This window comes from Halorussus amylolyticus, assembly GCF_004143485.2.
Classification (GTDB): domain Archaea; phylum Halobacteriota; class Halobacteria; order Halobacteriales; family Haladaptataceae; genus Halorussus; species Halorussus amylolyticus.
The window spans coordinates 171148-226356 of the sequence record NZ_ML974133.1; the positions used below are offsets into that span (position 1 = coordinate 171148).

The window sequence follows — 55209 nt, forward strand, 5'->3', positions numbered from 1 at the left end:
GAAACGACCCCGGTTTCGACGGCGAGGTGGTCTACGCGATGGACGGACCCGATACGGCCGAAGTCGCCGCCGAGTACCCTGACCGCACCTACTACCGCTACGTCTACCGCGGCGAGTGGACGCCCTTCCTCGGCCAGTCGGTGGACTCGGCCCTCCGCGAGGTCCGGGTCGTCCGTGGCGACTCGGTCGGAGTGGGCGCTTCGTTCGGCGTCCCCGACCACGCAGACCGCGTTTCGGCGCGGCTCTCGACCGCCGAGGGCGCGAGCTACTACGCGATGAACGGCACCGGGAACGTCTCGCTCGACCTTCGAGTCGCGAACGGTTCGGCTCGCGTCGTCGGGTCGGAAATCAGCCCGGTCGGCGAAAACGGGTCGGTTCCGGTCGATTCCGACGACGAGGTACTCCTGCAGGTGTTCGTCAGCGACGCCGCAGGCGGGGGCTTTTCCTACCGGCTCGAACTCCCGGTCCGCGACGACGACGGCGAGTTAGTCGCGCTCTCGCCCTACCGCGAGGCGTGCTTCGTCGCCGACGAGTGCGGTGGCGAGGCCGCGTACGTACCCGGCGCGGTTCCCTCCGGCGTCCACGTGGAGACGGATATTTATTCGTCGGCGAGCGAGTCGGATTCGTGACTCGAATCGATTTGCTCCGCGACCGCGAATCGGTGTCGACGAGCGAGGAGACGATTCGGCTCGACTCCGAATCGTTCGAAACTGTCCGAGAGAACGTCACCTCGGGACTCGACCGATGGGTCGGGGCACTCGTCCGCGACGACGACAACCGAATCGCGCTCGTCCGAAACCGCTGGAGCGACGGCTGGGTGCTTCCCGGCGGGAACGTCGAGTCCGGCGAAACCCTCCGCGAAGCAGTCGCGCGCGAGGTACGCGAGGAGACCGGTCTCGCCGCGAGCGTCGAGCGACCGGTGGAGGTGGTCGAACAGACGTTCGTCTCCGGAGACGACGCTGTTCGGGGCCACTTCGTCGTCTTCGATGCCCGCACCGAAGACGCCGAACTCGGCGACGACCTCGGCGTAGACGACTCGGAAATCGAGGCTGCGGGGTGGTTCGCAGATGTGCCCGACGACGCCCGCGACCCCGCTCTCCTGCGTCGCCACTTCGGGTGATGGCTCGGCCCTTTCGGACTACGCGGACTGTCGGTTCGGGAGCGACGACCGACCCGTGAGGAGCGCCCGCGCCGAGTTAGCTCCGTCTTCGTATATAAAATCCCGGGCGGCTCACTGCCGTCGCTCTTCGAGACACACCTTCACGATGGACTTCGCGATGGCCAGTCCGCCCTTTATCGGGTCGAGTTTGGTCTCGCCCGCGCGCTCGTCGTACTCGATGGGGACTTCGCGCACGTCGTAGCCTCTCATTAGGGGCCGAATCAGTAGTTCGGCCGACAGCCCGGTGTTCTCGGTCCACGCCACGTCCTCGATGACCCTCCGGCGGTACGCGCGCATTCCTGTCGTGGTGTCGTGGACGCGTTCGCCCATCAGCGCGCTCGCCAGCAGGGCGAACGCCTGATTCCCGAACCGATTGAAGTCCGGCATCGCGTCGGCTCCCCAGTAGAGGCGGTCGCCGCTCACCACGTCGTAGCCGCGGTTCACGTAGTCGAGGAACTCCGGAAGCTGTTCCATCGGATACGTGTCGTCGCAGTCGGTCGTCACGACCACCGGGCGGTCGGCCGCGAGCAGGGCCTCCCGAACCGCGACGCCGTAGCCCTGCGGCTCCTGTTTGATGACCCGTGCGCCGTGTTCGCGAGCGATTTCGGGAGTTCGGTCGCTCGACCCATCGACGCAGACGACCTCCGCGCGACCGTCGGTGATTCGGTCGATGTCGGACAGGACCGCCTCGATAGCGGCCTCCTCGTTGTAGGTGCCCATGACGACACTCAGGTCGTCGAAGGTGTACTGTTCAGTCGCCTCGGCATCCGTACCGACCGCGTCCGTACTCATCTTGCTGAACGCTTGTATCGGCCCGTATTTGTACTTTTAGGTTCGCCAAAAAACACACTCGGTATCTGTCACTATCACGCTCCGAGACCGGATGAGATGTCACTGAATCGGGTATCTCCGACCAGTCGATTCCGAATCCGTCGTTTTCACCGATTTCACCCGTCTGCGAGTTCCCCCGAACGAGAGAAATTCCGTATAGCAGTATACCATGTATACGTTCGATCGGGAACGTCGAACTCTCGAAAAGGATACAAAAGCAAGATACCTCGAACTCAGAGAAGCGAGTAGATGTTCTCCTCGTACACTTCCCGGACGCGGTCGCCCCAGTTGTGGGTGTACGTGTCGATGATGTCGGTCGCCACGTCCCCGCGAAGGTACTTCACGATTCCCCGGTCGCCGGTGCGGTCCCGGAGGTGGGTCGTGAAGAAGTGTCGAAAGTAGTGCGGCGTGACGTTCTCCTCCGCGCCGCCGCCCCGTCGGTACCACCCCGCTTCGCGGGCGTGAGTCTCGACGACGTTCCGAACCATCTGAGGAGTGAGTCGGCGTCCCCACTTCTTGCTGGTGCTGACGAACAGCGGTTCGGCGTCCGAGACGGCGTCGGGACGGACGGCCAGCCACCGAGTCAGTACCGACGCGAGTTCTCCGTCCACCGGGACGACGGTCGGGCGCTTGCGCTTGTTCGCCGCCGTCCGCTCTTCGCCGTTGACCACGTCGCCGCGCCCCGCGTCCGAACCGACGAACAGCGCGTCTCCGCGGCCGTCGAGCTGTGGTCGCGTACCGAGTTCGTACGCCTCGCTCGCCTCGCCCGAAAGTCGAACGTCCCGGAGGTCGAGGTTGCAGAGTTCGCCGACCCGAACCCCGGTTTTGAGCAGGGTGACGACCACCGCCCGCTCCAGCGGGTGTGAAATCTCGCCGACGAACGCCCGCATCTGCGGGACCGAAATCTCCCGGCGAGTCGGGTCCTTGTCGATGGACTCGTTCATCTCCTCGACCACGAGCGCCATCGGATTCGAGTCGAACGCGCCGACTTGCGTCATGTACGCATAGAATCGGTGGAGGTACGACGCGTACGTGGCGACGGTGCTGTCCGCGAGATCGCCCCGGTGGCCGTGGACCCACGCCATGCACTCGCGCTGGGCCGCGTCGCCCGGAGGGAGCGACTCCCCGCGAGGATTGCGCTCGGGTGCGTCGAGAAACGACTCGAACTCCCGAAGGACGCGCTCGTAGGCTTCGCGAGTCCGGTCGCTCTTGCCGTGGTACCGGAGGTCTTCGAGGAAGTATCTCACCGGGTCGTCGGGGTCGACTTCCTCGGTGGCCCGACTACTCGCCATCGTCCACCGTCGTGTAGCCTCCCCGGCGGCCGCTGTACTGGACTCGGTTCTCGTTCTGGAGTCGCTGGAGGGTCTCCTCCAGTCGGTCCTCGAAGTCGCCCGCGAGTTCGTCTACCAGTTGGTCCCACGACAGATGGCCTTCCGAATCGAGGCGGTCGAGAAGGCGCGTTTCGAGGCCGCCACCCCCGGGGTTCGACCCTTCAAGACCACCTTCCGCGGGGTTCTCCGTCTCACCCGCCCCGGATTCGAGGTCGAACCCGCGTCTCCCGGCCTGTACCATCGTTCTGACGAACTCGCTCTGGCTCATGTCGAGTTCGTCGGCGTGACGCTTCCACTTTTCTTTCTGGTACGCTGGCACGAACGTCTTCACGGCCGTCCGGTCGGTGTCAACCTCGTCGTTCATCGCTCGCTTGGTGCGTCTCACCCTCAGTATATGAATGTGTCCCAATTACGGGGATAAAGTATCTTATTTGCGTGTATAGTACCACCAGCCAGTGATTTTGAGTACTAAATGGAGAGGTTTACTAATTAGAAGTCCTGCAAAGAGAGATTATAATTTTGGTAGGGGTGGGCCTGCTTAGAGAGATTACTAACTAGGCCGTGCATCCTTCGAGAAATTGACCGCTGAAGGCGATGCCGTTCGGCGATGATTTGCTCCGGTAACAGAGTCTCGTTCGGGTCGTCGGTACCCGGACCTACTCGAACCGAGTCGGCCAATCGACGATATTTCGAAATGTGATTTGTCGGTGTCGCGACAAATCCGTCGCGGCCTCGACCGCCGACCTATTTCGTAGGGAGAATTGAAACAACAAAAGAGGAAACAGTCGCGTGCTCTCGACCAGGGGATTTTTGGCCCGTCGCGAGGGCTATCTCGAACCACCTCGAAAACGCTCCGAACCGGCGTGGAACCGCGAGGCCGAAACGGGCGAGCAAGCCGCCGAACTGATACACGCTATTTTGCGATATCTCTCGGTCGGGTCGAACCACAGGCGAGACGCGAACCCCTGTCAGTGAATCGCCATCTCGGTCTCGGTGTCGGCTCGTAAGAAGACTTCCTTCGCGCGCTCGACACCCGTACTGGCCTCCGAGCAGTTTTCCATCAGCACCGTCTCGCTCGGGAACAGTTCCTCGCCCACGACGAGACCGTGTTCGCGGGCGGTAGAGCCGGTGACGGTCAGGTACACCCCGACCTCGGTCTCCGCGATGGCGGCTTCTTCCTCTTGGTCCTCTCCGGGGTACTCGAAGTCGAGCGCCCCGGTGTTTCGCGTGCCGAGGACCGCTTCCACGAGTCGCTCGTAGCGCGGCGAGATACAGAGACCGCCTTCGTACTCGCTCAAAAACGCTCGCGTCGGGCGCTCGCCCTGCGGGAGCGCCTCGGGGGCCGCCATCAGCGTGTGGTACACCGTATCGCCCATCCCGGCGACCACCCGAACGTCGGTGTCGTGGGGGTCGATGCGGGCGTTCACGTCGGCGATTCGGGTCAGCGGGTCGGGACGGAGTTCCACGACCTCTTCGAGCACGAGGTCGGCGCTGTCGAAGCCGAGCGCGAACTCGTGCTTGCGGAGCGCGCGAAACGGCTCCTCGCGTCCCACGAGTCGGAGTTCCACGTCGCCGACGGGCACGGTGAGGCTATCGAAGACGATTCGGCGCGGCTTTCCGGCCCGGTCGTCCCGAAGAAGGGTGTAATCGGGTTCGGCGCTGTCGTCGGGATGGCTGTAGTCGGCGAGTCGAGCGTAGGGCCCTCGCTCGGGAGTCTGGCTTCCCTTGGTGACGGCCTTCTCGTATCGGAGCGTCGAGATAACGTCGTCGGCGACTCGCTCGGCGTCGGCCTCCTCGGCGACCCGCTGGAGGACCGCCTCCAGCGGTCGCCCTTTGCGCGGTACCGCGACCGGAATCGTCTCAGTCATTAGGCCAAACGTGGCACGGCGGGAGTAAACGCGTTGCGTTTCCGGTCAGTTCTCGCGGGCGTCGAGAAACTCGAATCGCGCCCCGCCCACTTCGCTGTCGGTGATGCGGATTCGCCAGTCGTGGGCTTCGGCGATACGACGCACGATGGCGAGACCGAAGCCCGTTCCGTCGGGGCGCGTCGAGTAGCCGCCTTCGAACACTCGCTCGCGGTCGGCGGCCGGGATTCCCGGCCCGTCGTCGGCGACGTAGAACCCGGAGTCGAAGCTCCCGACCGTGACCTCCTCGCCGCCGTGTTCGACCGCGTTTCGAAAGAGGTTCTCGAACAGCGCGCGCAGTCGCCGCTCGTCCGAACGTACGGTCTCATCGGCAGCGGCGTGGAGCGTCATCTCGGGCGTCTCGACCGTACCCCACGCGTCGCGTGCGACCGTATCGAGGTCCACGCGCGCGAGGTCGCCCACTGTCTCACCCTGCCGCGACAGCGCGAGCACCTCGTCGACGAGTCGCTCCATGCGCCCGTGAGCGCGCTCGACCGCCTCGAAGTGGTGTTCGTCTCCCGTCTCCCGCGCGAGTTCGAGGTGGCCCTGCGCGACGTTCATCGGATTGCGGAGGTCGTGGGAGACGATGCTCGCGAACTCGTCTAACCGATTTCGCTGTTCGGCCAACTCCGCGGTGCGCTGCTGAACGCGACTGTAGTAGACACCGAGCAGACCGCCACCGAGCGCCCCGAGAGTGACTTTCGTGAGAGCGATGGTCTCCGGTTGGAGCATCGGTCGGCCCTGCATCGACTGGAGGACCGACACCCATCCCGAGAGCAGGCCCATCACGGTCGCGCCACCCACGCTCCAGAGGAGAACCGCGGTCACGAGGTCGGCCGGAGTGTCGTCCAGTCGAAGCCAGACGCCGAGCGCGACCAGAAACAACGAGAGACCGATTGGGAGACTGAGTTGGACGACTTCCGGGGACAACACCTCGTCGGAGACGAACACGTGACTCACCGAGACGGCGAGCAAGCTACCGCCGAACCCGGCGACCGACCACTCCCGAAGCGACACTGCGGTTGGCGTCGCATCGGATACGTCAAACCCGGAGCACATGCGAGCAGTCGTCGATTAGTTGCCGAACACGTCGCTAATCCGGTCGCGCCACTCCTGAATCCCTTCGATTTCGTCGCGGATGTCGGTGATGTCGCCCTCGACGCTCTCGACGCGCGCGGTGAGGTTCTCCTCCATCGCGTCGAGGTCTGACGACAACGAATCGACGTCTTCGGAGACGTTCCCGACCTCCTCGGAGACATTTCGGACCTCCTCGGAGACGCTCTCGACTTCCTCGGACACGTCGGCCACGTTTTCGAGTTCGGAACGAACCGCGTCGAGTTCGTCCGTGAGCGTTTCGAGTTCGTCGCCGACGGCCGTCACGTCTTCGGTGTTCGCGCCCACCAGTCCTTCGAGGTCGTCGAGACCCGTTTCGAGCGCTTCGACCTCGTCGCCGAGGTCTTCGAGGTCGCCGACCGCTTCCAGTTGGCTTTCGAGCGCCTGCACGTCGTCGCCGAGGTCTTCGAGCGCCTGTACGTCCTCACGGAGGTCTTCGAGCGCCTGTACGTCCTCACGGAGGTCCGCAACCGCGTCGAGGTCGTCCTCGAGGTCGCCGACCTCCGTGCGGAGGTCGGCGACCGCGCCGAGTTCGTCCTCGACCGCCGAAACGTCCGCACGCAGGTCCTCGACCGTTCCGAGGTCCGATTTCACGGTGTCGAGGTCGGACTCGACCGCCGTGAGACTCGTCTCGAACGTCGAGATATCGGCTTCGACCGCCGAGAGGTCGGCGTCGAGTTCCTCGACTCTGTCGTCGGTGTCGGCGGTGTCGGTGCGAACCGCCTGTAACTCGTTCTCGAACGCCTCGATGTCGGCGCGGACCTGCGCGAGGTCGGTCTCGAAACCGCCGAGGATGTCGTCGGCGACCCCGTTCTCGTCGATGAACTCTTCGAGCGCCTCGGTGTACGCCGAGAGGTCCTCGACCCGCGACTGGAGGTGGCGGATGCGGACGTTCGTGCTCTCTGGCGTCTCGACGTCGAGTTCGCGCTGAATCGCCCGCAGGTCGTCGTCGGCCACCTCCCCCGACCGAATCTCCTCGGCGAGCGTCGCGGCCACGCTTCCGGGACTCGGCGGCGAGACTTCGGGTTCGACGGCCGAGGGTTCCTCCGTGGTCTCCGAGGGACCGTCTTCCTCGAAGTCGTCGAACGTCTCTTCGTCCTGGAACGTCTCCTCGCCGTCGAGCACTCCTTCGTTTTCTAACGCGTCGTCCTCGGCTTCGGGGGCGAGGTCGGCTTCGCCGTGGTCGAACTCGTCGTCTCCGAAGTCGTCGTCCCTGGCCAGCGGGTCGTCGTCACGCGACTCCTCCGAGTCGCCGGAGTCGGCGTCCGCGGCGAGCGGGTCCGAATCTGTCGCGAGCGGGTCGTCTCCCTCCTCGGCGAGCGGGTCGGAGTCGGCCGCGAGCGGGTCGTCCGCGGCGGCTTCGTCGTCGAGATCGAGGTCGTCCTCGCCCGCGACCACGTCGCGGACGAGCTGGCTGTCCTCCTCCGAAACGATGTCGGTGATGGTGTTTCCGTCGGGGCCGCCGACTTCGCCGCCGAGGGCGTCGGCGCTCGGACTCGATTCCGCCTCGGGTCCGGAGTCCGAGACGGGTGAGTCGGCCGATTCGGATGCGCCCGAATCGACCGTGACCGGTGCGACCTCCTCGATGGTCGGTGCAGCGAGGAAGTTCCCTGGGTCGTCGTCGTCGCCGAGTCGGACGCCGTAGACCGTGACGAACTCCTCGTCGGCGTCGATTTCGCGCTCGAACTGGACCCGGTGGTCCTTGTAGGCGGTCCAGTTGTCGTTCTCGTAGTCGGGGTGAAAGCCCACGTTATCCATCGGGAACGTTTCTGGAATGTCGTCAATGAGACGGAAGCTCGCGCGCTCGTCGCGCTGGCTCCGTACCACGAACTTGATTGCGGGGACCGCGAACTCGTCGCCCTCGAAGGACTTCTCGACAACGACGCCGCTGTCCTCCGCGGTCACGACTTCGGTCATACTATCGCTCATACGATTCACATCCCAGAACGGCCATATAAATCACACGCAGACAGAACAGATTTGTGAGAGGAATCGTTCCCGAAGGCGTCGCACTCGACACCGGAATTTAGGGCGTTTCGGCCCGTGTGTCTTCGTATGCTGCTCGTGGGAACGTACGACGGCGTGTATCGCGCAGATAGGCCGCGGTTCGAGTCCGCGGAGCGAACCCTCGATTCGGGACGAGTCCTCCGGGTTCGGCGGTTCGACGACTGGCGCGGCGTCTTCGCCGCGACCAAGACGGGACTGTATCGCTCGACGGACGAGGGGGCTTCGTGGACGGACCTCGGCGTGCCGCGCGAGGAAGTCTACTCGGTCGTCGGGGACCCGGACGGAGAGCGCCTCTACGCGGGTACTCACCCCGCACATCTCTACGTTTCGGAGGACGACGGAGAGTCGTGGACGGAGTTGGAGGGGTTCCAGGACCTCCCTTCGCGAGAGGAGTGGTACACCCCCCGCCACCGAGACGAGGCCCACATTCGAAGTCTCGGCGCGCACGCGGACGCCCGCGACCGCGTGGTCGCGGGCGTCGAAGTCGGCGGCGTCCACGTCAGCGACGACAGGGGCGAGACGTGGACCGAGCGAAAGCAGGGCGTTCACGACGACGTGCACCACGTTCTGATTCTCGGTCCGGGCGAGTACGTCGCCTCCTGTGGCGGCGGTCTCTACCGAACTCGGGACGCGGGCGAGACGTGGATGCGACTGGACGAGGCTCTCGACCACACCTACTTCCGCGAGGCGTTCTTCCACGGGGGCGACACCGACGACGGCGTGCTGTACGCCGCGGCGGCGCGCTCCTCGCCCGGAACGTGGAGCGGCGAGACCGGAGCGGACGCGGCGCTGTTCGAGTCCCGCGATGGGGGCGACACCTTCGAGGCGCTCGACTATCCGGGCCGCCCCGAGGAGGTCGTGCTCGCGTGGACGGCCCACGACGGCGGTGTCGTCGCCGGAACGAACGACGGTCGGGTCCTCGTGCGCGAGACCGACGGGTGGGTCACCGGTGGCGAGGTTCCCGCTGGCGTATCGTCGCTCTGTGGCGTGTAGACCGCTGGCTCGTGCAACGCTCTGTGTTGGCTCAGCCCTTTCGGGGTAGTCGGACTGGCGGTTACGAGGTAGGGCGGTTTCGCCGCCGGACGGCGGCGAAACCGCTTGATGACACTGCTGGCTGACTCGCCAGCTATCTGCTCGCAACCGCAAGAGGACAGTTCACGTCCTCCGCGTCGCGCTCGCGCCGTCGGACTCCGACGGTGCGAGCGGGACCGCGCGAAACGTCCGGGCAGGGTTGGTCCCGGCTTCGTACTTCAACGTTCGGACCGTACCGTGAGACTCCGCACACCGCGGGGCCGCCGCCCAGCGGGCGGCGGCCCCGCGATATCAGCAAGTCGGTGCGTATCCGGCAGGTCTAAAACGCCACAGACCCAATTCGGAACACATGAGCATCGAAACCGACGTGGACGCGACGACCAGCGAGCGGTCCCACCTCGAAACGCTCGGTACGGAACTCGGCGAGGCCATCGCCGAGTCGGCCGAGTACGAGGCGTTCCAGAGCGCGAAGGAGGCCGTCGAGGAGGACGACGAGGCCCAGGAACACGTCCGGGAGTTCGAACAGCTTCGCCAGGAGTTCATGCTCGCGCGCCAGACCGGCGAGGCGACCCAAGAGGACGTACAGAAGGTCCAGCGCGCCCAGCAGGAGCTTCACGAACTCCCCGTGATGGCCGAGTATCTCGAAGCCCAGGCCGAACTGGAGGCGAAGCTCGAAACCATCAACGAGGCCATCTCCGAGCCGCTCGCGGTCGATTTCGGCCAGCAGGCTGGCGGCTGCTGCGAGGACTGAACGGTTCCGAGCCGATTTTCGTCTGATTCTTTCGAGTCGGTTTCACCCGCGAGTGGCAACCACGCCTAAGTCGATGCCCGACGACATCTCCGATGGTGGGGGAAATGGAAGACAACACATCGACAGAGACCGAGATAACGACAGACCGAGAAACCATACGGACGTGGGTGGAAGACAGCGGCACGCAACCGGGTTACATGACGGACGAGGCGGGCGAGCGACGGCTTCACATCTACCACCCCGAACGGGACTCGACCGAGTCAGTCGAGGAGACGACGTGGGACGAATTTTTCGACCGACTCGAAGACGACGAGATGGTGCTGGTCCGGCACGCCGACCGGCCGAGCGAGGGGGCCGACCAGTTCGAACTCCTCTCGCGGACCGAGGCGATGGAGCGCGCGACCCTCGACGACGAGGAAGTCGAGCAGGCGCTGTTGGAGGGCGAGGTCGTCACGAGCGAAATCGTGGAGACGAAAGTAGTCGAGCGCACGGTCCGGGAGACCGAGACCATCGAGAGCGAAGTCGTAGACAGCGAAGTCGTTCGCGACGAGGTCATCGATAGCGAACTCGTTCGGCGCGAAATCGCGGGCATCCACCTCGGCGAGGAGGAGACCGGCGTCGCGGTGGTCGAAGACAGCGAGACCGTCGGGTGGGACGAGGAGATGATGGAAATCGAGCAGGAGGTCATCACCGTGGACGTGGACGAGACGAGGCAGGTCACGCGCGAAATCATCGAGCAAAAGACGGTCGAGAGCCGGGTCGTGGACCGCGACGTGGAGGGAACCGAAACCCTCGAATCCGACACGCTGGAGGGTCACGTGGACCTCGAAGGCGTCCATCGGACCATCGTGGAGAGCGACATGCTCGGCGGCGAGATGGTGACTGAGGACGTCATCGAGGGCGGCCACCTCGAAAGCGAGTTCACGGACGAGGAGACCATCCTGACCGAACTCTACGAGCGCCGACTGGTCGAGGACGAGGTCCTCGACCGCAAGCGCCTGACCTTCGAACTCGTGACCGAGGAGGTCGTCAGCACCGAGACGATGGGGACGCGGACGGTCGAGAGCGAACTCATCGGCTCGGACATGGTCACCGAGATAGTCGAGATGGGAGGTGCGACCGCGGCCGGAACCGAAACGACGACTACGACCGAGACGACTGCGACCGAAACGGAAACGACGACTGCGACGACGAGCGAAGAAACCGCCTCGATGGGGGACGCCCCGGCGACCGACGAGACAGCCGCGATGAGCGACGAGACGGCCGGAATGGGCGACGAGACCGGAGCCGAGACATCGACCGCCGCGGTCACGTTGGACGACGACGACGTGGGCAAGACGGTTATCGACGCTAACAACGAGGACGTCGGCGTCATTAGCGAGGTGGACCAAGACGCGAATCTGGTGTACGTGGACCCGCACCCCGGACTCGCCAAGCGCATCCGGACTCGACTCGGGTGGGAGGGCCACGACGACGACGACTACACCGTCGAACCCGACCGCATCGAGGAGATTACCGACGACGAGATTCGACTCCGGAGCCTCTGAACGCGGAAGACAACACTTACCTCCCTTCTCGGCCCAGTTCGGCGCATGGCGATACACTCAGACTGGGGAGACTGGCTCCCGCGCGCTGTCGAGGACGCAGACCCCGAGGGCATCGCGGTCTGGTATCTCGGCTGTAACGGCTTCGTGCTCACGGCCGACGACACGACGGTTTTCGTGGACCCATACCTCGGAACGGGCGACCCGCCGCGAACCGTCCGGATGGTACCGATTCCGTTCGACCCCGAGGACGTGGCCGAGGCCGACGCGGTGCTGGCGACTCACGAGCACACCGACCACGTTCACGGGCCGAGTCAGGCCCCGATTCTCGAACGGACGGGGGCGACCTTCTACGCGCCCGACGACAGCCTCGCCGTCGCGCGCGAGGAGGAAAACTGGACCGACGAGTGGGACGTGACCGACGACCAGTTCGAGGAAGTCGCAGAGGGCGACACCTTCGAGGTCGGCGCGTTCACGATTCACGTCGAACCCGCGAACGACCCCGATGCGACACACCCGGTGAGCTACGTCTTCGAGTACGAGGACCGGACGTTCTTCCACGGCGGCGACACCAAGCCGAGCGACGAGTTCGCGCGAATCGGCGAGGAGTACGACATCGACCTCGGCGTGCTGGCGTTCGGCACGGTCGGCAACATTCCCGACAAGCAGACCCGCGAGCCGAAGCGTACCCGGTGGTACAACGACGAGAATCAGGCGGTCGAGGCCGCGAGCGACCTTCAGTTCGATAGATTCCTGCCGAGCCACTGGGACATGTGGAAGGGGCTGACCGCCGACCCGAAGGCGCTCCACCACCACGCCCGGAGTTTCGAGTACCCCCGTCAGCTCGAAATTGTGGAAATCGGTGACAGAGTCAGTCTGTAGCCCGATTCGGAGAACACCGTCCTTAAGCGTCCGCGCCAACAAAACAGTTCCAATGAGCCAAGAGACCGAGTACAGCGAAGGGGACCTCCGGAACACCGGGATGTCCCTCAAACACGACCGGGAGTGGGACTACGAACTCGACCGAATCGTGGAGGCGGTCGAGGAGCGCGACGCCACCAAGGTCGGCCTCCAGTTCCCCGAGGGACTCAAGCGCCGCGGCCCGAAGGTCGCCGACGACATCCGCGCGCTCGTCCCCGACGACGTGACCGTGATGCTGTCGGGCCAACCGTGTTACGGAGCCTGCGACCTCGACACCTTCCTGATGAAGCGGACCGACGTCTTCGTCCACTTCGGCCACTCGCCGATGAAGAACACGGACAAGGTCATCTACGTCCCCCTCTTCTCGAACGTGGACGTGTTCCCCATCATGGAGGAGTCGCTGGAGGAACTCCCCGACTCGGACGCGTCCGACGACCGACCGAGCGTCGGTCTCGTCACGACCGCCCAGCACATGAACCGCTTCGAGGAGATGAAAGACTGGCTCGATGAACGCGGCTTCGACGTGAAGACTCGGCGCGGCGACGACCGACTCACCCACGAGGGGCAGGTCCTCGGGTGTAACTACGCCAGTGCCGACATCGACGCCAACCACGTACTGTACGTCGGTGGCGGGAAGTTCCATCCGCTCGGACTGGCGATGGAGCATCCCGACAAGAAGGTCGTCATCGCCGACCCCGTGAACAACGTCGTGACCGTGGCCGATACCGAAAAGTTCCTCAAGCAACGCTACGGCGCGGTCCACCGCGCGATGGACGCCGAGAAGTGGGGCGTCATCTTCTGCACGAAAATCGGACAGGGCCGGTGGGAGCAGGCCCAGGAGATTCTCGACGGCAACGACGACGCCTATCTCATCACGATGGACGAGGTCACGCCCGACCGCCTGCGGAACTTCGATATGGACGCCTTCGTGAACACCGGATGTCCGCGCATCACGACCGACGACGGCCCGCAGTTCCACAAGCCGATGCTCACGCCCGGCGAGTACGAAATCGCGGTCGGGAACAAACCGCTCGAAGACCTGAGCTTCGACACCTTCCACGGGACCTGGTGACGACGACTCCCTGACTTTTTTTCGTCTGCTGCCCGATACGCCCTGCATGGTCGGCTTGGAGCGCGGGACGGTCGAACTTCGGCCCTACGATTCGAAGTGGAAACGTCACTACGAGGCGGAGGTCAGGCGACTCGACGCGGTCGCTGGCGACCGCCTGCGCGAGTTCGCACACGTCGGCAGCACCGCCGTCGAGGGTCTGGCCGCGAAACCCATCATCGACATGCTGGCGGTCGTCGCGGACCTCGACGCCGCCAGCGACCTCGTCCCGCTTCTCGAATCACACGGCTACGAGTTTCGGCCAAACGACGACGTACCGGGACGGCTCTTTCTCGCCAAGGGACCCCGGACCGAACGCACTCACTACCTCTCGCTCGTCGAGCGCGACGGCGACTGCTACCGGGAGGCCGTCGCGTTTCGCGATTATCTGCGCTCGCACCCCGAAACTGCGGCGGAGTACGAAGACGTGAAACGCGAATTGGCCGAGGCCCACCCCGACGAACGCGAGAAATACACCGAGAAAAAGGGGGAGTTCGTCCAGCAGGTCCTTCAGCGCGCGCTGGCGTGAGTCCCGGCTCACGCCGACCTTCGTGCGAGTGACGGGGAAATCAGTCTCCGCCGTACTGAATCAGTAGCTCAGAACTCCGAAACCACGTCTGCCATACAGCCGTCGCCGGGTTCGTGGTACGAGAAGTGGTCGGGCACGTAATCGACGTTGTGGTCGGTGTAGTTCACGGGCGGCGTGCCCTCACACCCCTCCTCGCCGACCGCCGAGTCGAACTCGGCGGTCGAGTACGCCCAGTCGAGCACGTCGTCGTCGGACTTCCAGAAGTTATCGACCGATTTGGCGACCGCCGCGACGCTCTCGCCGTACTCGCCGTCCACGGCCACGGCGTCGTTGTCGGTGGCCGCGCCGAGCAGGGTCGCCGACTCGACGTAGTCAGTCTTCCCCAATTCGTAGAGCGCCTTGAGCGTCGCGGAGACCACGCGACCGCCCATCGAGTGGCCGACGAGTCGGACGCGCGCGCCGGTCTCCTCGCGGTAGTCGGTGACGAAGTTCGCGAGCTTCTTGCCGTTTCGTTCGGCGATGTCGGTCGCGGGCCACCAGTCGTCGAGGCTCGTGTCCGAGTCGTAGCTGAAGCCGATAACGGGGGAGTCGTAGCCGTTGTCCCGGAGCGACTGCTTCACCGTGGCGAAGTGGTCGGGCGCGTCCGACTCCTCGACGAGCCACCCGTGAACCGAAATCACGACCTCGTCAGGCGCGCTCCCGTCGTAGCCCGGGATGTCGCCGACCGTGTCGTAATCCTCCTCGGTGTGGCCGTCGGTGAGCTGGTCGCCGTCCCACCAGTGGATGTCGAAGTGGCCGCGGGTGGTGGCTCGCGGAAAGTCTGCCGGACCGGTGATGTCGCCGTCGTCACCGTCGAACGCGGCCGCCGATCCCGCGAACCCGGCGAGACCGACCGCGGCCGCACCGCCGCGAAGGACCGTGCGGCGGCCGATTCGGGTCGTCTCGGGTCCGTTCTCTCGATGGTCGTCTGAGTCCATACCGTCAGCACGAACTCACAGAAATTAAATTTTGCTAGAGAGTGGTTGATATTAATAGGCCGTCTGGATTTCATTCGGACGCTCGGCCGCCGACGTGACAACCCCGCACCGAGAATATTACTATTGGGCATTCACAAACCTTTTTGTATGAGTAAATGGAATGGTCGGGTAACGATGAGCGCCACCCGTTCCGCCGATGTCCGAACTGCCATCGACCGTTGTCGCGTCGAGGACGCCACGCCCGTCTCGCTCGACGCCGAATCTATCACTTCGACCGCGCCCGACCACCTCCGCGAACTCAAGCAGGAGCTCGTGGCCGACGACCTCGTGCCCGCTCGCGTGGTCGTAGACGCCTGCTTCGGCGAGGACTGCTCGTTCGCCACGCAGGACGAGGCCGACCGCGTCCGGGAGTACGTCCGCGCGGCCGCCTTCCTCGGCGCGAACACGGTCACGGTCGAGTTCGGGAGCGTCGGCGACGAGTCGAAGGTCCGACCCGCGCTCGCGGCGGTCGCGGAACGCGCCCGCCGCGAGGGCGTCGCGCTCGACGTGGCCGGTCCCATCACGCTCGACGCCTGAGACTGCTTCTGCGATTTGCTCTCTTTCCTACGCTCGCCCACACAGCTACCGCGAATCGGACGGTGACGCATTCCACCGAAACAGACGGTGACGCAATCAATGGGTGGGAATGAAAGGGGCCGCCCGGTCGCGTTCATCTTGGTCGCCTGACCGACCTCTATCCGCGCGGGTGGTGCGGAGAGCGCGGATATGTCGGTCAGAGACCGCGAGCGGGCGGGGGCTTTCTGGCCGTTCTCGGTTCTGGTAATTGCGGTTCGAAGCAAAATACCCGAAATCCGAATCGCCTCATTCGGACCACCACCGGCCGATAGAATCCGAACGTTCTCCTTTACAGAATCGCTATCCACCCATATGAGCAGGGCCGCCCTCGAACGCCGCCTCTCCCAAGTAGCGGGCTTCGAAGACCCCCGCGTCGAGTACGAGCAGTACCCGACGCCCGCCGACCTCGCGGCCCACCTCGTCCACCTCGCCGACGTGCAGGGCGACCTCGCCGGAAAGACGGTGGTCGATTTGGGGACCGGGACCGGGATGCTCGCGCTCGGGGCCGCGTGTCGCGGCCCCGAGCGCGTGCTCGGACTCGACCGCGACCGCGCGGCGCTCGCGCAGGCCCGCGAGAACGAGCGCCGCGTCCGGCCCGAAATCGAGGTCGAGTGGCTCGCCGGGGACGCGACCCGCCACCCGTTCTGTCCCGGTGGCGTCACCGACGGCACGGTGCTGATGAATCCACCGTTCGGCGCACAGCGCGGCAACGAACACGCCGACCGCGCGTTCCTCGAAACCGCGGCGGAACTCGGCGGGGTGTCGTACTCGATTCACAACGCCGGAAGTCAAAGGTTCGTGGAGGCGTTCGCCGACGACGAGGGCGGCGAGGTGACTCACGCCTTCCGGGCGGAGTTGGCGCTGGCGCGGCAGTTCGACCACCAGACCAGCGAGCGCGAGGTCATCGACGCCGAGGCGTTCCGGGTGGTGTGGGACGGGTAGGCCCCCACCGTCGCCCGAGGTCGCTCAGTTGTAGGTCTCCTTCGACGCGACTCGGACGCGGGTCCCGTCGAACGCCGCGAACACGCGATTTCCGTCGCGCTCGAACCGGATGCCGTCGAGTATCACGCGCTCGCCGTCGGCGGGAATCGGTGCCGTGGAGACCGTGGAGTTGTTCCGCGAGAGTCGCAGGTCGAAGCCGCCGTTCTCGGGGACGATGCTCACGTTCTTCTCGGCGAGGGTCGGCCCGGCCGTCACGGGGTCGGAGGCGTAGGTGGGAGTCCACCGCTCGTCGTCGGGACCCCGGAGCCACACCTGATACGCGGTCCCGCCGTCGGCGGCCGACCAGCCCCCTCGCTGGACGCGGACGACCTCCGACCAGCCGACGCCGCCGACTCGGACCGCGGCGCGACCCGAGAACGCGAGTCGTCCCTTCGAGACCTGTTGGGTCCAGATTTCGCGGTCGTCGTTCACGACGATGACGCCGCTCGTTCGGACGTTCGTGGTCTCGCCGAACGCTTCGATGTCCACGACCGACACCTTCTGATTCTCGATGTTCTCGGCGTAGGTCACAGCGTAGCCCTCGACCTCGATTCCGGGTCCGTCGCCCGGAACGCTCGCGTCGTCCACGGTCGTGAGATTCACCGGAATCGCGACCCCGGCCATGACCGCGAGCGGGGCGGCGAGGACGAGGAAACCGACCACCTGACGCGACACGTTTCCGAACGCGATTTCTCGGTCGGCGGTCGCCGCGACCGTCGTCATCGCCGCGACCGCGACCACGAAGACGATGCCGAGACCCTGATAGAGGACGTAGCTTTCGTCGCCGCGGTACCACCACACCGCCCAGAGGGTCATCGAGGTGCCGAGAAGCACTGCGCCGGTCCAGAGTCGGAGCGCGTCGGGGCGTTCGCGCCGTCGGTAGAGGACAACGACGCCGAGCAGGAGTCCGAGGAACAGGCCGAGCGCGTGGCCCTGCACCGCGACTCCGTACCACCACGGGTCGCTGAAGGAGGGTTCGGCCGACCCGAAGACGACCGGGTTTCGCATGACGTCGTAGACGGTCCGAATCACCTCTTGGCCCGCCACAGCGATTACGGTCAGCAGGGGGTAGCGCACCAGCGCGAAGCCGACGAACGCGAACACGACGCCCGAGAAGCCGATGACCGGTCCCCACGCGAGCAGGCTGGTGGCGAGACCGACCGCGAACACGCCGACCGGGAACACGACGAACGCGCGAATCCACGGGTGGGTGGTCCACGACGAGAACGGATTGTCGCCGCGCTCGCCGCCGAAGTGGCCGAAATAGTACTCCGCAAGCGGGGCCACCGCGACGGTGGTCGTGAGATTCCCGACGAGGTGGCCCGACCCGCCGTGGGAGAACGCCGCGAAGAACCACCCGGTCGGGTAGAAGTACGACCACGACGAGAACGGGAGCGTCAGCGGCCAGTGCCAGCGTTGCGCGCCCTGCTGGACGAACAGGTACACCGCCAGCACGCCGAGAATCGAGACGAGCGTGCCCCACGGGACGCCCAGCAGAAATCGCCGTCTGAGACGCAGGCCCCACTCCCCGCGCGGGCGGTCGATTCGCCACACGAGCGAGAGCGACAGCAGAAAGACCAGCGGGATGGCGACCTGTACGGGGGCAGGAAGCCACGACGGAACGTCGAGCATATCGCGTCCTTTCGACCGAGACGGTATAAATTCGGGGCGAATTCGCCCGAGGTTCCGACCGGCACAAGGCGGTTTCGGGCGATTTCGTGAATTGTCACAGACCACGGGACGCGCCGCGCGCTCGGTCGCGCCACCGTCGGCGCGACTGAGCGCGCACGCGGGGAGGCACGGGGGCGCGGTGCTGTGCGGTGGCGGTGCGGTCCTCATAGGTACCGGGAGTAGCTAGCTAGCTTCGTGGTCGATGCTTTGTGGTCGTTGCTTCGCGGTCGTTGCTTCGCGGTCGTTTCTTCGCGGCCGTTTTGCGGGGAATAGCAGTCTTCACACTCCTTCTCTCGAACGCGGTTTCAGACACCGAAACACCTCACACCGGCAACAGAATCACCGCGAATCTCCGAGCGACCCACAGAACCTCGGTTTCGCAACCTTGAAACGCCCAAAGCCAGTATCCCTGCGCATGGAACTTCGGGTCATCGACAAAGGCGACGACGAACTCTCTATCGAGATCGCGGGGGAGGACCACACCTTCATGAACGTGCTGAAGGGCACCCTGCTCGAACAGTCGGGCGTCGCCGCCGCGACCTACGACGTGAACCCCGAGCAGTCCGGCGGCCAGACCGAACCTATCCTCACCATCAAGACCGAGGACGGCACCGACCCCATCGACGCGCTCGAAACTGCCGCGGGCAACATCCGCGAGAAGACGAACGCGTTCCAAGACGCCTACCGAAACGCGGCCTGATTTTCGCCGGTTCGGACCGTTTTGGCGGTTTTTCCACCCCCCGAGCGACCGCGCTCGCCGACGCCGCGAAATCGACGGACGAGTGCCCTCCGTCCCCGCGCCGTCTTCGAATCGTTCCCGCGCCGTCGCCGAGGTAAGCCGGGCGTAACGACCGTAATCCGCCGCGGAACCCCGAAACGGTGGCGTCGGTTTATTGACGGCGTCGGCGTCGTTCCGGCGCATGCAAACACGCCCAGTAGTCGTCGCCGCGCTCGTTCTGCTCGCTGGCGTCTCGGCCGGAATCGGGACGGCAGTCGCCGCGCCCGCCGACGCGTCGCCCGGAGAGATTTCGTCAGCACCCGCCGCGAGTGCCGCCCAGGACGCACAGAACGACACCGAAGTGACGGTCCAGAATCTCACGATAGGAGAGTTAGCCCTCACGGACGTTCGGATAGCCGACGCGCGACTCGACGACGTGGTTCTCGAAGGGACGGACGCGACCAATCCGCTCGGACAGGCCACCGCGTCGAACCTGACGATAGCGAACGCCACCTTGAACGACGTGACGTTCGAGGACGTGACCATCCGAAACGAGACCGTCGCCGAGGACCTCCTCGGCGGTGAGACGCCCGAGAACGACACCGTGACGCTCGACAACGCCTCGCTATCGAACGTGAGCATGGAGTCGCTCGCGGTCGATGAGGCCCAAGCGAGTGAGGTCGATGTCGGCGACGTGCAGGCCGCGCTTTCGACGCCCGAGACCGTCGAGGAGGGCGAGGAAATCGAAGACGCCACGATGGAAGTTGGTAACATGACCGTCGAGAGCGCGAGCCTCGATTCGGTGTCGGCCGACGACGCGAGCATCGAGAACGCGTCGGCCGGTATCGGACCGGCGGTTCCTGACACGGGCGAGGAGACGACGGAAGCGGAGGAGACGACCGAGGAAGAAGAACCGGAGGACGACGAGACGACGGACGCTGAGGAAGAAACGACCGAGGAGGAAGAGACGACCGAAGCGTAAACCGAGACTCACACACTTTGTGCGGTCATCGCCGAACGGGAGCGCCGCCGATTCAGAGCCGAATCGGCAGTCCTTTTTCGTCCAGATACTCCTTGACCTCTCGAATCGAGTAGTCGTCGTAGTGGAAGATAGACGCCGCGAGCGCGGCGTCCGCGCCCGCGTCGGTGAACACCTCGTACATGTCCTCGGGACCGCCGCATCCGGAGGACGCGATGACGGGCGTATCGACCGCGTCACAGACCGACTTCGTGAGCGGGATGTCGTAGCCTTCCTCGGTGCCGTCGGCGTCGATGGAGTTGACGAACAGTTCGCCAGCGCCTCGGGACTCGGCTTCGCGCGACCACTCCACTACGTCGAGACCGGTGCCCTCGCGGCCACCCTTGACGGTACACTCGAACCAACACGATTCGCCGTCGACCTGTGCGTAGTGTTCGCCCTGTTCGTCGAACCGCCTGCGGGCGTCCACGCTGATGACGATGCACTGGCTGCCGAACGACTCCGCGCCCTCGGTTATGAGTTCGGGCTTCGCAATCGCGCCGGAGTTGATGGATACTTTGTCCGCGCCCGCACGGAGGGTCTCTTTGATGTCCTCGCGCGTGCGGATGCCCCCGCCCACCGTGAGCGGGATGAAGATTTCGTCGGCCACGTCCTCGACCACGCCGAGCATGGTCTCGCGGCCATCGGCGCTCGCGGTGATGTCGAGGAAGACGAACTCGTCGGCTCCCGATTCGTTGTACCGGCGGGCCATCTCGACCGGGTCGCCGGTGTATTCGAGGTTCTCGAAGTTGACGCCGGTGTAGACCGCGGCGTTCCCGTCGTCGTCCAAGTCCACGTCGATGCACGGGATGATGCGTTTGGTGAGAGTCATTCCTTGCGAGAGAGTTGGCGCGAGCGCGGTTTCACCGTTTCGACTGCGACAGCAGAAGAACTGGAGTTAAGTGACCTCCGACTCAACCGTCGGGTATGAGCGACCACAACGACGACAGCCACGGACGCGACGTAGAGGGTATCGAGCGCGTGACCTCACCGATGCAGGAGTTCTCGATGCGCGAGGCCGGAATCGGCTTCGTCGTCCTCGCCATCGGACTGGCGGTGGCGTACGCGCTTCCCCTGCTCGCGGCCTGAGAATATTTTCGGTCGCGGTGAGTCGGCTCGCCGTCCGGAGACCGTATCGTGAATAACAATTTACAGACTTCGTTCTCTGTTCGGAATCATCCAAAACCCCGATACACTTTGCGACGGCAATTTGAAGGTCCTGTTCCTCTATGACGGAAATCTGATCGTCCTGCTCCGCTGTGACGGTGGTCTAAGCGTTCTGCTCCGTTGTGACGGCATGGCAATCTAAGCGTCCTGCTCGCACGTCGCAACTGAGAAACCGCACAGCACCGCGACAGCCACACGCCTCCCCAACCGATTCCCTCACTCGCTTCCTTCGGTCGCTCGCTCGGTCATCCCTCGCGCGGTTGTGTCGCGCCACAGGGGCGCGACCGCACGCGCCACGTCGAAGGTAAAGATACACGACCCACGTCGAAAGTGAAAATACGCGAAACGTCTCAGTCGAGTTCGCGCGCCAGCACGTCCCGGAGGTCGGCGATTTCGGCGGCATCGTAGGCGAGACGCCCACCATCGATTTCGAGGTCGAGCGCGCCCGAGTCGTCGGCCGAACCGAGTCCGACCACCGGGGCCACGCCGTCGAAGGCGTCGCGGACCGCCTCGGGGTCGGTCGTCTCCACGACCGCGCGGCCCGGCGTCTCCGCGAAGAGTGCCTCGACGGAATCCACTTCGACCGTCGCGCCCGCGTCGTCAGTCACCATCTCGGCGAGCGAGACCGCGAGACCGCCGTGGCTCACGTCGTGGACCGCGAGGGTGTCGGGGTGGTCGGCCACCGCCGCGAGCGCGCTGACGACTTCAGGGGCGTTCTCGGGGAGCGCGGGGAAGCGGTCGGTGCCGCCCGCCTGGGCGAGGTACTCCGACCCGCCGAGACGGCGGTCCCCGTCGTCGCCGACCGCGAGCAGGGTTCCCTCGCCCGAGAGTGCGGCAGGTGGGGCCTCGTAGCCCGCTTTCGTGCCCGTCATCGCGAGGGTCGGCGTCGGCGGAATCGGACCGGAAGGCGAGTCGTTGTAGAGCGAGACGTTCCCGCCCACGACTGGGACCGAGAGGTCCCGGCACATGTCGGCCAGTCCGTCTACGATGCCCTTGAAACCGCCGTACACGTCGGGCTTTTCGGGGTTGCCGCCGTTGAGGCAGTCCACCGCGGCGAGTGGCGTCGCGCCCTTGGCCGCGAGGTTCGTGGCGTTTTCGAGCGCGACCGCCCGCGCGCCGTCGTAGGGCGCGGCGGTCGTCCAGCGCGGGTTCGCGCCCGACGAGAACGCGAGGCCCGCACCAGCGTCCCGGAGCGCCAACACCGCCGAGTCGTCGCCCGGCGGGGTCGCGGTCCGGACCTGTACCTCGTGGTCGTACTGACGGTAGACCCACCGCTTGCTCGCGGTGTTCGGGCTGGCGACGACCGCCTCGAACGCTTCTTCGAGGTCCGTATCGGGGAGGTCTCGGTCGGGTTGGGTCGGCTCCTCCGAGGCGAGGTCGTTCATCGGCGCGCCGTCCGCGAGGAACTCCGGAGGCGCGTCCACGACCGTCTCGCCCTCGAACGTGCAGACGTAGTTTCCCTCCGTGACTTCACCGATGACCGAACAGCCCAAGTCGTACTTCTCGGCGACCTGCGCCACGGCGTCCACGTTCTCGGGGCGGACCTCGTAGCACATCCGCTCTTGGGACTCGGCGAGCAGAATCTCCAGGGCGTTCATGTTCGGTTCGCGCTGGTGAACGTCTTCGAGCGCGATTTCACAGCCGAGGTCGCCCTTCGCGACCATCTCCGAGGACGCGCCGCCGAGTCCGGCCGCGCCGAGGTCGCGGGCCGCCTCCACGAGGTCGCGGTCGATGAGCGCCTCGTTCGCTTCGATGAGGAGCTTCTCGGTGTAGGGGTCGCCGACCTGTACCGCGGGTCGGTCCTCGGTCTCGGCGTCCTCGCCGAGGTCCTCGCTCGCGAAGCTCGCGCCGCCGAGACCGTCCCGGCCGGTGCCGTTTCCGACGAGGACGAGCTTGTTTCCAACTTCCTTCGCGTTGGCGGTGACGAGGCGCTCGGCGTCGAGCAGGCCGACGCACGCCACATTCACGAGCGGATTGCCCTCGTAGTCGGGATGGAAGTCGGTGCTCCCCGTCACGGTCGGAACGCCGATGGAGTTGCCGTAGTCCGAGATGCCGTCAACGACGCCCTCCAGCAGGTAGCGGGAGTGCTCGCGGTCGAAGTCGCCGAAGTACAGCGAGTCGGCGAGCGCGATGGGGTACGCGCCCATCGAGAGCGTGTCGCGGACGATGCCGCCGACGCCGGTGGCCGCGCCGTCGTAGGGGTCCACGAACGACGGGTGGTTGTGGCTCTCGATGCCCATCGTGATGTACGTGTCGTCGGTCGCGTCGTCGCTTTCGGCGTCGTCGTATGACGGCACGGCGACGACTGCGGCGTCGTCGCCCGGTCCGACGACGACTTGCTCGCCGTCGGAGTCGAACGCCGACAGCAGGGGTCGGGACGAACGGTACGCGCAGTGTTCGCTCCAGAGATTTTCGAACAGGGCCGCCTCCGCCGGGGTCGGCTCCCGGCCGAGTTCGGCGACGACCAGTTCGCGGTCTGGCTCGGAGAGACTCATTCACTCTCCTGTACAAACAGAGCGGATTAATGCCTTTCTATATGCAAGGACGTGCATTGACTCGCGGGCGGCCTCGTTTCCGGTGGCTCGGCTCTCTTTCCGCGTCGAAATCGTCTATTTCGGCGACAGCGAGGTGCGACACCCGACTGATAAACTCCTTTTCGATATACAAAACCGACCGGGCGTGGGGCGTCGGTCCGGTGTGTGCTTCGCGCACCTCGGCTCACCCCCGCCCCGAGCGCCAAAGTCGTTCTCGGAGCGTGTCGCGGAGCTCGCCGAGACGACGCCGCACGAGGGCGTAGTTGTAGACGCCCTCACCGACTCCCCACCCGACGAGTAGCGCGAGCGCGACCGCGAGAAACGTGGCGCTCCACGTCGGGAGCCACATCGGCGTGAACCACGGCGCGACGTGATACCATCGCTCGGCGAGTCGAACCACCGGCTCCGAAACGGGCGTTCCGCCGACGAGGTCTCCGACGACCGCCGGGACCGTGGGGAGACCGGCCGCGGTCGAGTCGCTCCCGCCCCGGAGTTCGTACGCGCCCGCCGCGCCTTGGTCGCGAATCGTCGGGCCGCCGGGTTCGTCGCCGTGGGCGACTCGCTCGGCGTCGTAGGTGGCCCACGGGACCGAGGTCTCCCAGACGATTTCGCCGGTCGGGGTCACCTCGACGACGCGGTGGTTCATCGAATCCACGACCAGCGTGTTCCCGTTCGGGAGGCGGTCGGCGTCGCGCGGCCAGTTCAGCCCCTCCGAAACCGTCCAGACGCGCTCCCACTCGCCGTCTCCGGGCGGGCCGTCCGTGCGCTCGTACTCCACGATGCGGTCGTTCTCCGAGTCGGCGACCAGAATCGTGGGCGTCCCGTTCTCGCTTTCGAGGTACTGGGGGTTGTGCTGTTCGTAGAGGGTGTCGCGGTCGCCGTCCTCGCCGAGTCGCAGGTCGATGTCCTTCGTGGAGCGATTGATTGCGATTACCTGGTCGAAGTTTCGCGGCGAGACCAAAAATTCGCCGTCGCGTATCTGGTCCACGTCGTTGACGTGGGTCCAGTCCTTCGCGGTGACGCCCGCTCCCGCGTCGTCCGGGTAGTGGTCCTCGAAGTACCACTCCCAAGTGACTTCTCCGCGAGTCCGATTGTAGACGAACACGCTGTCCCGGCTCTCGCGGTCCTCGTCGTAGTTGATGCCCGCGACGAGGAGTTCGTCGTCGTTGATGAGGTCAACGTCGTGGATGTCCGGGAGGTCGAAGCGCTCGGTCCAGACGCGCTCGCCGCGCTCGGGGTCGTACTCGTAGACCACGGTCGTCTCGCGCACGGGGTTGACGACCAGCAGATTGCCGTTGGGGAGCGGGTCCACGTCGTAGAACCAACTCCGGGTGTCGGCGGGACCGTCGTGGGTCCACTCGGCGCTCGCGTTCGGTCCGACGGCCGCGAGCTGCGCGGAGCGGCCGGGGAGCGAGTAGCCGTCGGCGTGCCACCCCTGACTCGTGACGACCGTGGTTCCGTTCGCGGGCGACTCGACCGGGCCAGCCCCGGTGTCAGGCGCGTCGTACGCGAGCGTCAACACGCCGCTCGACACGACGAGCGCGAGGACGACCACTCCGAGCAAGCCCCGAACGAGCCACCGCCGAGCGGGTAGGTCGGCCATATCTAATTCGTCTTTCAAGACGCGGATAGTGGTTTCGGATGTTTGCTCCCGAGACCGAGGCGCTTTTGCCACCGCCCTTCCAAGCCCTACGCGTGCTATCGGTCGAGCTTCACGCCCACTCGTCGCTTTCGTACGACGGCCGCGACGAAATCGACCTCCTGCTCGAACAGGCGTCGGCGGTCGGTCTCGACGCGCTAGCGATTACCGACCACGACGAAATCGACGCGAGTCTCGCGGCCGCAGAGCGGGCCGACGAGTACGGTCTCGTCGGCATTCCGGGAATCGAAATCAGCTCCGCGGCGGGCCACGTCCTCGGACTCGGCGTGACCGAGCGCGTTCCCGCCGGACTGTCGTTCGGCGAGACCCTCGACCGCATTCGCGAACAGGGCGGGGTCGCGGTCGTTCCCCATCCGTTCCAGAAGTCCCGGAGCGGCGTGATGGCGAACATCACCGGGTCGGAACTCGCCGAGGCCGACGCCATCGAAGTGTACAACTCCCGGCTGTTGACCGGGCGCGGCAATCGGAAAGCCCAGCAGTTCGCCGAACGCCGCGGCCTCCCCCAGACCGCGGGGAGCGACGCCCACATCAGCGAGATGGTCGGGCAGGCGGTCACCCGAATCGACACCGACGAGCGGAGTACCGCGGCCATCCTGGACGCCATCCGCGACGGCCGGACGAGCGCCGAGGGCAAGCGAACTCCGTGGCGAATCAGCTTCCGGCAGGCCGCGGGCGGGGCCAAGCGCCGGGTCAAGAACCGGGTCGCGAACCTTCTCGAATGATTCGGGGGGCGTCCCCGAATGCGGTCGCTCGGGCAGTCGAGGATGGGGACCCGTTTTCAGGAACCCGAGGATTCGCCGGGAAGCTTCCGGACGGCAGACTCGTCCGCGACGTGCTCGGTCGCCAGCCGATTTTCGTAGGCGAGAACGGAGCGTGGGACTTCTCGCCAAACGGCCTCTCGGACCCCGAACCACTCTCAGCAGGGTGCGTTCGCGCGGCGGACGGGTCAGCAGGCGGGGTCGAACGAATCTTCTCGCTCCCCGACCCGGAGCCGATTTCGGACCGCCAGCGCGCCGTCGCCGACCTCCGGGAGGCGCTCGGCGCGAGCCTCGGCGGCGTTCCGACCGACGGTCTCGCGGTCGCGTTCTCGGGCGGCGTCGATTCCGCACTCGTGGCGAGCGCCTTCGACGCGCCGCTCTACGTCGTGGGCTTTCCCGAGAGCCACGACGTGGCCGCGGCCCGGAGAGCCGCCCGACTGATGGACCGCAAATCCGACCTCCGGGTCGTGGAACTCGACGTGTCCGACGTGGAGCGCGCGGTCCCCGAGGTCGCGCGAGCGTCGAATCGAACGAACGCGATGGACGTGGGAATCGCGCTCCCGCTCTATCTCGCGGCCGAACGAGCAGCGAGCGACGGCTTCGACCGTCTCGCCGTCGGACAGGGCGCGGACGAACTGTTCGGGGGCTACGCGAAGGTCGCCCGCGCGCCCGAGGACCCCCGCGTCGCGGCCGAGACCGTTCGCGGGGCCGCCCGCGAGGTGATTCGCAGTCTGCCCGACCAACTCGAACGAGACGTGCTGGCGCTTCGCTCGGCGGGCGTCGAACCGGTCGCGCCGTTACTCGACGACCGAGTGATTCGCGCGGCGCTGGAACTGCCGGGCGACCTGCTGGTCGATTCTCGGGGCGAGCGCAAGAAGGCGCTCCGACTCGCGGCCCGCGAGTTCGTCCCCGACCGGGTGGCGTTCCGCGAGAAGAAGGCGGTCCAGTACGGGAGTCTGGTGGCTCGGGAGTTGGACCGACTCGCGCGACAGGCCGGGTTCAAGCGCCGGATGGACGACCACGTCTCGCAGTACGTCGCCTCGCGGGTCGAAGAGTAGGCGAGTCGGGGGACGAAAATTAGCGGTCGTTCGCCAGCACGGCGAGCGCCGCGCCCACCTCCTCGTCGGCCGAGAACGAGAGGCGCTGGCGCTCGTTGCCGATGACGACCGTGACGGTCGCCGCCTTCGACGAGTCGCCGGTCGCGCTCCCCGCGACGAGGAGCGCGACCGAGAGCGCGACGAGCGCGACCCCGTTCTGGAAGTCGTCGGCCGCGACCACCGCGCCGACGACGAGGCAGGCGCCTCCACCGCCGAGAAACAGCGTCGAGAGTTCGGGACCCTCGACTCCGGGGTCGGTCTTCACGGCCCGAATCCGGTCGTAGCCCACCGAAACAGCGTCGTCGTCGGTCGCGAACACGAGGCGGCGGTCGGTGGCCGCACACGCGGTCGGAGAGCGAATGTCGCTCCGGTGTTCGTTCGCCCAGTGGACACCGGTGGCGTCCCACGAGAAGCGTATCTCCTCGTCGTCGGCCAGCACGTCGGCGAACCGAGCGCGCTCGTTCGGGACCGAGGCCGACGAGTCGGCCTCGGTCCCCAACTCCCCGGTACTCATGTAATCGGCGTCGTATTCCGGATACAATTACATTTCGGATTGATAAGATGGTGCGAATATTTGAACTCTCCGGAGAGATGGTCCGCTCTCCGAGTCAGGCGCTCCCTCCGATTCTCTCGATGGCTTCCGCGCCGATTTGGACCACCTCGGTCGTGAACTCCTCGCCGTCCCGGAGGTCCGCGGCGGTGAACCACTCCCAGTCGTCGGCGTTCGCTTCGTCCTCTCCGGGCGACACCTCGCGGTTCGGGGCTTCGGCGAAGTAGACGAAGTCCACGTGCTGGTGGCCGACCTCGCCGTCGGGATACACGTCGATGTCGAACAGCATCACGTGCTCGGCGGGTGGGAGTTCGCGGCCCGCCTCGACTTCGACGCCCGTCTCGGGTTCGAGCAGGGTCACGTCGAGTCCGATTTCCTCGCGGACTTCGCGGCGGGCGGTCTCACGGGGGCGCTCGTCGCGGTCCACGTGGCCGCCCGGCGGGAGCCACATGTCGAGTCCCTCGTGGTGGTGCAGCGCGAGCGCGCCGTCGTTGACGACGTAGACGGTCGCGGTGAAGTGGCGAGTGGTCTCCATGCCGGAGAGATGTCGAGGTCGGGATTTGCGAGTTGCGGTCTTGTCGCGTGGACCCTCACCGGTCGAGAAGCGCGCGGACGTCCGCCCTGAGACGGTCCATCACGGCCGATTCGGTTCCGTCGGGCAGGTCGAGATGCGCGAAGTCGTTCATGATGCGGACCATCGCTAACGCCTCGTAAACGGGTTCGGGTGTCGAAACCGATTCTGTGCGGCCGGGTGCCGCCGTCCGATACCCCGACAGCATCGCTTCGCGGACCAGCGAACGGCGGTCCGAAACGTCGGGAAGGCCCGCCAAGAAGGCCCCCGAAAAGAGGTAGGCGGCGAACTCGAAGTCGTAGGCCGCCGGCACGGCGAGCGTGTAGCCCCAATCGAGCATCGCGGTGATTTCGCCCGTTTCGGGGTCTACGAGGAGGTTGTGGAGTCCGTGGTCGTTGCGCCCCAGAACGGGGTCGAAGGGGCCGTCGAGGCGTTCGATGCCCGCTTCGAACCACCTGTTCAGGTCGGGCGTCAGGTCCGAAAACCGCGAATCGGCGTGTCGGTCGAGTTCGTGCTCGACCCGCGCCCGGAGGTACGTCGGCCAGTCCTCGTGCGGTTCGCCGACCGTTAGGTTCGCCGGGTCGCCCTCGGGTCGCCCGCTGGTGAGGTCGGGACCGCAGTGGCGGACGTGTCCGAACTGCTCCACCGCCGGAACCGAGTGGAGTTCGGCCAAGTACCGACCCGTCTCTCGGGCGAGTCGGCGGAGGGCATCGTCTTCGAATCGGCCGACGCGTTCGTAGGCGACTTCCTCGCCGGGGAGCGCACTCATCAGATAGAGAGGTGTCGGGAGCGTCTCGTGGCCGTCGGTGACGGCGACCACTTCCGGAACCGGAATCGACGTATGACCGCGGAGAACCGCCTGAATCCGGGCTTCGGTTGGAACGGCCCAATCACGGCCGTCGGGCGAGGCTTTCAGGTACAACTCTCTCGTCGCGTCGTCGGCAACGACCACGAGGTGGTAGACAGAACAGAAGCCCCGTTCGGCCGGAGTCGCCTCCCGAAGTTCCCACGCCGGGTCGGCTAACCGGACGACGTCCCGGAGGGTCGAGTCCGGAATCTCACGCGCCGCTGGAATCTCGTCCATAGTTCGGGTAGCGAGTCGGCGATGAGAATCCTTTCGGTGGTGTGGGTCTGACTCGCGCACCTACGCGGTAGTGTGGGCTTGGCTCGCGCACCGACGGTCGGGCCGAGTGAAACGAAAAAATCAGGGTGCGAGCGCGTCCTCTTTCGCTTCCAACAGTTCGTGGTAGCGGTTTCGGATGGTGACCTCGCTGATGTCCGAGACCTCGCTGACCTCGCTCTGAGTCACCTTCTCGTTGCTGAGGAGCGCGGCGGCGTAGACGGCCGCGGCCGCGAGTCCCACGGGCGACTTCCCGCTGTGGATGCCCTTCTCGGTCGCGGTGTCGAGCAGGTCGCGGGCGCGGCGTTCCACTTCCTCGCTCACGCCGAGGTCCGAGACGAACCGCGGGACGTAGCTCTTGGGGTCCGCGGGCCGAATTTCGAGGCCGAGTTCCCGGACGACGTACCGGTAGGTCCGGGCGATTTCGTCCTTCTCGACCCGCGAGACGTTGCTGATTTCGTCCAAACTCCGCGGGGTTCCGGCCTGTCGGGCGGCGGCGTAGAGCGCGCTGGTGGCGACGCCCTCGATGGACCGGCCCGGCAGGAGGTCCTCGTCGAGTGCCCGGCGATAGATGACTGAGGCGGTCTCTCTGACGTTGGTCGGCAGGCCGAGCGCCGAGGCCATCCGGTCGATTTCGCCGAGCGCCTGCTTGAGGTTGCGTTCCTTGCTGTCGCGGGTGCGGAAGCGCTCGTTCCACTTGCGGAGTCGCTGCATCTTCTCGCGCTGGCGCGACCCGAGAGAGTTCCCGTACGCGTCCTTGTCCTGCCAGCCGATGTTGGTCGAGAGACCCTTGTCGTGCATCGTGTTCGTGGTCGGTGCGCCCACGCGACTCTTCTCGTCCTTCTCGGCGGCGTCGAACGCGCGCCACTCCGGCCCGCGGTCGATTTGGCCTTCGTCCACGACCAGTCCGCACTCCGAGCAAACGGTTTCCCCGCGCTCCTCGTCCGCGACGAGATTGCCCCCGCACTCCGGGCAGTGGTGTTCCTCTCGTTCCTCCTCGGCGGTCGTTCGTTCGTCGGTTCGGTTTCGGGTTCGTGTATCAGTCATGGTCGGGTCTATGGAGAGATAGCGACGGGTAGACGGGACGGTGGACCGGGAGACAGAAGACAACGATTTATACTGGCCCAACGTACTTAACTGCTCCGGCGTTCCGAGAGCGATACGAGTCGGTATACCGCAATTTCGCACGGTCGAAACTACCGTAAACTGTACCTAACGGTTGTGCACTTTCAGCGCAATTTTCTGCGCCTTTAATACGGGCGTCCGAAAGGTCCAGTATCGAAACCCTTACCGCCGGTCCAACGACACCTACGAGTATGAGCGAAACGTCGCCCGACCCCGAGGAGGTCCGGCACGTCGCTCGCCTCGCGCGCGTCGGTCTCGACGACGACGAGGTCGAGCGATTCACCGACCAGTTCGCCGACATCCTCGACTACTTCGAGACCTTAGACGAGGTGCCCGAAATCGAACGCGAGACCGACCTCGCGAACGTGATGCGCCCCGACGAGGAGCGCGAGTGTCTGAGCCAAGACGAGGCGCTGGCGAACGCATCCGAAACCGAAGACGGCTACTTCAAGGGGCCGAACGTCTCGTAACCATGAGCGCGGACTACAACATCTTCGTCACCGAGGAGACCATCGAGGGCGAGTCGGACGGCCCCCTCGCGAACAAGACCGTCGCAGTCAAGGACAACATCAGCACCGAGGGCGTCCGGACGACCTGCGGGTCGGAGATGCTCGACGAGTACGTCCCGCCCTACGACGCGACCGTCGTCGAGAACCTCAAGGCGGCGGGCGCGACCATCGTCGGCAAGGCCAACATGGACGAGTTCGGCATGGGTTCGACCACCGAAACGTCGGCGTTCGGCCCGGTCGAGAACCCCGTCGCGCCCGGCCGCGTCCCCGGCGGGTCGTCGGGCGGGAGCGCGGCCGCGGTCGCAGCGGGCGAGGCCGACCTCGCGCTCGGAACCGACACCGGCGGGTCGGTCCGCAACCCCGCCGCGTTCTGCGGCGTCGTCGGCATCAAGCCGACCTACGGACTGGTCTCCCGATACGGTCTCGTGGCGTACGCGAACAGCCTCGAACAAATCGGCCCGCTCGCGCCCACGGTCGAGGAGGCCGCCGAACTCTTAGACGTTATCAGCGGCCCCGACGAGTACGACGCGACGACTCGGGAGGCGGGCGCAGACAGCGACTACGCGAGCGCCGCGACCGGCGACGTGGACGGACTCACCGTCGGCGTCCCGACCGAACTGGTCGAGGGCGCGGACGAGGGCGTCCGCGAGCGCTTCGAGGAGACGCTCGACGACCTCCGCGCACAGGGTGCGACCGTCGAGGAAGTGTCGCTCCCCTCGGTCGAACACGCGGTCGAAGCCTACTACGTCATCGCGATGTCGGAAGCCTCATCGAATCTCGCGCGATTCGACGGCGTGCGGTTCGGCCAGTCGGGCGGTTTCGAGGGCAATTGGAACGAATCCTTCAGCGAATCGCGCGAGGCGTTCGGCGAGGAGGTCAAGCGCCGCATCCTGCTCGGTACCTACGCGCTCTCTGCGGGCTATCACGACAAGTACTACAAGCGGGCACAGGACGCCAGAGCGTGGGTCAAGCAGGACTTCGACGAGACGTTCGCGGACGTGGACGTGGTGGCGAGTCCGACCATGCCCACGCCGCCGTTCGAGGCGGGCGAGAGTCTCGATGACCCGCTCCAGATGTACCTCGCGGACGCGAACACTGTCCCGGTGAATCTGGCCGATTTGCCCGCGATTTCGGTCCCGGCCGGGACGGTGGACGACGGGCTTCCCGTGGGGGTCCAGTTCGTCGGTCCCGCGTTCGGCGAGGAGTCGATTATCCGGGTGGGAAGCGCAGTCGAGGAAACCGCATAGGTTCGAGAGAGTTGTGAAAACGCGCATACACGAAACGGCGGTTACCAAGCGGTAATCACCGAACCTAAAATGGAATAAATGGACGATTCGTTTCCCGAAGTTTGACAAGCTGACGATATTTTGTTTTTAAATCAAAATGTTTATTTTATATATTGATACATTCTCCGTCCGCAAGATATTCTCGGCCAGTATCCTTAACTACGATAATTCACAGTGTGATATATGACACAACAGAATTTCGACACCGCAGAACCATCCGAAGAGGCCGTTGCGATAGACGACGAAACCGAGGAGATGCTCGAAGAGAGCGACCACAGCGACGAAGAGCTAAACGAAATCAAAGATTCGCTTCAGGAACTCCACGGGTCGTCCCAGGAAATCGCGGGGAGCGCCGAGGAGATAACCACGCTCGCCGACGAGCAATCCAGCGGGATGCGAACCGTCAGCGAGGAAGTCTCGGACCTGAGCGCGGCGGTCGAGGAAGTCGCGTCGTCGTCCGAGGAGGTCTCGGCCGCCGGGAAACAGGCGCGTCGGCGCGCGAAAGACGGTCTCGACTCGGCCGAGGACGTGCGGGGCGCGATGGAGAACATCGACGACGCCGCCGAGAGCGTCGCCGAGGACGTTCGGACCATCAAACGGGGCGTCGAGGAGATAGAGACCATCACCGACGTCATCAACAACATCGCCGACCAGACGAACCTCCTCGCGCTCAACGCCTCCATCGAGGCCGCCCGCGCGGGCGACGCCGGAAACGGGTTCGCGGTCGTCGCCGAGGAAATCAAGAGCCTCGCCGAGGAGTCCCAGTCCCAAGCGGGCGACATCGAGGAGACGGTCGAGCGGATTCAGGACGACGCCGAGAGCGCGGTCGAGAGCCTCGAAACCAACGGCGAGGAAATCGACCACGGCATCGAACAGGTCGAGGACGCGATGGACAGCCTCGGCGAGATTCACGACGCCGTCGAGGAGGTCACGCTCGGCATCGAGGAGGTCGCGGAAGCGACCGACGAGCAGGCCGCCAGTGCGGAGGAAGTCGCCGCGATGGTGGACCAGACCGCCGCCAACGCCCAAGAGATAAGCGACGAGACCGAGGGCATCGCCTCCTCGCTCGAAGAGCAGACCGCGGTGGTACGGAATATTACGGAGTCGGTCGAAGAGTTTTCGAAGTAAAGAGTGGGCGACTGAACTCGGTTGTCTCGCCCGTCGAGTCTCGTTCCCCGTCGAGGTGCGGATTACTCGCTGTACGCCAGATTCATAATCCACTGCGAGAAGGCGTCGCTCTCGGCGTCGATTTCCTCCTCGCCGATGAACGGCGAGAGCATGTCCCCGGCCATCAGTAGCGAGAAGTCGAGGTCGCGGGCCGCGGGCGTGATGAGGTAGGTGTTGTGACCGTTGTAAACTGTGTCCTCGCGCTGGACGAGTCCCATCTCGTCGAGCGACTCCACGATTCGGCTTCCCTTCCGGGAATCGACGCCGAGTTCCTTCCAGAAGTCGCTCTGGTGGATGCCGCCGGACTCCCGGACGAGTTCGAGACCCGCGCGCTCCTCCTCGGTGAGGTCGTCCTCGGATACTGCCATACCCGAAGTACGCACCCCGAGCGGTTTAAATGTGACCGTCGCCGGTCGCCACCGCCTCGTACTCGGTCTCGCAGGGCGGGCCGTCGGCGAACCAGTATCGACCTCGACCCGTTGCATCGATGGCGACCAGCGACGACGACCGGGTTCCGTATCCGTCGCCGTGGACGCACGCGCCGAGGTCGTGGTCGCGCAGGACCGACTTCGCGCGGTCGAACCACGCGTCGTCGTCGGAGTCACCCGTTTCCGGGTCGGGAGAAATCGCTTCGCGAATGCGGACGGCCTTCGGCGCGGCGTCGTCGTAGCCGTCGTTCACCACGACGTGGACGCCGGGGTCGAAGTGGGTCGCCCGGAGGACGCCGTCCCACTCCAGCAGGGTCGCGTCGTCGGCGTCGGCGACGACGAGGTTGAAACCGTCGTACTCGCGGGCCGCGAGTTCGTTCCGGACGAGCGCCAGCGCGTCCCGCGCCGACCGCTCGCGAAGCGCGTCTCGTACGAGCAGGCCGCGCGAGCGGTCGGCGTCGAATCCGGAACCGTCGGTGTCCTCGCTGCGGTCGTCGCGGTTCTCGCCGTGATTGTCACGGTCCTCGCTCGACTCGCGCCGCCGATTCGTGATGGCGACGAACACTCCGGCGTCGTTGTAGCCTATCCACGTTCCTCCGGCCTCCTCGTCCCGTGGGGCGACGACTCGGGGACTCTCGTCGAGGACGCCGGGTGGGCGCGAGGGGCGACCGAGCGCCTCGTCGCGGTTCGCGGCGGCGGCTATCGGCGTTTCGTCGAACACCTGCCACGCGAATACGAGCGTGCACACGGTGAGGTGTAGGGACCTATCGGGCTAAAAAGTCGCGGCTCGCGTGACTTCGGAGCGCGTTCGAACTCGGTCGGCAGCTATTCTGTGGCAGACAGCGCGAAGTTAGCTACTTCCGGTGCTGTTCCAAGGCAAACGGTACGCAGGTAGCTCTCCCGGTGCTGTTCTGAAGGAAACAGTACGTAGGTAGCTATTCCCGGTACATATGAAACCGCACCGCACAGCACCGCCACCGCCCCGCGCCCCCGTGCCTCCCCGCGTGCGTCTGCGCTCGCATGGCGAGCGCAGACGCGGCGCGTCCCGTGGTCGGTGAAGATTCACGAGATGGTGGTCGGCGAAAATCCGCGAAATTCCTACTCCCGGAGTCGCTCGCGGACCACCTCTCGCTCGACGGTCCCCGAGGCGGTTCGCGGGAGTTCGTCGGCGAACGCGACGGTCCGCGGGCGCTTGTAGCCCGCGAGTCGGTCCTCGAAGTGCGCGCGGAGGGATTCTTCCGAGAGGGTTGCGCCGTCCTCAGGGACCACGAGCGCCGCGACTCGCTCGCCCCACTCGTCGTCCGCGAGGCCGACGACCGCGGCGTCACGGACCCCGGGGTGGTCGCGCAGGACTTCGACAACCTCGCCGGGATGGACGTTCTCGCCGCCGGTGACGATGCGGTCCTCGCGCCGGTTCAGCACCCAGATTCGCCCGCCGTCGTCGCGATAGCCCACGTCGCCGGTGTGGAGCCCGTGGGGTCCGAACGCCTCGGCAGTCGCCTCGCGGTCGGCGTAGTAGCCGCTCATTACAGTCGGCCCTGAGACGACGAGTTCGCCCGTCTCGCCAGCAGCGAGGGGGTCGCCGTCGTCGCCGACCACGGTCACGTCGGTTCCGAGCAGCGGACGGCCCACGGTCCCCCGATAGTCGAACGCCTCTCGGGGTCGCGCGGTGGCGATTTGGGAGGTCGTTTCGGTCATGCCGTAGGTCGGATGGACCGGCACGTCGAGGGCCTCGCACCGCGAAATCAGTTCGTCCCGCGCGGGCGCGCCCCCGAGCAGGACGAACCGCAGGGAGTCCGCGAGACCCCCCGACTCGTCGAGCATCCGCCGGAGCATCGTCGGCACGAGCGAGACGCCCGTGACATCGTACTCGGTGATTGAGTCGGTCGCGGATTCGGCGTCGAAGCCCTCCTGCAGGACGACCGTGGTCCCGTAGAGCGCCGACCGGAGGACCACCGAGAGACCGCCCATGTGGTACATCGACAGGCAGAGGAGCCACCTGTCGTCGGGTACGACTCCGAGCCGAAACGCCGACGCGGTCGCGCTCGCCAGGAAGTTCCCCACCGAGAGTTCGACCGCTTTCGGGTCGCCCGTGGTTCCGGAGGTGAACAGCATCGCTTGGGTGTCCGATAGCGACCACGCCGCGGGTTCGAAGTTCACCGAATCCTCCCCGTACCTCGGGAATTCGGGGCGAGCAGGGCCGCGCCGTGCGCGGCCCTGCTCGCCGAGCGCGGCGACTTCGTCGCATTCCGGCGCATCGACCGATGTCACCGGAACCGAGGCCGACGCCGCGGCGTCGGCCTCGGTGTCGGCCTCGCAGACGACTAGATTCAGGTCGGCGACCGCGGCCTGTCGGGCCAACTCGGGCCGAGCGAGGCGGGCGTTCAGCGGAACCAACACCGCGCCGAGTCGCATCGCGGCGTGGACCACCCGGACGAACGCGACCCGCGTCTCCATCAGGACGCCGAGGTGGTCGCCCGACTCGACGCCGAGCGCAGCGAGCCGTCCCGCGGTCTCCGACACCGCGGCGTCCAACTCGGCGTAGGTCCGCTCGGTCCCGTCGTCGGCTTCCACGAGCGCAGTCGCCTCCGGGGAGACGCGCGCCCGGTGGGTCAGCCAGTCGCGCATCGTTCCGCCGTCGCTCACGTCAGACGCTCCGCCGTCGCCGACCTTAGGCATGGTACCCCCACGTATCGGCAGTCCCATTGCCGTTTCCCTGCGGAACGACCGCCCGGCCGTCCGCGACGGGTGCGATGTCCGGTCCCAAGTCCGAGTCGAGCAGTTTCGCAGTCGCGAGCCCGCAGGCCGGAATGTCCGGAATCGCGGCCGCGACGTGAACCGCGGCGGTCCGAGCCACCGCACCGTCGATGGTCGTCGTCACGACCGGCACGATTCCTTCGTCGCGTGCCTCCTCCGCGATTTCGACCGCGCGCCGAGGTCCTCCCAGCGCCATCGGCTTGAGGACCACGGCGTCGGGATTCGCGTCCAGCGCGTCCTCGAAGCCGACTTCGGCGACCGTCTCGTCTATGGCAATCGTCCCGGAGAGCGCCGCAAGACCCGCGATATCGGTCGCGGGAAGTGGCTGTTCGACGTAGGCGAGTCGGTCGCCGACCGCGTCCAGAAACTGCTGGGCCTGTTGGCGCGACCACGCCGCGTTGGCATCGGCCCGGAGGTCAGCGTCCACCGCGTCGGCGACGGCTTCGACGCGCTCGATATCGGCCGAGAGGGGTCGCGCCCCGACCTTCAGTTTCAGGCAGTCAAAGCCAGCATCGGCGGCGCGCTCGGCCGCCTCGACTGTCTTCTCGATATCGGCGTCGCCCACCGTGGCGTTGACCGGGACGCTCTCGACTCGCGAGGCCGCGCCGAAGTGACGATAGAGTGGGTCGCCCGCGCGGGACGCCCGCAGGTCCGCGAGCGCGAGGTCGAGCGCGTGGCGCGCGGCGGGGAGTCCGTCGAGGTTTTCGAGGACGGCCTCGGCGTCATCACCTCGCTCGATGGTCTCGGCCGCGTTCGCGAGCGCGAGTTCGCACTCGTCGTAGTGTTCGGTCCACCCCGGAAGCGGCGCGGCCTCGCCGACACCCACGGTTTCGTCCTCGGACTCGACGCGGAGCAAGAACCCCTCCCGGCGCTCGATTCGTCCGCGGGCGGTTTCGAGCGGGTCGGAAAGCGGGAGCGAGAAGGGACGAATCGCGGCGTTCATGCTATCAGTCCGAGCGCGAACAGCACCGAGTAGCCTGCGAGGAGCTTCCCGGTCTGCTCCAGCGCGGGGTTGAGCGCCTCGCCCGAGCTATCCGTGATGACGGTCCGGGCGATTCTGGCGGCGTACGGCACCGTCACGAGCGGCAGGAGGACCGCGGGAGAGTGGTCCGCCGAGAGCCAGAACCAGAACGGAACGGCGTACGCGAGCGCGAGCATCCCGACGAACTCCGCCCTGCTGGCTCGGTAGCCGAGGATAACTGCGAGGCTCTTCTTGTCCGCCTTTCGGTCGGTTTCGAGGTCCCGGACGTTGTTGACCACGAGAATATTTGTCGAGATGCCCGCGACCGGGAGGCTGGCGACGAACGCCGCGAGCGTGACGGTTCCCGCCGGAACCCCGACGGGGAATATAGGTGCCACCACCGCGGCGGCCTGCACGTAGAAGGTGCCCATCACTGCAATCACGCCGAAGAAGACGAAGACGAACAGGTCGCCGAGACCGTGGGAGCCGAGCGGGAACGGCCCGCCCGCGTAGGCGATGCCAGAAATCACGCTGGCGAGACCGATGACGAGAATCGGGACGCCGCCGACCGCGACGAGGTACGCGCCCACGAGTATCGCCAGTCCGAAGGTGGCGTACATCGCGCGCTTGACCTCGGCGGGCGGGATGAGTCCCGACTGGGTGACGCGAGTGAACCCCTCGCGCTCGTCGGTGTCAACGCCCTTCACGGCGTCGTAGTAGTCGTTCGCGAAGTTGGTCCCGATTTGGATGAGTGCCGCGCCGACGAAGGCCGCGAGCGCCGGAAGCGGCGCGAACAGGCCCTCGTGGACCGCCAGTCCGACGCCGACGATGACGGGCGCGGCCGCCGCGGGCAGGGTGTGGGGCCGGGCGGCCATCAGCCACGCCTCCCGGCGAGAGTGTTCGGTAGCGATGTCGCTCATTGTCGGACAGTTGCGGAGAACGAACAATAGCACCTGTGGTTTCGGGCGGGACGAGCGCTACTGAATCGAGACGACCGCGAGAATACTCCTCCGTATCTATCCCTTGTCGCGGGAAGTACTTAAACGGAGAGCGGGTCGGTGGGTCTGGACTGTGACCGCTCGCCAGCGTCGTCACCGAGTGCGGTCATGCCCCGAGTTACCCCCGTCTTGGTATTTGAATGTGTGGCCGTGGCGAGGAGTGACACCGACCACCGCGCAGGACGCGAAGCGTCCGCACCAGTATTCTGGACCACGAGCGAGACGGCGACGGCCTGCCGAGCGCCGCTCGGCAGGCCGTCGCCGTCAATCGAGTGGCTCTTTTTTGGTCGAGATTTTTTCGAGGAGGGTGGGCAAGCAGAGGCGACCGCGACGCGGTCGCCTCTGCGCACACCCGACGAAGAAAAAAGGTGGGTTCTAGTAGTGCCAGTCGAACTCCTCGAAATCCGGTTCTCGACCCTCCACGAAGGCGTCTCGGCCCTCCTTGGCCTCGTCGGTCATGTACGCCAGTCTCGTGGCTTCACCGGCGAACACCTGCTGGCCGACCATGCCGTCCGAGTCGAGGTTGAAGGCGTACTTGAGCATCCGGATCGCGGTCGGACTCTTTCTGTTTACCTCCTCGGCCCACTCCAGCGCGACCGTTTCGAGGTCCTCGTGGGGGACGACTTCGTTCACCATCCCCATCTCGGCGGCCTCCTCGGCGTCGTAGTCCTTCCCGAGGTAGAAGATTTCGCGGGCCTTCTTCTGGCCGACCTGCCGGGCGAGATACGCCGACCCGAACCCGCCGTCGAACGACGCCACGTCGGGGTCGGTCTGCTTGAAAATCGCGTGCTCCTCGCTCGCGATGGTCATGTCGCAGACGACGTGGAGGCTGTGGCCGCCGCCGACCGCCCATCCGGGCGCGACGCAGACGACGGGCTTGGGAATGTGGCGGATGAGGCGCTGGACTTCGAGGATGTGGAGTCGGCCGCCCTTCGCGGCGCGGTCGGTCTCGCCGTCGTCGCCCTCGTACTCGTAGCCCTCGTCACCCCGGACTCGCTGGTCGCCGCCCGAGCAGAACGCCCACCCGCCGTCTTTTGACGAGGGACCGTTGCCGGTCAGCAGGACGCATCCGACGTCCGTCTGGCGCTTGGCGTGGTCGAGCGCGTCGTAGAGTTCGTCCACGGTCTTCGGTCGGAAGGCGTTCCGGACCTCGGGCCGGTCGAACGCGATGCGGACCGTGCCCGAATCGACCGCTCGGTGGTAGGTGATGTCGTCGAAGTCGGGTCCCGCGGCCTCCCACGCCTCGGGGTCGAAAATCTCGGATACCATGTCTCGGCGTGGGGTCGGCGCGCGCAAAAAGATTGCTCGTTGGCTTCTGGGGGTTTGGTGATGCTTTCCGGGCAGAACCGCAGTGAAGTCGATTTTGAAAGCCCCCGCCCGGTCGCGGTCGTTGCGTGGGATATTCGGCGCTCTCAGCACCGCCCGCGCCGAATACTGGCCCACGCAAGCGACCACGGGCCTACGGCCCGCGACCGGGCGGCCCCTTTCATTCCCGCCCTTGGTATCTGTCTCACCGAGCGCCGTTTCGTGGATTGGTCCATCGGCCGACATCCGACGACGCTCGCGCAATTCCGCGAAACGAACTTACTTGGTTCGGCGTTCCGTCCGTGAACGCATGACTGACCAGGAGGCGAAACACCGCCAGCGCATCGCGAAGCGAGCGGCCGGTCTGGAGCGGTCGAAGATTCGCGTGATGTTCGAACTCGCCGACGAGGTCGAGGGCGACCTCGTCCACCTCGAAATCGGCGAACCCGACTTCGACACGCCCGAACACATCATCGACGCGGCCGAGGAGGCCGCTCGCGGCGGCCAGACTCACTACACCGCGAACGCGGGCATCCCGCCGCTTCGGGAGGCCGTCGCCGACACGCTCGCCCGCGAGGACGACGTGCAAGTGTCGCCCGAGCAGGTCACGGTCAAGAGCGGCGCGATGGAGGCGCTCGCGCTCGCGATGCTCGCGCTCGCGGACCCGGGCGACGAGGTCGTCATCCCGACGCCCGCGTGGCCGAACTACGTCAACCACGCCGAAGTCGCCGGTGCGACCCCGGTCGAGGTTCCGCTTCCGGCCGACGAGGGCTTCGACCTCGACGCCGAACTCGTCGCTGACCACATCACCGACGACACCGCGGCCGTGATTCTGACGACTCCCTCGAACCCCACGGGGCGCGTGTACGACGAGGACGCGGTCAGCGCGGTGGCCGACGCCGCCGCCGAACACGGTGCCTACGTCGTCGCCGACGAGGTGTACGGTCGGCTGACCTACGACGACGACTTCCGCGGGATGGCCTCGTACGTGGACCACCCCGAGCAGGTGCTGACCGTCGGCTCCTGTTCGAAGACCTACGCCATGACCGGGTGGCGACTCGGGTGGCTCGCGGGTCCCGAACCCGCTGTCGATGCGGTGACGAGCGTGGGCGAGACGATAACCGCGTGCCCGTCGAGCGTGAGCCAGCACGCCGCGCTCGCCGCGCTGACCGGGCCGCAGGACGCCGCCGACGAGATGAAAGCGGCGTTCGCCGAGCGTCGCGACTACGTTGTCGAGCGCGTGGCCGACATTCCGGGCATCTCGTGTCCGTACCCCGAGGGCGCGTTCTACGCCTTCCTCGACGTGAGCGACTTCGAGGGCGGGAGCTTCGACGTGGCGAAACGCCTCCTCCACGAGTACGGCGTCGTCTCCGCGCCCGGTGACGGCTTCGGCGAGGCGGGCGAGGGCTACATCCGACTCAGCTTCGCCAACAGCTTGGAGCGACTCGAACTCGGATTCGACCGTATCGAGGAGATGGCGCGCGACGAACTGTAACGGCCGCTCGATTTGGCCCGTGATGTCCGACGCTTGATTCAGTCGGCGGTGTCGCCCAGCGCGTCCATGCACTCGCCGACGAGAGCCGCCTCCGCTTCGAGAACGTCGGCGTCAAGCGCGACGACGGTCCCCTTGGCTTCCTCCCGAGGGAAGTGAAGCTCGATTGCGTCGTCGAAACACCGGACCGTGCAGTTCAGTTCGCCGTGGTCGTAGAGACTCTCCTGATGGGACTTCTCGATGGCCTCCAGCCGCAGGTCCTGCATCACGGCTGCGACGTCATCGTCGGAGTACTCGTCGGCCACGTCGTCCCGAACGTGGACCACGGTCTTGTCGTCCGAATCGTACTGGAGAACGCTCCGTAGATGGTCACCCGCCCGGTTTTCGAGGAAATCAGTGAGCCGCTCGGAGGGCTTCTCGGTCGTCAGCATGACCCGAAAGTCGTTTCGCCACAGCATTAATTCTATCGGCCATCAAAAGGATTTTAAATACGTCGGACGAGGCATTTAGAATCCAAACGGTCGAGACGCACGAAAACCGAAGAACGGAGCGGTCGCTACGAACCGAGTTCGTCGCCGACACGGCGTTCGAACTGCTCGCGAAACCGATGGCTCGACTCCGAATCCGTGACGACTTCGACCACCTGGGTCCCCTCGCTCTCGACCGACTCGCCGAACGCCGACCGGAAATCGGACAGGTCCGCGACGCGCTCGAAATCGAAGCCGTAGAGGTCGCCGGTCGGTTCGAAGTCGAGACCGTGAGGTGTGCGGAACTGGTCGGTGAACGGGGGTTCGAACTCCTCGATGGGGAGCATGTGGAAGATGCCGCCGCCGTCGTTGTTCACCACCACGATGGTCGCGTCCACGTCGCACCGCAAAATCGCGAGCAGGCCGTTCATGTCGTGGTAGTACGCCAGGTCGCCGGTCACGACGACCAGCGGGTCGTCGGTGGCGCTCCCCGAGCCGAGGCCCGTGCTGGTGATGCCGTCGATGCCGCTCGCGCCCCGGTTTCCGAGGACCGAGAGGTCGGCCTCGCGGGGGCGGCCGAACCGGTCCAAATCCCGGACCGGCATGCTGTTCGACACCATCACGGTCGCGGGGTCGGGGGCGTCCTCGGCGACCGCCGAGAGGACGCCGCCCTCGAACAGGCGGTCGTCGCGGGCGTCCGCGACGAGGTCCCAGTACCGGCGCTCGGCGTCGGCGAATCGGTCGCGCCACGCCACTCTTTCAGTTTCGCCTCCCGAATCGGGAGAACCGAGACCCGACGCGATTTGCCGAGCAAATCGCGTCGGGTCGGCGACGAGCAGGTCGGTCGCGGTGAACGTCGCCTCTCGCCACCCGCCCGCGGGGTCCACGAGGAACTGCCGGGCGTCCGAGGCTTCGAGGTACTGCCGGAGGACCTTCGAGGTCGGAGACGCACCGAACCGAATCACGACCTCGGGGTCGGGCCACGACTCGGCGACTGCGCCGAGGTAGCCGTCGTAGCCTCCGACGACGAGCGCGCTAGCGGTGCCAGCGCGCTCGTCGTCAGCGAACTGGAGCGTGGTGTGTCCGAACCGGTGGCCCGAGAGCGGGTCGGCGAGGACCGGAAAGCCGGTCGCTTTTGCGAGCAACGCGAGCGCGTCGCGGGAGGGCGTGGGCGCGTTCGCGGGACCGACGACGACGAGACCGCGTTCGGCCGCCGAAACCGCCTCTCGAACTCGGCGAATCTGCGATTCGCCGAGTTCCGAGCGGCCCTGGCCGGTTTTGACAAACGGCCCTTCTCGGCCCTCGGCGGCTAGCGGATTCTCGTCGGCGAATCCTTCGGGCACGTCGCCCGGCACCTCGGTCGGTTCGAGCGGTTTGCGAAACGGGACGTTGAGGTGGACCGGTCCGGGCGGAGTGCCGGTCGCCGACGCCACCGCCCGGGCCGCGGTCGTCCGGAGCGACCGGAGCTTTCGGGCGTCGGCTTCGGGTTCGGGGAGTTCGGCGTACCACCGAACCGAGTCGCCGTAGAGCTTCTGCTGGTCGATGGTCTGATTCGCGCCCGAATCCCGAAGTTCGTGGGGCCGGTCGGCGGTGAGGACGAGCATCGGAACGCGGGCCTGACTCGCCTCGATGACGGCGGGGTGGAAGTTCGCCGCGGCGGTTCCGGAGGTGCAGACCAGCGGCGTCGGCTTTCCGGTTCGCTTGGCCCGACCGAGCGCGAAGAACGCCGCCGAACGCTCGTCAAGGTGCGAGAACACCCGAACGTCGCTCTCGGCGAACGCGACCGTGAGCGGCGTCGAGCGACTTCCGGGCGCGATGCAGACCGCGTCGATTCCGGTGGCTTCGAGTTCGGCGACGAGGGTGCGCGCCCAGAGCGTGTTTCGGTTCGGGGCCGTCATCGCTGTAGCTCGTCCAGAATCGGTCGGTACTTGAGCTGGACCTCCTCGTACTCGGCGTCGGGGTCGCTGTCGGCGACGATGCCGTTGCCAGCGAACAGAGTCGCGCGGTCGCCCGCCGCGACACCCGACCGAATTCCGACCGCGAAGGTGCCGTCTCCCTCGGCGTCGAACCATCCGACCGGCGCGGCGTACCACCCGCGGTCGAAGCTCTCCACGTCCCGAATCGTCCGCAGGGCCTCGTCCAAGGGGAGGCCGCCGACTGCGGGGGTCGGGTGGAGCGCCTCCGCGACCGAGAGGACGTGACCGTCGTCGGGGAATTCGGCCTCGATGGGCGTCCAGAGGTGCTGGATGTTCGCTAGCTTCCGGACCTGTCGGTCGCCGACCCGGACCTCGCCCGAGAGGGGCGCGAGCTGGTCGCGGATAGTCTCGACCACGAGCTCGTGTTCGTGGCGCATCTTCTCGCTGTCCCGGAGGTCGGCTTCGAGTCGCTGGTCCTCCTCGTCGGTGTCACCGCGCGCGACCGACGCCGCGAGCGCGTCGGTCTCGACGGTCCGCCCGCGGAGCGTGGCGAGTCGCTCGGGAGTCGCGCCGAAGAAGCCCGCGTCGGCGGTCGGTTCGAACAGGAACCGGAAACAGTCGGGGTACGACTCGCCGAGGCGGTCGAGCAGGTCGGGAATCGACACCGGGGCGTCGAGGTCGGCCGCGAGCGCCTGTGCCAGCGTGACCTTCCGGAGGTCGCCGCGCTCGATTCGCTCGACCGCGCCGCGGACCTGTTCGGCCCACTCCTCGCGGGTGGTCGTCGGCTCGGTTCGCAGGACGCTCGGCACGCGACCCCGCGGCGCGTCGTCGGCCACGCTCCCGGCGACCCCGGCGAGGTCGGCTTCGACGCCCTCGGGGTCGGCGTCTCGGGCCGTGACCGTCAGCCACGTCTCGCCGTCGGCGCGGGTGAGCTGGCTTCGAGGAAGCACGAACTCGGCACCGGGGAAGCCCTGCCACGGGGGCGCGGCGTCGTGGTCGTCGTGGAACGAGAAGCCGCCGAACAGTCGGGGGCGGGCGACCGCCGGGCCGTCGTAGTCCAGCCCCGAAAAGAGGTCGGCAGCGCTCTCGCGGACGGTCTCGAAACGGTCCGAACCGGTCGCGGTGATGCGGGCCGCGCGACCCCCGCCCGCGAACTCCGGGCCGTAGGGGCTGGTCCAGTAGATTCGCGGGGCGTCGCGTCCGGCGAGAAACGACCGCGCGGCGCAGTCCGGTAGTTTGCAGGCTCGACTCACGAGGGTGGAGCCGGTCGGTTCGGCCGACACCTGTCCATCGCGGGGCGATGACTCCATTCAGTCGCACTCGGGGGCGGGAACCCTTCAGTCTAACTGTATCGCTCCTCGTTCCACGGATTCGCCGTGTTCGAGTAGCCGCGCTTCTCCCAGTAGCCGCGCTCGGGTTCGGTGAGGAACTCGACGCCGTCCACCCACTTCGCGCCCTTGTAGGCGTACTTGTGGGGTGTCACCACCCGCAGGGGGCCGCCGTGTTCGCGCGGAAGCGAGTCGCCGTCGAACTCGTAGGCGAACAGCACCTCCTCGCGCATGCACGCGTCGAGCGGGAGGTTCGTGGTGTAGCCGTCGAGCGCGGAGAACATGACGTGAACCACGTCGTCTTCGACTCCGGCCATCTCGGCGAGGTCGAGGAAGGTAACGCCCGTAAATTCGCAGTCGAACTTGCTCCACCCGGTCACGCAGTGGAAGTCCTGCGTCTGAGTCTCCGCGGGGAGGTCGAGGAAGTCGTCCCACGAGAACGCGAGGTCGTCTTCGACCGCGCCCGAAACCGTGAACTCCCACGTCTCGGGGTCCCAGTCGGGCGTGTCGCCCTTCGAGAGGACCGGAAACTTGGTGGTCTCTCGCTGGCCCGGCGGGAGTCGGTCGCCGTCGAACTCCTCGTGGAGGTCGGTTACGTCCGTGGCGGTCATGTGGTCGAATCGGTCGGCGAGTAAAGTAGGTGTGTCGAATCCGGCTCGATTCGGGCGTTTCGGGCGACGGGAGCCGATTCTAACGTCGCCTTTCCGTGGAGGTAACGCGCGTTACCGCGGGGGATTCGCAGGTATCGGACGGTACTTGGGAGCATCGACTGAATAACAAAGGCGTGGCTGGCCCAAGATAGCCCGCATGGCGATGAAACAACAGCAACAAACCGGTAGCGAGGCGGCCATGGAGGCGGCCGAGGAGACGAGCACCGACATCGCGGTCATCGCGTCCGCGGCGTCGGTCGCGCTGTCGTGGTATCAGTTCTTCGTTCGGGGCGACCGAGAGATGGGACTGTTCGTCGGGCTGTGGCCGCCCACGATACTCGCGTTCGCGAGCTACTACAACCAACGGCGAATCGAGGAAGCGGTCAAATCCGTCGGTCCGAGCCGAATCAGAGAGTCGATAGAAGGGATGCTCAGTAGCCGATAATCGGCTCAAAACCGCTTTTTAGTCCATTTTTCGCGGGGTAATCGTGCGTTTATCGTCGTCACGCGGGAACTACAATTGTCGAATAGCCAGTCGTCGTTTTTATTGTAGGAAGCTATTTTTCCGAAGACTGCAGAGATGTTTTCACATTGGCGTACACTCCCCGTCAGACTTAAGAACACCCCTCTCGAAGCCACCAATGTTCCAATGCCGAAGGTAGAGATAACTATCCCGGAGCATCTCGAAATGCAGATCGCCCAGATGGTCGAACAGGGCGAGTTCGTCAATCGCGAAGAAGCAATCGAGGACCTCCTCTCGACCGGTCTGAAAGCCTACAAAACGAGCGGCCCGATGGACGACGACGACCGCGAACCCGGATTCGAAGACGAGGGAATGATGGGCCACGAGGACGAATACGTCTTCTAATCGCCCCGTTTTTCCCGTGTGAACCGTTCTCAGAAACCCTTAAACCGAATACTTCCCTACCCACGTTCATGCACAAAGACGAACTTCTCGAACTCCACGAGGAGATGGTCCTCATCATGGAGTACTTTCAGGACCGCGAGAGCGTAACCGACGGCCTGTTCGACCCCTACGAACAGCTCGACGTGGACCCTTCGCACGTCCACAAATCCAAGAGCGAGCACAAGCACGCCGTGTTCGTCCTCGGCAACGCGCTCGCCACCGCGATGAGCGACGACGAGTTCAGCGAGGCGGGCCGCATCGGCAAGCGGATGCAGGAACTCGCCGACGACGCGGAATCTAAAATCTGAGACCACTTTTTGCTGCACTCAGGACCGGCGAGCCGCAGGCTCGCCGGTCCTTCGCTGGCAAAAACTTGGGGAAAAAACACGGCGTCACCTCCTCGATTGCAAAGGAGGCGGCGAAGCCGCCTCCTTTGCGCTCTCGAAGGTTCCTTGGTCCGCTCGCTCACGTTCGCTCCCTCGCGGTGGATTTTCGTGTGCCAGCGTGGAACGATTCACCGGCCGAGACGGGAGATTGTTTCGGTAGGCGCGCCTTTCCTCTGCGGTGAGTACGAGTGATTGTACCGCGACGAGCAGAGCGAGGAGCGGACCAAGGAACCTTCGAGGGAAGCGAGTGCGGCGGCGAAGCCGCCGCACTCTGCGACCGAGGAGGTGACGCCGGTTTTTGATCAACCTTTTGCCAGCGCCGCCGCACCTTCGGTGCGGCAAGCGCAGCAAAAGGTTGGGCCGCAAGTTATTTAGAAGGGCTTTGGCTTCACCGTAATATGGAAACGCGCACGGTCGAGCAGGTCGAAGGCTGGAAGTCCCGTCCGTTCACGGGCGGGTACGCTGGCCTGCGCGAACTCTCAGACGGGGAGTTCTCGGGGGCAGTTCGAGCGGGTGGGGCGTGGCTGTTCATGTTGAATGGGCGGGCAATCGGCATCCACGAGGGGAGTCTCGGCGACTTCGAGGACGCCGAGGGAACCGCCTACGCCGCGCCGCATCCGTCGCTCCCGCTCCTGTTCAGCATGCAGGAAACGGGTGGGGAAACGCGAGCAAAGTACTACACGAACGACACGCCGCTCTCGGAGGCGGACTCGACGCTCTCGAACGGCGGATTCACGGGCTACGTCGAACTCAGCGAGAACGTCCTGAGCGGGGACTACTACGTCGCCTACTACGGCGGGCGCTCGATGAGCGTGGCGTTCGTCGGCGCGAGCGAGCAGGTCCTCTCGGGCGACGAGGCTTTCGAGCGCGCGGCCGACGAGGTCGGCATCTACGAGGTCCGGGACGTCGATTTGGAAGTCATCGACCTTCCGGAACCCGAGGAGCCGGACCCCGAGCCTGCAGCCGGGAAATCCGACGACTCGACGCCCGACCCCGAATCGGAGCCATCCGAGCAGCAATCGGGCGGCGCGTCTGCAGGCCCGGCCGATTCCCAGGCCGAACCGACCGCCCGAACATCGGCCGAACCGACCGCCGACCCGCGGGCCGAACCGACCGCCGACCCGCGGGCCGAACCGACCGCCGATGCGACTGCGCGCGACGGTGCAGACCCGACCGACGACAGTCCGATGTCGAGCGTCACCGGAGCGAAAGCCGACGCCGAACCGCGGGCCGTCGAGGACTCCGAAACGGAGCCGAGCGACCAGTCGGAGGCCACCGACCCGACGAGCGCCGAATCGAGTTCGCCCGCGGCCGAACCGACGGCCCGGGTGGACGCAGGGCGAAAGGCGGCCGCAGAAGTCGCGGTCGAATCGCCGTCCGAATCGTCGCGTGAGGCGACCGACCCTGCGGGCGTCACCGACCCGGACGCCGTGCCGGAGTCCGAAAGCGAGCAGACGACCGACGACGAGGGGATGTTCACCGAGGAGGCCGAGTGGCGCGAAGCCACGACTATCCCGTCGCTCGACCCCGACCGGACCGACAGCGACGACGACGCCGCGGGCGTGGCGCGTCGGCGCGAACAGCGCAGTTCGCAGTCAGCGGCCGCGGACGAGACGCCGACGAGCGAGTCACCCGTGAAACGCAGGTCGCAGACGGGTGCGAGCGGTCGGTCCGAGTCGAGTGGTCGGTCTTCCGCGCGAGGCCGAAACGGCGGAACGGCCGACCGGACCGCGAGCGGCGGTGCGTCGAGTAGCGAAGTCGCCGAGGCGAACGCGCGCGTCGAGGAACTCGAATCACAGCTTCGAGAGCGCGAACAGCAGGTCGAGAAGTTGGAGAGCCACCTGTCGAAAGTCCAGTCCCAGCGCAACGAACTCAAACGCGAGCGCGACGCGCTCCGACAGGAGGTAGAGCGACTCGAAGCCGAGCTCGAATCCGCGGATTCGGATGCTGTGGGCGGGGCGACCAGGCGACTCGACCGGTCGCAGGCGTTCGACGAGACGAACCTCTTCGTCCGATACCGCTCGAAGGGCGAGGCCACCCTCGACGACGCGGCTCGCGGGGAGGTCGAAGCCGACGACGTGAACGACAATCTCCGGCTCGAACACCACACGCAGTTCGAGGCCGACGACGTGGCGGTCGATGGCACGCCGTTCGAGGAGTTCCTCTCGGAGTCGTTCGAGTACCGATTCAGTTCGTGGGTGGTCCGCGAGCTGCTGTACGAAATTCGAGACACCGGGCATCGCGGACGGCTTCGAGGCCTCTACGAGGCGATTCCGAGAATCGACCGCGTGGACCTCCACGGCTCGGTGAGTGCGGGGACCGACGCCGAGGACACCCGTCAGGCGTCGTTCGACGTCATCATGCGCGACAAAATGGGTAATCCGCTGGTGGTCGCCGACCTCAACGAGTCGCGCGACCCGACGACCGGTGAGATGATGGGCGCGCTCGTGGACTCGGCGTCGGACGTCTCGCAGGCCTACGACGACCTCGTGGGCGCGTTTCAGGTCACGGAGAGTTTCTTCGCGCCGGAGGCGCTCGAAACCACCGAGAACGCGACCAGCGGAGGGCTGTTGAGCCGTGAGAAGCGAGCGAGTTTCGTCAAACTCTCGCGGAAACGCGGGTTCCACCTCTGTCTGGTAGAATCACGCAGCGGCGGCTTCCATCTGAACGTTCCGGAGCTTTAGCTTTCGGCTTCGGCCGTCTCGCTGATTTTCATCTCGTCGAGTTTCGCGGATATCTCGTCGATTTTGCCGTCGAGTTCGCCGACGAACTCGTCGGTTCGCTCGGTCGTAATCGCACCTTGGCTCGACGGCTCGATGAGGTTCTCCTCTTCGAGGACCCGGAGCGAGTACCGAACCTTGTGGTGGGGGTAGCCCGTCTCGTTCGACATCTTCACGATGCCGATGGGTTCGCTTTCGATGACCATCCTCAGAACCTGAAGATGTCGTTCCAACATATCGACCTCTTTCTCAAGTCGGTCTATCATGGCATGTGTTAACTTGTCTTAGAGGCTTTTAAAAGTTGTTGTCGGCCGGCGGCGTTTTCGACTTCAAACCGAGTATTTTGGATGCGAGTAGTTAACAGTTCTGGTCGGTCGTTGAGATATCCGACACGTTTCGCCTCGGCGATTCGGGGAACGACGTACCATATATTTATTTTATTCCCCATCCACGAACGAAACGAGATGGCCGACCGCCCCGGGAGACAGACGGACGCGGCGCGGAGTCGTCGCCGCAGAGGCTGGGACGGCGACAGCCTCGGCTCGATGGTCGAGAAGGACCGCGTAGGTGTGTTCCTCGACGACGTCGCGTACGTGTTCGCGGACGTGTCGATTTCGAGCATCCCGATTCTGTACGTCGTGCTGACGAACGCCTCGAACGAGTGGTACGGCGTCAAGGCGTCCGCGGCAGTCGCGTGGGCCGCTCTCGTCGTCGTCGGGACCCTGATTCGGGGCGGGTGGATTCGCCCGCTCGCGACCGACGCTCCCGGTTGGGTGTCGCTGGCTCCGTGGTTGCTCGCGTTTCGACTCGTCTACTTCAACGCGGCGTTGGCGCTCGCGGCCTACGGCGGCGGCGCGGTCAACGCGGCGTGGTCGTCGGGCGTATCGGTCGGCTTCGCGGCCGCCGTCGGGGCGCTCTCTGCCGGCGCGTTTCCGCGACTCGCCGAGGCGTTCTATCGGGGCGTCTCGAACTGACCGTTCGCTTCGGAACTGACCGTTCGCTTCGGAACTGACCGCGTGAGCGCGCTGGCACGCCAGCGCGCTCACGCCCGCGGAACTCTCTCGCTCTCGTGCGCTCTTCCTTGCTCGCGCGCTACTCCCGGTGGTCGTAGACCCGTTTGACCTTCCCGACCTCGGTGCGCTCGATTTCGCCGGGTTCGACCACCCGGAGTTCGTCGGGCGTGACCGCGAGGACTTCCTTCAGACGGCCGTGAATGCGCTCGCGGAGTCGCTCGGGCGAGTCGTCGAACTCCTCGTGATACTCGACCGTGATTCGCATCCTATCGAGGTTCTCCTCGCGAGTGAGGTCGATTCGGTAGTGAGGCGCGACCGCGTCGAGGTCGAGCATCACTTCCTCGATTTGGCTCGGATAGACGTTGACCCCGCGGACGATGAGCAGGTCGTCGGCCCGGCCGGTCACGTTGTCCATCCGGACCGCGGTCCGCCCGCATTCGCACGTCTCGTAGGTCAGCGAAGTCATGTCGCCGGTTCGGTATCGGAGGACCGGGAGCGCGTCCTTCGTGAGCGTCGTGAGAACGAGTTCGCCCTCCTCGCCCTCCGGCAGTGGCTCGCCGGTCTGGGGGTCCACGACCTCGGGGTAGAAGTGGTCCTCCCAGACGTGTAGGCCGTCTTGGGCTTCCTCGCACTCGATGGAGACGCCGGGGCCGATAATCTCCGAGAGGCCGTACACGTCCACCGCGGTCACGTCGAGCGCGGCCTCTATCTCCTCGCGCATCGGGTCGGTGAACGGCTCCGCGCCGATGACGACCGTCGAGAGCGGGAGGTCGGTGGGGTCGAGACCGCGCTCCTCGACCGCCTCCGCGAGGTAGAGGCAGTAGGAGGGCGTGCAAGCCAGCACGTCGCTCTCCAAATCTCTGAGCATCTCGATTTGCTTGGCGGTGTCGCCCCCGCCGGTGGGAATCACGCACGCGCCGAGTTCCTCCACGCCGTCGTGGAAACCGAGACCCCCCGTGAACAGGCCGTAGCCGTAGGCGTTCTGAACCGTCTCGCCCGAACGCACGCCCGCGGCGTCGAGCGACCGGGCCATCACCTCGCGCCAGACGCCCAAGTCGTCGGCGGTGTACGCCACGACTTTCGGCTTGCCCGTGGTCCCCGACGAGGCGTGAATCCGGCGCACCTCGCTGTGGTCCACCGCGAACAGGCCGTCGGGGTACTCCGCGCGAAAGTCCTCCTTCGTCGTGAACGGAAGCTTCGAGATGTCCTCGACGCCAGCCACGTCGTCGGGCGAGACGCCCGCGGCGTCGAGCGCCTTGCGATAGAACTCAACGTTCTCGCAGGCGTACGCGACCGTCTCGGCGAGGCGGTCGCTCTGGAGTTCTTCGAGTTCGCCGCGCGGGACCGTCTCGACATCGGTGTAAGGCATATGGCAATCGTTCGCAAGAGAACGCCTAAACTGTTTTGTCGCTTGCAGGTCGTCTCGTTGCTGGTCCGGAGGACCACGTTCCGAGTTCGTGCTCGCGAGTCCGGGCGGGTCGAATCCTCGTCACCGAGCGCCGCCGATGCCGAGAATTTAAATCCCGAGCCTTCGCGGTTCGACGTATCATGAACACCATCGACGAGGTTCACGTCGCGCCGCTCGGCTACGAGGACGAGCGAATCCTCGGTCCCGTCGAGAAGTACGACGCCGACGTGCTCTACCTGCTCGAACACGACGACCGGACCGACGAACCGGAGTATCACGACGACCTCCGCGCGGAACTGGCCGACCTCGACGTGACGGTTCGCACCGTCGCGGTGGACCTGATGGACATCTACGACGTGCTCGGCGTGGTGACGACGCTCGTGGCCGACCACCCCGACGACATCGTTCGGGTCAACGTCTCCAGCGGGTCGAAGCTCTCGGCGGTCGGCGCGACCCTCGCGTGCATGTGTACCGACGCGACCGCGTACTACGTCCACCCCGAGGGGTATCCGTACGCCGACCGGGGCGAGCGCCAGAGCTACGGCTACGCCGACGACGAGGTGTTGCCCTCGTATCCGATAGAGTCACCGACGACCGACCAGGTCGCAGTCATGCAGTTTCTCGCCGACACGAACACTGCGGCGTACACCGCGAAAAAGAAGGACATCATCGAGTACGCCGACGAGGTCGGACTCTCGTTTCTCGCGGACAATCAGCCAGCCAACGACAAGGCGAAGTTCGCGCTCTTGAACGCGAACGTCGTCGAACCCCTGCTCGAAGACGACTACATCGAAGTCGAGGACGTGGGTCGCCGGAAGCATATCACGCTCACCGAAACCGGGGAAGATGCGCTTCGGGCGTTCCGGCACAAGGTCCGAGACGTCTGATTCTGTCTGCTGTACGTACGTGAAGATTACCGTATCGGATTAGGCGTTCCATCGTCTCTCCCCTCGTCTTCTACGCACCGCTATTCGGAGAAGTACAGCCGACAGTATGAGACGCTCCGGAGTGGAACGCAGAGTCGCGCAGTCGGTCGTGGAGTTCACCGTGGTATGGGCCATCCAGATAGTATGAATAGTATCTATACTATCGAGTATCAAGATAGTATGGGTAGTATCGTGATAGTACTGAATGCGGACAGGGGGCTACGAATATGTGGAGGTTGGCTTCCGACCTCCCCCGACCGGGGCGCGGGCACCCCCAGCCCGGTCGCCGCCGCCCTGCGGCCCGCGCACATCGCCCCTCCAACGACGGCGACTGCTGGCGTCTGCGACCCGGTCGAGTGCCTCTGACACGGCTCGGCCCTCCACCCCGATTTCGCCAGTCCCCGCTGGCGCTTTCGCTGCCTTCCGTACGTTCGCGTTTCTCTGCCCCGCTTTTCGCACGGCTCGGGAGTCGCAAAAACGAAGAAAACCGAAACCGTTCGGATTACTCCTCGGACGCTTCGGCTTCGTCCTGAAGCTCTTCGAGAATCTCGTCTTCGTCCACGTCGGCGTCGTCGATTGCGGCTTCGAGGTCGCCAGCGCCGCCCATCATGCCGCCCAGCGGACCCATGCCGCCGCCCTCGATGGTCTCCTGGATGATGACGCGGTCGAGGTCGAGAGTGTCCATCACGTTCTGTGCAATCTGCTGTTTCTGGAACATCCACTGCTGATTCATCGCGAGCTGGGGCGTGCTCTCGATGTACAGCGTGTCCTTCTCGACCGTCTCGACTTCGGTCTCGGGTTCGGCGTCTTCGTCGTCGTCATCAGGCTCGACGACGGTCTCCTCTTCGACTTCGTCGGTCTGAATCCACATGTCGAGCTCGGCGTCGAGGTACATCGCGATGAGGCCTTGGGCCTGCTCGACGCGGTCTTCGACTTCCTCGACGATTTCGTACTCGTACTCCATGTCCTCGCCCGCGAGCGGGTGATTGAAGTCCACGCGAGCGCGACCGCCGATGATGGTCTCGACGTGGCCGTGCTGGCCGTCCACGTTGACGTGCGCGCCGGGGTAGCGTTCGTCTTCGGGAATCTTGTTGGCGCTCACGGTCTTGACCTCGTCGGGGTCCTCCTCGCCGAACGCCTCCGCGGCGGGGATGGTTGTGCTACCGGAGTGGCCGACCTCCTTGCCGACGATGTCGTCTTCGACGCTCTCGAAGATGTGGCCCGAGCCGAGGACGATGGTTCGGGGCTCGAACTCGCGGCCTTCCTCCTCGTCGAGTCCCTCCTCTTCGGCGACCTCGGGGTCGGTCGTGTCGACGACGGTCCCGTCTTCGGCGGTGCGCGCGGTGTAGTTGACGCGGACGAAGTCCCCCTCTTGAAGCCCGTCGGTGGCCTCCTCTTGGGTCTCATCGGCCTCCGCGTCGGCTTGCTCGTTTTGTGTGTCGTCGGCTGCTTCAGCCTCTTGTTCTTCACTCATACCCGAAACGTCGCTCGTTCGCCCCTTAAGAATCACGTTTCACGTTTCCAAGTGCTACCCCTTGAAAAATCGGCCTAATCTACCCGTTTCGGCGACTTCGGGCGTCGGAACGCGCGTTTCGCGATTCCGACGAACGCGACCGCCCGTTTGGCCGTTTGACGAGCGTTTATGTCGTGACCACTCGGAGCGTTCGAAAAGATGGAGTCGAGCCACCAATCCGTCGCGTCCCGCAGGCGACGCGCGCTCGTCGTCGTCGCCGCGGCCGAACTGTTAGCCATGTCGCTGTGGTTCAGCGCCACCGCCGCCGCGCCCGAGTTGG

General features: G+C 65.7%; 54 protein-coding genes (2 of these 54 cut by a window edge). 26 read left to right on the forward strand and 28 right to left on the reverse strand.

Annotated elements, in window-relative coordinates; all coding sequences use genetic code 11:
- Both EKH81_RS19850 and EKH81_RS09880 read left to right on the forward strand, forming a co-directional pair.
- Positions 1 to 629: the final stretch of a DUF7846 domain-containing protein gene (locus tag EKH81_RS19850; protein WP_368407708.1), read on the forward strand. It extends 706 nt beyond the left edge of the window; the window shows 629 of its 1335 coding nt (coding positions 707-1335); its start codon lies beyond the left edge, outside the window; its stop codon occupies positions 627 to 629.
- A complete protein-coding gene (locus EKH81_RS09880) occupies positions 626 to 1120 on the forward strand; it encodes an NUDIX hydrolase (protein WP_238392159.1) in 495 nt (164 codons plus the stop codon). Before EKH81_RS19850 ends, EKH81_RS09880 begins: the two co-directional genes overlap by 4 nt.
- A gap of 111 nt (positions 1121 to 1231) precedes the next feature.
- Here EKH81_RS09880 and EKH81_RS09885 read toward each other — a convergent pair whose 3' ends face one another.
- The 6 genes from EKH81_RS09885 to EKH81_RS09910 form a co-directional block, all read right to left on the reverse strand.
- On the reverse strand, positions 1232 to 1951 hold the full coding sequence (locus EKH81_RS09885; RefSeq protein ID WP_132058376.1) for a dolichyl-phosphate hexose transferase: 720 nt from the start codon (positions 1949 to 1951) through the stop codon (positions 1232 to 1234).
- A 272-nt stretch (positions 1952 to 2223) separates the two neighbouring features.
- On the reverse strand, positions 2224 to 3282 hold the full coding sequence (locus EKH81_RS09890) for a tyrosine-type recombinase/integrase (protein WP_132058377.1): 1059 nt from the start codon (positions 3280 to 3282) through the stop codon (positions 2224 to 2226).
- Positions 3272 to 3685, reverse strand: a complete 414-nt coding sequence (locus tag EKH81_RS09895) for a DUF5805 domain-containing protein (protein WP_132058378.1) — start codon at positions 3683 to 3685, stop codon at positions 3272 to 3274. Before EKH81_RS09895 ends, EKH81_RS09890 begins: the two co-directional genes overlap by 11 nt.
- 604 nt (positions 3686 to 4289) lie before the next feature.
- Positions 4290 to 5189 carry a phosphoribosyltransferase HisG-related protein gene (locus tag EKH81_RS09900; protein WP_132058379.1) on the reverse strand — a complete coding sequence of 300 codons (900 nt, stop codon included), beginning with the start codon at positions 5187 to 5189 and terminating at the stop codon, positions 4290 to 4292.
- A 45-nt stretch (positions 5190 to 5234) separates the two neighbouring features.
- Positions 5235 to 6284 carry a sensor histidine kinase gene (locus EKH81_RS09905; RefSeq protein ID WP_132058380.1) on the reverse strand — a complete coding sequence of 350 codons (1050 nt, stop codon included), beginning with the start codon at positions 6282 to 6284 and terminating at the stop codon, positions 5235 to 5237.
- Between the two features lie 15 nt (positions 6285 to 6299).
- Entirely contained in the window at positions 6300 to 8267 is a 1968-nt protein-coding gene (locus EKH81_RS09910; protein ID WP_132058381.1) for a prefoldin subunit, read from the reverse strand.
- A gap of 126 nt (positions 8268 to 8393) precedes the next feature.
- Here EKH81_RS09910 and EKH81_RS09915 point away from each other — a divergent pair, with 126 nt between their 5' ends.
- From EKH81_RS09915 to EKH81_RS09940, 6 genes are all read left to right on the forward strand, one after another.
- Complete coding sequence (locus tag EKH81_RS09915) at positions 8394 to 9338, forward strand: WD40/YVTN/BNR-like repeat-containing protein (RefSeq protein ID WP_132058382.1); 945 nt, start codon at positions 8394 to 8396, stop codon at positions 9336 to 9338.
- 388 nt (positions 9339 to 9726) lie between these two features.
- Positions 9727 to 10128, forward strand: coding sequence for a YlbF/YmcA family competence regulator (locus EKH81_RS09920; RefSeq protein WP_132058383.1), 402 nt, complete (start codon positions 9727 to 9729; stop codon positions 10126 to 10128).
- A gap of 104 nt (positions 10129 to 10232) precedes the next feature.
- Positions 10233 to 11675 carry a hypothetical protein gene (locus EKH81_RS19560; protein ID WP_238392160.1) on the forward strand — a complete coding sequence of 481 codons (1443 nt, stop codon included), beginning with the start codon at positions 10233 to 10235 and terminating at the stop codon, positions 11673 to 11675.
- A 45-nt stretch (positions 11676 to 11720) separates the two neighbouring features.
- Positions 11721 to 12554: an MBL fold metallo-hydrolase gene (locus EKH81_RS09930; RefSeq protein WP_132058385.1), complete on the forward strand. Its 834-nt coding sequence runs from the start codon at positions 11721 to 11723 to the stop codon at positions 12552 to 12554.
- 52 nt (positions 12555 to 12606) lie between these two features.
- The gene (gene dph2, locus EKH81_RS09935) at positions 12607 to 13665 is read left to right on the forward strand and encodes a diphthamide biosynthesis enzyme Dph2 (protein ID WP_132058386.1); all 1059 of its coding nucleotides are present in this window, start codon (positions 12607 to 12609) and stop codon (positions 13663 to 13665) included.
- A 46-nt stretch (positions 13666 to 13711) separates the two neighbouring features.
- Entirely contained in the window at positions 13712 to 14230 is a 519-nt protein-coding gene (locus tag EKH81_RS09940) for a GrpB family protein (RefSeq protein ID WP_132058387.1), read from the forward strand.
- Positions 14231 to 14298: 68 nt separating this feature from the next.
- Here the strand turns inward: EKH81_RS09940 and EKH81_RS09945 are convergent, their stop codons facing one another.
- Complete coding sequence (locus tag EKH81_RS09945; protein ID WP_132058388.1) at positions 14299 to 15207, reverse strand: lipase family alpha/beta hydrolase; 909 nt, start codon at positions 15205 to 15207, stop codon at positions 14299 to 14301.
- A gap of 174 nt (positions 15208 to 15381) precedes the next feature.
- On the opposite strand from EKH81_RS09945, the gene EKH81_RS09950 reads away from it, so the two are divergent.
- Both EKH81_RS09950 and EKH81_RS09955 read left to right on the forward strand, forming a co-directional pair.
- On the forward strand, positions 15382 to 15783 hold the full coding sequence (locus EKH81_RS09950; RefSeq protein ID WP_132058389.1) for a DUF7961 family protein: 402 nt from the start codon (positions 15382 to 15384) through the stop codon (positions 15781 to 15783).
- Positions 15784 to 16134: 351 nt separating this feature from the next.
- Complete coding sequence (locus tag EKH81_RS09955; RefSeq protein ID WP_132058390.1) at positions 16135 to 16764, forward strand: METTL5 family protein; 630 nt, start codon at positions 16135 to 16137, stop codon at positions 16762 to 16764.
- 24 nt (positions 16765 to 16788) lie between these two features.
- Here EKH81_RS09955 and EKH81_RS09960 read toward each other — a convergent pair whose 3' ends face one another.
- Positions 16789 to 18435: a rhomboid family intramembrane serine protease gene (locus tag EKH81_RS09960; RefSeq protein WP_132058391.1), complete on the reverse strand. Its 1647-nt coding sequence runs from the start codon at positions 18433 to 18435 to the stop codon at positions 16789 to 16791.
- A 454-nt stretch (positions 18436 to 18889) separates the two neighbouring features.
- On the opposite strand from EKH81_RS09960, the gene EKH81_RS09965 reads away from it, so the two are divergent.
- On the forward strand, positions 18890 to 19174 hold the full coding sequence (locus EKH81_RS09965; protein ID WP_132058392.1) for a DNA-directed RNA polymerase subunit L: 285 nt from the start codon (positions 18890 to 18892) through the stop codon (positions 19172 to 19174).
- 220 nt (positions 19175 to 19394) lie between these two features.
- A complete protein-coding gene (locus EKH81_RS09970; RefSeq protein ID WP_132058393.1) occupies positions 19395 to 20174 on the forward strand; it encodes a hypothetical protein in 780 nt (259 codons plus the stop codon).
- Positions 20175 to 20226: 52 nt separating this feature from the next.
- On the opposite strand, the gene hisF is transcribed toward EKH81_RS09970, so the two are convergent.
- Complete coding sequence (gene hisF, locus EKH81_RS09975) at positions 20227 to 21042, reverse strand: imidazole glycerol phosphate synthase subunit HisF (RefSeq protein WP_132058394.1); 816 nt, start codon at positions 21040 to 21042, stop codon at positions 20227 to 20229.
- 95 nt (positions 21043 to 21137) lie between these two features.
- Here hisF and EKH81_RS19335 point away from each other — a divergent pair, with 95 nt between their 5' ends.
- A complete protein-coding gene (locus EKH81_RS19335) occupies positions 21138 to 21299 on the forward strand; it encodes a DUF7550 family protein (protein WP_202935108.1) in 162 nt (53 codons plus the stop codon).
- 428 nt (positions 21300 to 21727) lie between these two features.
- Here the strand turns inward: EKH81_RS19335 and purL are convergent, their stop codons facing one another.
- Together purL and EKH81_RS09985 are read right to left on the reverse strand one after the other, a co-directional pair.
- On the reverse strand, positions 21728 to 23872 hold the full coding sequence (purL, locus tag EKH81_RS09980) for a phosphoribosylformylglycinamidine synthase subunit PurL (protein WP_132058395.1): 2145 nt from the start codon (positions 23870 to 23872) through the stop codon (positions 21728 to 21730).
- 223 nt (positions 23873 to 24095) lie between these two features.
- Positions 24096 to 25514 (reverse strand): aryl-sulfate sulfotransferase, encoded by a 1419-nt coding sequence (locus EKH81_RS09985; RefSeq protein ID WP_132058396.1) that lies wholly within the window; start codon positions 25512 to 25514, stop codon positions 24096 to 24098.
- 92 nt (positions 25515 to 25606) lie between these two features.
- Between EKH81_RS09985 and EKH81_RS09990 the strand changes: the two genes are divergently transcribed.
- Positions 25607 to 26293: a PHP domain-containing protein gene (locus EKH81_RS09990; protein WP_132058397.1), complete on the forward strand. Its 687-nt coding sequence runs from the start codon at positions 25607 to 25609 to the stop codon at positions 26291 to 26293.
- Positions 26293 to 27387, forward strand: a complete 1095-nt coding sequence (locus EKH81_RS09995) for an asparagine synthase C-terminal domain-containing protein (protein WP_132058554.1) — start codon at positions 26293 to 26295, stop codon at positions 27385 to 27387. The genes EKH81_RS09990 and EKH81_RS09995 overlap by 1 nt, the downstream gene beginning before the upstream one ends.
- 19 nt (positions 27388 to 27406) lie before the next feature.
- On the opposite strand, the gene EKH81_RS10000 is transcribed toward EKH81_RS09995, so the two are convergent.
- The 4 genes from EKH81_RS10000 to EKH81_RS10015 form a co-directional block, all read right to left on the reverse strand.
- A complete protein-coding gene (locus EKH81_RS10000; protein WP_132058398.1) occupies positions 27407 to 27940 on the reverse strand; it encodes a hypothetical protein in 534 nt (177 codons plus the stop codon).
- A gap of 94 nt (positions 27941 to 28034) precedes the next feature.
- Positions 28035 to 28511, reverse strand: a complete 477-nt coding sequence (locus EKH81_RS10005; protein WP_132058399.1) for an NUDIX hydrolase — start codon at positions 28509 to 28511, stop codon at positions 28035 to 28037.
- A gap of 55 nt (positions 28512 to 28566) precedes the next feature.
- Complete coding sequence (locus tag EKH81_RS10010) at positions 28567 to 29631, reverse strand: phosphotransferase family protein (RefSeq protein ID WP_132058400.1); 1065 nt, start codon at positions 29629 to 29631, stop codon at positions 28567 to 28569.
- Between the two features lie 120 nt (positions 29632 to 29751).
- Positions 29752 to 30714: a transcription initiation factor IIB gene (locus EKH81_RS10015; RefSeq protein ID WP_132058401.1), complete on the reverse strand. Its 963-nt coding sequence runs from the start codon at positions 30712 to 30714 to the stop codon at positions 29752 to 29754.
- A 269-nt stretch (positions 30715 to 30983) separates the two neighbouring features.
- Between EKH81_RS10015 and gatC the strand changes: the two genes are divergently transcribed.
- The 3 genes from gatC (at position 30984) to EKH81_RS10030 (ending at position 33715) form a co-directional block, all read left to right on the forward strand.
- Positions 30984 to 31262: an Asp-tRNA(Asn)/Glu-tRNA(Gln) amidotransferase subunit GatC gene (gatC, locus tag EKH81_RS10020; protein WP_132058402.1), complete on the forward strand. Its 279-nt coding sequence runs from the start codon at positions 30984 to 30986 to the stop codon at positions 31260 to 31262.
- 2 nt (positions 31263 to 31264) lie between these two features.
- On the forward strand, positions 31265 to 32548 hold the full coding sequence (gene gatA, locus EKH81_RS10025) for an Asp-tRNA(Asn)/Glu-tRNA(Gln) amidotransferase subunit GatA (RefSeq protein ID WP_132058403.1): 1284 nt from the start codon (positions 31265 to 31267) through the stop codon (positions 32546 to 32548).
- A gap of 294 nt (positions 32549 to 32842) precedes the next feature.
- Positions 32843 to 33715, forward strand: a complete 873-nt coding sequence (locus tag EKH81_RS10030) for a methyl-accepting chemotaxis protein (RefSeq protein ID WP_449405106.1) — start codon at positions 32843 to 32845, stop codon at positions 33713 to 33715.
- Between the two features lie 62 nt (positions 33716 to 33777).
- On the opposite strand, the gene EKH81_RS10035 is transcribed toward EKH81_RS10030, so the two are convergent.
- From EKH81_RS10035 to EKH81_RS10060, 6 genes are all read right to left on the reverse strand, one after another.
- Entirely contained in the window at positions 33778 to 34122 is a 345-nt protein-coding gene (locus tag EKH81_RS10035; RefSeq protein WP_132058405.1) for a helix-turn-helix transcriptional regulator, read from the reverse strand.
- Positions 34123 to 34147: 25 nt separating this feature from the next.
- Entirely contained in the window at positions 34148 to 34930 is a 783-nt protein-coding gene (locus EKH81_RS10040; RefSeq protein WP_132058406.1) for an NRDE family protein, read from the reverse strand.
- A 350-nt stretch (positions 34931 to 35280) separates the two neighbouring features.
- Positions 35281 to 36810 carry an o-succinylbenzoate--CoA ligase gene (gene menE, locus EKH81_RS10045; protein ID WP_132058555.1) on the reverse strand — a complete coding sequence of 510 codons (1530 nt, stop codon included), beginning with the start codon at positions 36808 to 36810 and terminating at the stop codon, positions 35281 to 35283.
- A 43-nt stretch (positions 36811 to 36853) separates the two neighbouring features.
- Positions 36854 to 37882, reverse strand: coding sequence for an o-succinylbenzoate synthase (menC, locus tag EKH81_RS10050; protein ID WP_132058407.1), 1029 nt, complete (start codon positions 37880 to 37882; stop codon positions 36854 to 36856).
- Positions 37879 to 38820, reverse strand: a complete 942-nt coding sequence (locus EKH81_RS10055; protein ID WP_132058408.1) for a 1,4-dihydroxy-2-naphthoate polyprenyltransferase — start codon at positions 38818 to 38820, stop codon at positions 37879 to 37881. The genes menC and EKH81_RS10055 overlap by 4 nt, the downstream gene beginning before the upstream one ends.
- A gap of 453 nt (positions 38821 to 39273) precedes the next feature.
- Positions 39274 to 40167 carry a 1,4-dihydroxy-2-naphthoyl-CoA synthase gene (locus tag EKH81_RS10060; protein ID WP_132058409.1) on the reverse strand — a complete coding sequence of 298 codons (894 nt, stop codon included), beginning with the start codon at positions 40165 to 40167 and terminating at the stop codon, positions 39274 to 39276.
- A 346-nt stretch (positions 40168 to 40513) separates the two neighbouring features.
- Here EKH81_RS10060 and EKH81_RS10065 point away from each other — a divergent pair, with 346 nt between their 5' ends.
- Positions 40514 to 41698, forward strand: a complete 1185-nt coding sequence (locus EKH81_RS10065) for a pyridoxal phosphate-dependent aminotransferase (protein ID WP_132058410.1) — start codon at positions 40514 to 40516, stop codon at positions 41696 to 41698.
- A gap of 38 nt (positions 41699 to 41736) precedes the next feature.
- Here the strand turns inward: EKH81_RS10065 and EKH81_RS10070 are convergent, their stop codons facing one another.
- The 4 genes from EKH81_RS10070 to EKH81_RS10085 all read right to left on the reverse strand — a co-directional run bounded on the left by EKH81_RS10070 (position 41737) and on the right by EKH81_RS10085 (position 46017).
- On the reverse strand, positions 41737 to 42153 hold the full coding sequence (locus EKH81_RS10070; RefSeq protein ID WP_132058411.1) for a DUF7522 family protein: 417 nt from the start codon (positions 42151 to 42153) through the stop codon (positions 41737 to 41739).
- A gap of 98 nt (positions 42154 to 42251) precedes the next feature.
- Entirely contained in the window at positions 42252 to 44060 is a 1809-nt protein-coding gene (gene menD / locus EKH81_RS10075; protein ID WP_132058412.1) for a 2-succinyl-5-enolpyruvyl-6-hydroxy-3-cyclohexene-1-carboxylic-acid synthase, read from the reverse strand.
- On the reverse strand, positions 44057 to 45388 hold the full coding sequence (locus tag EKH81_RS10080; protein WP_132058413.1) for an isochorismate synthase: 1332 nt from the start codon (positions 45386 to 45388) through the stop codon (positions 44057 to 44059). The genes menD and EKH81_RS10080 overlap by 4 nt, the downstream gene beginning before the upstream one ends.
- Positions 45389 to 45420: 32 nt before the next feature.
- A complete protein-coding gene (locus tag EKH81_RS10085; RefSeq protein WP_132058414.1) occupies positions 45421 to 46017 on the reverse strand; it encodes a sulfite oxidase-like oxidoreductase in 597 nt (198 codons plus the stop codon).
- 238 nt (positions 46018 to 46255) lie between these two features.
- Between EKH81_RS10085 and EKH81_RS10090 the strand changes: the two genes are divergently transcribed.
- From EKH81_RS10090 to EKH81_RS10105, 4 genes are all read left to right on the forward strand, one after another.
- On the forward strand, positions 46256 to 46501 hold the full coding sequence (locus EKH81_RS10090; RefSeq protein WP_132058556.1) for a hypothetical protein: 246 nt from the start codon (positions 46256 to 46258) through the stop codon (positions 46499 to 46501).
- A 204-nt stretch (positions 46502 to 46705) separates the two neighbouring features.
- Positions 46706 to 46924, forward strand: coding sequence for a ribbon-helix-helix domain-containing protein (locus EKH81_RS10095; RefSeq protein ID WP_132058415.1), 219 nt, complete (start codon positions 46706 to 46708; stop codon positions 46922 to 46924).
- Positions 46925 to 46992: 68 nt separating this feature from the next.
- A complete protein-coding gene (locus EKH81_RS10100) occupies positions 46993 to 47271 on the forward strand; it encodes a UPF0058 family protein (protein ID WP_132058416.1) in 279 nt (92 codons plus the stop codon).
- 476 nt (positions 47272 to 47747) lie between these two features.
- Complete coding sequence (locus EKH81_RS10105) at positions 47748 to 50033, forward strand: DUF7527 domain-containing protein (protein WP_132058417.1); 2286 nt, start codon at positions 47748 to 47750, stop codon at positions 50031 to 50033.
- Here EKH81_RS10105 and EKH81_RS10110 read toward each other — a convergent pair.
- Positions 50030 to 50335, reverse strand: a complete 306-nt coding sequence (locus tag EKH81_RS10110) for a hypothetical protein (RefSeq protein ID WP_132058418.1) — start codon at positions 50333 to 50335, stop codon at positions 50030 to 50032. The genes EKH81_RS10105 and EKH81_RS10110 overlap by 4 nt on opposite strands.
- 198 nt (positions 50336 to 50533) lie before the next feature.
- Here EKH81_RS10110 and EKH81_RS10115 point away from each other — a divergent pair, with 198 nt between their 5' ends.
- Entirely contained in the window at positions 50534 to 51043 is a 510-nt protein-coding gene (locus EKH81_RS10115; protein WP_132058419.1) for a DUF8215 family protein, read from the forward strand.
- Between the two features lie 118 nt (positions 51044 to 51161).
- Here EKH81_RS10115 and paaK read toward each other — a convergent pair whose 3' ends face one another.
- On the reverse strand, positions 51162 to 52451 hold the full coding sequence (paaK, locus tag EKH81_RS10120; RefSeq protein ID WP_132058420.1) for a phenylacetate--CoA ligase PaaK: 1290 nt from the start codon (positions 52449 to 52451) through the stop codon (positions 51162 to 51164).
- Positions 52452 to 52630: 179 nt separating this feature from the next.
- Here paaK and EKH81_RS10125 point away from each other — a divergent pair, with 179 nt between their 5' ends.
- Positions 52631 to 53377 (forward strand): HFX_2341 family transcriptional regulator domain-containing protein, encoded by a 747-nt coding sequence (locus EKH81_RS10125; RefSeq protein WP_132058421.1) that lies wholly within the window; start codon positions 52631 to 52633, stop codon positions 53375 to 53377.
- A 541-nt stretch (positions 53378 to 53918) separates the two neighbouring features.
- Here the strand turns inward: EKH81_RS10125 and EKH81_RS10130 are convergent.
- A complete protein-coding gene (locus EKH81_RS10130) occupies positions 53919 to 54890 on the reverse strand; it encodes an FKBP-type peptidyl-prolyl cis-trans isomerase (RefSeq protein WP_132058422.1) in 972 nt (323 codons plus the stop codon).
- Positions 54891 to 55088: 198 nt separating this feature from the next.
- On the opposite strand from EKH81_RS10130, the gene EKH81_RS10135 reads away from it, so the two are divergent.
- Positions 55089 to 55209, forward strand: partial view of an MFS transporter gene (locus EKH81_RS10135; RefSeq protein WP_132058423.1) — the 5' portion only. Its footprint extends 1109 nt past the window's final position; 121 of the gene's 1230 nt are visible here — the first part of the coding sequence; it begins with the start codon at positions 55089 to 55091; the stop codon falls past the right edge of the window.

Excerpts from the sequence above, each read along its gene's own strand:
- EKH81_RS09885 (WP_132058376.1), bottom strand. The coding sequence starts at position 1,951 with ATGAGTACGGACGCGGTCGGTACGGATGCCGAGGCGACTGAACAGTAC.
- EKH81_RS09890 (WP_132058377.1), bottom strand. The coding sequence starts at position 3,282 with ATGGCGAGTAGTCGGGCCACCGAGGAAGTCGACCCCGACGACCCGGTG.
- EKH81_RS09895 (WP_132058378.1), bottom strand. The coding sequence starts at position 3,685 with ATGAACGACGAGGTTGACACCGACCGGACGGCCGTGAAGACGTTCGTG.
- EKH81_RS09900 (WP_132058379.1), bottom strand. The coding sequence starts at position 5,189 with ATGACTGAGACGATTCCGGTCGCGGTACCGCGCAAAGGGCGACCGCTG.
- EKH81_RS09905 (WP_132058380.1), bottom strand. The coding sequence starts at position 6,284 with ATGTGCTCCGGGTTTGACGTATCCGATGCGACGCCAACCGCAGTGTCG.
- EKH81_RS09910 (WP_132058381.1), bottom strand. The coding sequence starts at position 8,267 with ATGAGCGATAGTATGACCGAAGTCGTGACCGCGGAGGACAGCGGCGTC.
- EKH81_RS09915 (WP_132058382.1), top strand. The coding sequence starts at position 8,394 with ATGCTGCTCGTGGGAACGTACGACGGCGTGTATCGCGCAGATAGGCCG.
- EKH81_RS09920 (WP_132058383.1), top strand. The coding sequence starts at position 9,727 with ATGAGCATCGAAACCGACGTGGACGCGACGACCAGCGAGCGGTCCCAC.
- EKH81_RS19560 (WP_238392160.1), top strand. The coding sequence starts at position 10,233 with ATGGAAGACAACACATCGACAGAGACCGAGATAACGACAGACCGAGAA.
- EKH81_RS09930 (WP_132058385.1), top strand. The coding sequence starts at position 11,721 with ATGGCGATACACTCAGACTGGGGAGACTGGCTCCCGCGCGCTGTCGAG.
- dph2 (WP_132058386.1), top strand. The coding sequence starts at position 12,607 with ATGAGCCAAGAGACCGAGTACAGCGAAGGGGACCTCCGGAACACCGGG.
- EKH81_RS09940 (WP_132058387.1), top strand. The coding sequence starts at position 13,712 with ATGGTCGGCTTGGAGCGCGGGACGGTCGAACTTCGGCCCTACGATTCG.
- EKH81_RS09945 (WP_132058388.1), bottom strand. The coding sequence starts at position 15,207 with ATGGACTCAGACGACCATCGAGAGAACGGACCCGAGACGACCCGAATC.
- EKH81_RS09950 (WP_132058389.1), top strand. The coding sequence starts at position 15,382 with ATGAGCGCCACCCGTTCCGCCGATGTCCGAACTGCCATCGACCGTTGT.
- EKH81_RS09955 (WP_132058390.1), top strand. The coding sequence starts at position 16,135 with ATGAGCAGGGCCGCCCTCGAACGCCGCCTCTCCCAAGTAGCGGGCTTC.
- EKH81_RS09960 (WP_132058391.1), bottom strand. The coding sequence starts at position 18,435 with ATGCTCGACGTTCCGTCGTGGCTTCCTGCCCCCGTACAGGTCGCCATC.
- EKH81_RS09965 (WP_132058392.1), top strand. The coding sequence starts at position 18,890 with ATGGAACTTCGGGTCATCGACAAAGGCGACGACGAACTCTCTATCGAG.
- EKH81_RS09970 (WP_132058393.1), top strand. The coding sequence starts at position 19,395 with ATGCAAACACGCCCAGTAGTCGTCGCCGCGCTCGTTCTGCTCGCTGGC.
- hisF (WP_132058394.1), bottom strand. The coding sequence starts at position 21,042 with ATGACTCTCACCAAACGCATCATCCCGTGCATCGACGTGGACTTGGAC.
- EKH81_RS19335 (WP_202935108.1), top strand. The coding sequence starts at position 21,138 with ATGAGCGACCACAACGACGACAGCCACGGACGCGACGTAGAGGGTATC.
- purL (WP_132058395.1), bottom strand. The coding sequence starts at position 23,872 with ATGAGTCTCTCCGAGCCAGACCGCGAACTGGTCGTCGCCGAACTCGGC.
- EKH81_RS09985 (WP_132058396.1), bottom strand. The coding sequence starts at position 25,514 with ATGGCCGACCTACCCGCTCGGCGGTGGCTCGTTCGGGGCTTGCTCGGA.
- EKH81_RS10000 (WP_132058398.1), bottom strand. The coding sequence starts at position 27,940 with ATGAGTACCGGGGAGTTGGGGACCGAGGCCGACTCGTCGGCCTCGGTC.
- EKH81_RS10005 (WP_132058399.1), bottom strand. The coding sequence starts at position 28,511 with ATGGAGACCACTCGCCACTTCACCGCGACCGTCTACGTCGTCAACGAC.
- EKH81_RS10010 (WP_132058400.1), bottom strand. The coding sequence starts at position 29,631 with ATGGACGAGATTCCAGCGGCGCGTGAGATTCCGGACTCGACCCTCCGG.
- EKH81_RS10015 (WP_132058401.1), bottom strand. The coding sequence starts at position 30,714 with ATGACTGATACACGAACCCGAAACCGAACCGACGAACGAACGACCGCC.
- gatC (WP_132058402.1), top strand. The coding sequence starts at position 30,984 with ATGAGCGAAACGTCGCCCGACCCCGAGGAGGTCCGGCACGTCGCTCGC.
- gatA (WP_132058403.1), top strand. The coding sequence starts at position 31,265 with ATGAGCGCGGACTACAACATCTTCGTCACCGAGGAGACCATCGAGGGC.
- EKH81_RS10030 (WP_449405106.1), top strand. The coding sequence starts at position 32,843 with ATGCTCGAAGAGAGCGACCACAGCGACGAAGAGCTAAACGAAATCAAA.
- EKH81_RS10035 (WP_132058405.1), bottom strand. The coding sequence starts at position 34,122 with ATGGCAGTATCCGAGGACGACCTCACCGAGGAGGAGCGCGCGGGTCTC.
- menE (WP_132058555.1), bottom strand. The coding sequence starts at position 36,810 with ATGCGCGACTGGCTGACCCACCGGGCGCGCGTCTCCCCGGAGGCGACT.
- menC (WP_132058407.1), bottom strand. The coding sequence starts at position 37,882 with ATGAACGCCGCGATTCGTCCCTTCTCGCTCCCGCTTTCCGACCCGCTC.
- EKH81_RS10055 (WP_132058408.1), bottom strand. The coding sequence starts at position 38,820 with ATGAGCGACATCGCTACCGAACACTCTCGCCGGGAGGCGTGGCTGATG.
- EKH81_RS10060 (WP_132058409.1), bottom strand. The coding sequence starts at position 40,167 with ATGGTATCCGAGATTTTCGACCCCGAGGCGTGGGAGGCCGCGGGACCC.
- EKH81_RS10065 (WP_132058410.1), top strand. The coding sequence starts at position 40,514 with ATGACTGACCAGGAGGCGAAACACCGCCAGCGCATCGCGAAGCGAGCG.
- EKH81_RS10070 (WP_132058411.1), bottom strand. The coding sequence starts at position 42,153 with ATGCTGTGGCGAAACGACTTTCGGGTCATGCTGACGACCGAGAAGCCC.
- menD (WP_132058412.1), bottom strand. The coding sequence starts at position 44,060 with ATGACGGCCCCGAACCGAAACACGCTCTGGGCGCGCACCCTCGTCGCC.
- EKH81_RS10080 (WP_132058413.1), bottom strand. The coding sequence starts at position 45,388 with ATGGAGTCATCGCCCCGCGATGGACAGGTGTCGGCCGAACCGACCGGC.
- EKH81_RS10085 (WP_132058414.1), bottom strand. The coding sequence starts at position 46,017 with ATGACCGCCACGGACGTAACCGACCTCCACGAGGAGTTCGACGGCGAC.
- EKH81_RS10090 (WP_132058556.1), top strand. The coding sequence starts at position 46,256 with ATGGAGGCGGCCGAGGAGACGAGCACCGACATCGCGGTCATCGCGTCC.
- EKH81_RS10095 (WP_132058415.1), top strand. The coding sequence starts at position 46,706 with ATGCCGAAGGTAGAGATAACTATCCCGGAGCATCTCGAAATGCAGATC.
- EKH81_RS10100 (WP_132058416.1), top strand. The coding sequence starts at position 46,993 with ATGCACAAAGACGAACTTCTCGAACTCCACGAGGAGATGGTCCTCATC.
- EKH81_RS10105 (WP_132058417.1), top strand. The coding sequence starts at position 47,748 with ATGGAAACGCGCACGGTCGAGCAGGTCGAAGGCTGGAAGTCCCGTCCG.
- EKH81_RS10110 (WP_132058418.1), bottom strand. The coding sequence starts at position 50,335 with ATGATAGACCGACTTGAGAAAGAGGTCGATATGTTGGAACGACATCTT.
- EKH81_RS10115 (WP_132058419.1), top strand. The coding sequence starts at position 50,534 with ATGGCCGACCGCCCCGGGAGACAGACGGACGCGGCGCGGAGTCGTCGC.
- paaK (WP_132058420.1), bottom strand. The coding sequence starts at position 52,451 with ATGCCTTACACCGATGTCGAGACGGTCCCGCGCGGCGAACTCGAAGAA.
- EKH81_RS10125 (WP_132058421.1), top strand. The coding sequence starts at position 52,631 with ATGAACACCATCGACGAGGTTCACGTCGCGCCGCTCGGCTACGAGGAC.
- EKH81_RS10130 (WP_132058422.1), bottom strand. The coding sequence starts at position 54,890 with ATGAGTGAAGAACAAGAGGCTGAAGCAGCCGACGACACACAAAACGAG.